The organism is Edaphobacter modestus, assembly GCF_004217555.1.
In the GTDB taxonomy this organism is placed as follows: Bacteria; Acidobacteriota; Terriglobia; order Terriglobales; family Acidobacteriaceae; genus Edaphobacter; species Edaphobacter modestus.
In genome coordinates, this window is record NZ_SHKW01000003.1 from 115,344 (window position 1) to 173,014 (window position 57,671).

The following is a 57,671-nucleotide window of genomic DNA, read 5'->3' on the forward strand; positions in this document are numbered from 1 at the left end:
TGGCAATGATCGGAGGTCTCGCATTTTGTTTTATTCCTCTACTGCCGCCATTTGTCGCCGCTCCGAAGCAAGCCGAACAACTTCTTCCGAGTCGGATCGAGAAGGAAACGCCGCGGACTTGAAGGGAAATGCACACCCAAGCGCTTCATTTGGGGAATTGATGCCGGCATTGGGCAGGCATTGGCATACATATCGTTCTAACACCTTTGTGATGCAAGGAGAATTGCGATGGCGACGTTCGAAGGGTTGGCTGGCATGCAGACGCTCTCTGTTCCGTCCGGCGCTTACGTGAAGATGTCCCCGGACCAACTGGCGAGGGCCGCGCGATATGGGATTCAGCGAAACCATTGCACCATTACGCGGTTATACCGCCAGGGGGAACGTGCGGTCGATTTTTACATCGTGCTGGAAGGGACAGTACAGGCATTCTGGTCGGATGCGATCGACGGTGAAGAGCATTTCTTCTCGCTCGAGCCTGGTGAGTTCGGTGGAGAGCTCAATCTGTTGAATCAAAGGGAGACGCTGGTCGCAGCTCGGGCGTTGGAGGGGAGCAGCGTGCTGCGAATCCCCAGAGAGCGTTTCCGGGAGTTCCTCATTGCAGAGCCTGATATCGGCGAACTTGTCGTCAGAACCATTGGACAACGACGGCAATGGCTCGTGCAGATCGGAGCCGGTGGTCTTGTGCTGATTGCTGATGGAAATAGCAGCGATGCGGAGAAGCTCGCGCGTTTTCTCGAGGCCAATTCATATCCGTTTCGGTCGCTCGATACGAAGCGCTCTTCCGAAGCTCAAGCAATTGCGCAGGAGAGAGGTTTGCAGGATGCTGATCTTCCTGCGGTAATCTCCGGAAAGTGGATGTTGAAGCGTCCCGAACTACGTGCTCTTGCAAGCAAGCTTGGCATATTGGAGGATGTGCGTGAGGGAATTACGTGGGATGTTCTCGTCGTAGGAGCGGGACCGGCAGGTCTCGCCACTGCTGTATACGCCGCGTCGGAAGGTCTTCGCACGCTCGTGCTGGATAACTATGCGGCCGGAGGCCAAGCCGGAACGAGTTCGAGAATCGAGAACTACCTCGGATTCTCCAATGGTATTTCGGGCGCTGAGCTCGCGAAACAAGCCCAGGTACAGGCTGAGAAGTTTGGAGCAACGGTCGCTATTTGTAGAACGGCGACAAGTATCGACTGTTCTGAGGAACCGTTTCTAGTAAGCCTGGATGATGATAGTACCGTTGCAGCAAGATCTGTGGTGATCGCGACGGGCGCGAGGTATCGCAAGCTGAATGTTGCAAGCCTGGAACGCTTCGAAGGAGCTGGCGTTCACTATTCGGTAACCCCAATCGATGTTCATCCCTGCTTAGGTCTTCCGGTGGTGATGGTCGGGGGAGGAAACTCCGCGGGACAGGCGGCGATGTTCCTCTCCGCAAAGGGGAGCCATGTCCATATGCTGATCCGCGGGCCGCACCTCTCCAGCACCATGTCAGACTATTTAGTGCAGCGTATTCATGCCTCGAAGTCGATCACATTGCATACCTGTTCCGAGGTGGTGAGCCTGGAAGGGGCTAATCATCTGAGTCACGTAACCTGGAAGTCAGTGGTTACTGGCGAAAAGACTCGCTTCGAAGCAGAACATCTGTTCGTGATGATCGGGGCAGACCCATGTACGACTTGGCTGAGGGATTGTGTGGATCTCGATGCGAATGGTTTCGTGCGAACATCTTTCGGATCTGAGGTGCGAGGGTTATTTGAGACGTCGGTGCGCGGCATCTTTGCGGTTGGGGACGTCCGGTCCGGTTCGGTCAAGCGCGTGGCGTCTGCTGTTGGCGAAGGGTCTGTTGTGGTCGCGGCTATTCATCGCCATTTGGGTACTCTTGGGGCGTAGCGTTATAGGTGTATTTAGATTTCCTGGGTGCTAATACCGTGCCGTCCGTGTCGTAGGCCGCATCAGCCTCTTCCTGGAGAACCTGCTTCCAAACTCAGGACCGCACATTGCCGGATCTGGTTATGAAAGCTTCGAGCAATGATGATGACTGAAGTGACTCGCAACACCTCAACAGTCTGCTTTACTCAAAGCGGACTGTTGAGGGTGGTTTACTCAGGAAAGCCTGCTTGACGAAGCTCACGCCGCAGGGTGCGAAGGCCTCATCGTATTCGGGCAATGCCTCCATCTGATGTCCAAGGCGACTGCCCCACAGCGTCTTTAGGCGAGCTTCTTTTGCGAGGATGCGGGCTTCGATGCCAGTAATATCTTTATTCCGAAAGCGGATTTTTCCGTAATGGCTCCGATGAGGTGACCGATTTCGACACCTGCGTGAGAGGTGAGGAGCCAGAGATCGTATAGATCGCGTGGCTCGTTGCGCGCTCGGTCCTGGAGAGCTACTACGTTTACGGAAGCAATTTAGTTCAGACTGTACACCGAGATTGGGCAATCTTCGGTATGTCCTCAAACTCTGGGTAGGTGCGTAGAACCGGAAGCTGCTCCAACGGAAAAAGTAGAATCTCCGCGTTCCGGCCTTACCAAACTAGGGCACATTGCCCAGCTTCCTAAATCTTATGAACATTGAACTCCGAGTTATCCGCTCAGAACTTGGTGTTAGTTGCTCTTTGTCTTGGCGCCAGAGGTTTGGCGCGCAACCAGGCAGTTCGACAGTCGCTATCTTACAAGCCACTTGTTTTATGCAATATAAGCAATCCTTGGGGTGCGTGCGTTGTGGTGCACGACGTGCTCTTGTAAAGAGCGAAGGCGAGGGAATGACATGCAGAGTGGTACGACTTGCCGAGCGTGATCATTGAGTTCTCCTTCAGATAAGCGGACATCTTCGGCAAGCGCACGTGAGCATGATCGAAGAGCTTATTGCCCAATTGCGAAAGGAGAAAGAAATGTCGGAAACCTCAGATTTTGGTCCGTTCGGTCGTTACACCGAGCTTCCCAGTCGATCAGATGACCCCACCACTGGGGGGAATTGAAGAAGAAAAAGGAGAACGTTATGGCTACGAAAGTAAGACGCATCGTGACCGGTCAGGCAAGCGGCCAGACCATGCAACCGATGCCGGGAGGAGGCGCAAGATGATCAAAGTCACTGTAATTCAAACCGGCACTGTCCAAATCAAGTCTGCTCAGGTCACTGGCAAGCCTGGTCGATCCGCCCTGGGTCGGAAAATCGATATCTTCAAAGATCCCGTGTGGCTTCCCCCGCTGCCGATCACCGCTTTTCTGATTGAACATCCCGAAGGCTTATTCCTGATTGATACCGGTGACACAGCACAAAACTCAACACCAGGCTACTTGCCACGATGGCATCCCTTCTTTCGCTATGAGGTCTCCGTCAATGTAGCTCCTGACGAGGAGATTGGAGTGCAACTCGACCGCCTCGGAATCGACAGTAAGAAGGACCTAAAAGCGGTGGTCTTGACACACATGCACCATGATCACGCTGGCGGCTTGCACCACTTCCCGCATAACCGGATTATGGTGCCACGCGAGAATTGGCGTTTTGCCGATGGGTTTAAAGGCAAACTAGCTGCATGCCTGCCTCAACGCTGGCCGGTGTGGCTAAAGCCTGAGCTTTTTGATGTGAAAGGCCCCGCAGTGGGTCCCTTCACGAGCAGCTTTCCCCTCACAAGCGATAAGCGGGTCTTTCTCGTACCAACACCGGGCCATATCCCTGGCCACGTATCAGTCATCGTTAGAGGTGACGATATGACTTATCTGATTGCCGCAGATGCCACCTACAAAGAAGACAACATAAGAAACGAACTCGTTGACGGGATTACCGCCGACCCTGCACTCTCTTTGAGAACTTTGCAGGCGTTGAAGAAATTTGCATCTTCGCAACCAACGATTGTTCTTCCGTCGCATGATCCAGACGGAGCCACGCGACTAATGAACCGGCGCACATTCTTGTAGATCGTCCTGAACTCGTCAGGGTCTGAACGGTACAACACCAATGATCAAACTCAAACGCGCAACATGCGCCACTCGCAGAACTATTAAAAGGAGAACACGACAATGAGCGAAACATCAGAACTGGTAGGCGGACGGCTGGCTGTCCTCGAGCCCAAGAACTTAGAAACGGAACAAAGGAGCTTGTATGATTTTATCGATCAAAAGTTCGTCCCGTGGTCCCAGAAGGCGAAGTTTGCTATCAAGATTGATGACGGGCGTTTGGTAGGGCCTTTCAATACTTTCCTCTACTCGCCACAAGTGAGTACGGCGTTCCTTGAGTTCATGGAGGCCGAGACGCAGTTCAGTACGCTGACTGCGCGAGTGCGCGAAGTCGTCACCCTCACTTGTGGTGCATTCTGGAATGCTAAGTACGAACTCTATGCCCACTCAGCGCTAGCTCGCAAAGCTGGCCTTTCGGAACAGACCATCCGAGCTTTAGCCACCGGGCAGCCACCAGAGGCACTAAGCGTTGACGAGACGCTCGCATACGACTTTACACGGCAGCTCATCACGGAACACCGCGTGAGCGAGGACCTTTACAGCCGAGCCGAGGCCGCCTTCGGAAAGACCGAACTGGTCAACATGACATTTTTGATTGGTCATTACCTTCTAACCTCGGCCCTGCTCAATACGTTTGAGACGCCGGCGCCTGATCAGCAGGCAGATATCACAAAGAAGGGATAAACCATCATGGGAGCAACCACACTGAACCGGAAAACTGCGTTTGGCAAGTTTTCCGGTTCAGTGTGGCAGTTAACTTTGGCCCACCTGTGGCAGCTTGTTGGACAGTGTCGTGGGATGGAGATGAGCTGGGCTTCGGGCTGAAGCGTAGCGTACCGGAGCCAAAACTATGCACATACGGACTTACGCTGCAAAAGAGTCGCCTATCGAAATCACAACTGGCATCAGCGACTTGTATTTGGTTGCCGCTGCCAAAGACGGAGATCATCAGGCATACGCAGAGTTGTGCCGCCGGCATTCAAAACAGATTCTTCGAACGGTTCTACGGATTACACGCGACGTTGCGGATGCTGAAGACACCTTACAGGAGGCGTTGCTGAAGGCATACATTCACATTGGAGGATTTGAAGGAAGGAGCGCCTTCTCTTCGTGGCTGACTCGAATCGCAATTAATTCCGCGTTGATGTTATCGCGGAAGAAGAAACGATCTCCACCTGTGTACAGCTTTGAAAGCGGTTCTGACGTGGATGATTTCAAGTTGCCTGAACCTATGGATACCTCCTATAACCCAGAAGAGTCCTACATTCAAAACGCTTTGGAAAATAAACTCGACCATGCCATTCGATATCTATCCCCTACTCTTCGGGCTGTAGTGCAGATTCGGTATCGAGAAGACGCCTCAGTATCGGAGATCGCGAAGATATTGGGCATCTCCGAATCAGCCGTGAAATCGCGTCTCTTGAGGGCCAGATCGAAGCTTCGGAGACATCTTGGCGAAAATTAGTGTTTGCGTTGTGAAATTGACTCGAGGACGCCGGTTGCCTTACGGCTACTGTTGGCGTCGCAATACCCAAAGCGGACTTACAAGAGAACTAGGGAACACAGATGAGTTCAAATCAGCTGCCTCAGCCGCTCCCAAAATACTGCATTCTCTGTGTCGACGATGAGCACATTGGCCTTGGAGTGCGCACCGCTCTGCTCGAAGACGAGGGATACTTTGTGACCGCCGTTAGCTGTCCGTTGATGGCTCTGGAGTATGACGTGTCACAGTTCCACTTGGCAATACTAGATTTTGACATGCCCGGTCTTAACGGATTTCAGCTCTTACTGCGTCTACGCGCTGCACACGCCTCTTTCCCGATCGTGTTGCTCAGCGGTATGAGTCGGGAGTTACCGAACGACATACGCGCTATGTTCTCAAGCTGCCTCGACAAAGGAGAACCGATACATATTTTGCTGAATACCATACGTTCCTATCTGACTCCGATCCCGGACCCAGCAGAGTGCCGGGTAATGGGCAGAGATGCACATCCTCTGTATGGACGGCATCAGCTCTAGCGGTTGTACTCTACCCGAATTCTGACCCTGCCCCGAGTAGTCAATTGATTGGCGCACGCGGCCTACGAGGAAAATTTCCATGTGGATTGTTCGCATTGCATTAGATCGTCCGTATACGTTCATTGTTTTAGCTCTGTTGATCCTGATCTTGAGTCCGGTAGTGATCTTGCGCACGCCGACGGACATCTTTCCCAGTATCAATATCCCTGTTGTCGCCGTCGCCTGGACGTATACCGGTCTCAACCCTGAGGAGATGGAGGGGCGGGTTACCACTGTCTATGAGCGTGTTCTTACGACGCTGGTCGATAACATTGAGCACATCGAGTCCACGACCGTGAACGGCACTGCGATCGTAAAGGTCTATCTTCAGCCGAATGCCAGTATTGACCGTGCGAATGCGGAGATTACGGCCGCCTCTCAGACGATTCTTAAACAATTGCCTGCCGGGTCGCTCCCTCCCTTGATCGTCAACTACAACGCTTCCACCGTCCCCATTCTTCAGCTCAGTCTCTCCGGGAATGGTCTAACGGAGCCTCAGTTGAACGACCTTGCGCAGAACTTTCTGCGTACGCAACTGGTCACTATTCCTGGCGCTGCGGTTCCGCTTCCTTACGGAGGCAAGACGCGTCAGGTGATGGTGAATCTCAATCCGCAACTGATGCAGGCCAAGGGGCTTTCGCCAAACGACGTGCTGACGGCGCTTGGCCATGAGCAGCTCATTTTGCCGGGCGGCACAGCCAAGATAGGTCAGTTCGAGTATGACGTCGACGTCAACGCAGACCTGAAGAATGTGTCGGAATTCAACGAACTTCCGATCAAGAGGGTGGGCAATACCATCATCTATCTTCGCGATGTAGCCACGGCAAGCGATGGCTTTGCGCCGCAGACGAATATCGTTCGGCAAGATAGCAAACGCGGCGCCCTGATCACCGTTCTCAAGGCAGGGGACGCATCCACCATCGACGTCGTCAAAGGTGTGCGGCAGCTCCTTCCAAGAGTCGCTCAGACCCTGCCTCCCGCACTCAGGATTCAGCCCCTTGCCGATCAATCCATCTTCGTGCGCGGATCAATCAATGGGGTGGTTCGTGAGGCTGTTATCGCCGCGGCGCTCACCGGTCTGATGATTCTCATCTTCCTCGGCAGCTGGCGCAGCACCGTGATCATCGCTATCTCCATCCCGTTATCGATTCTGACCTCGGTTATCGTATTGGGCTTTCTGCACCAAACCATCAACACTATGACGCTGGGCGGACTGGCTCTAGCTGTTGGCATTCTCGTCGACGATGCAACGGTAACCATCGAAAACATCGAACGGCACCTGGAAGAGGGCGCTGAACTGCACGAAGGCATCCTGGAAGGCGCATCGCAGATCGCCACTCCTGCTCTTGTTTCGACGATGTGCATCTGTATCGTCTTTTTGCCGATGTTCTTTCTGAGCGGTGTCGCGGGATACCTCTTTGCCCCACTCGCCGAAGCGGTCATCTTCGCCATGATCGCTTCCTATATTTTGTCCCGCACGCTGGTGCCCACGCTCGCGATGTACCTGCTGAAAGCCCACAAGGACGGAAAGCCCCTGTCGCAGAGCGTGTTTGCCCGTTTCCAGCGGGGTTTCGAGCGTCTATTCGAGAAGATCCGTTCCACCTACTCGTCTCTGCTGGCACAGCTTGTTTCGATTCGGCTCGCCTTCGTTCCATGCTTCCTGGTCGTCTGCGTCATTGCGTTCGCTCTCGTTCCGTTTCTTGGCCAGGATTTTTTCCCGGATACCGACAGCGGCCAGTTTATTTTGCATGTGCGCGCGAAGACAGGAACCCGTATTGAGGAAACCGCGCGCTTGGTGGATCTGGTTGAGGGCAGCATTCGCCAAACGATTCCATCCTCCGAAATGGACAATGTCCTCGATACGATTGGTCTCCCCTACAGCAATATCAACTACATCTATAGCCGCTCAGGGCTGACCGGAGCAGCGGATGCAGACGTCCTGGTTTCACTCAAAGAGAAGCACCACGCTACCGCCGATTATGTCCGCACTCTTCGTGACAAACTGCCACAGGAATATCCTGGGGCAACCTTCTACTTCCTCCCCGCCGACATTGTCACCCAGACTTTAAACTTCGGGTTGCCGGCGCCGATCGATATCCAAATTGACGGTGCGGACACCACTGCAAATGCCAAGGTTGCCGACAAGATGCTCAAAGAGCTCAGCCATGTCCGCGGCATCGCCGACCTGCGCATTCAACAACAGGGTGATTATCCAAAACTTCACATTGCTGTCGACCGCACGAAGGCACTGGAAGCCGGATATACAGAGCAGGACGTTGCCGATAGCGCGCTGGTCTCATTGAGTGGGAGTTTCCAGGTGACGCCTATGTTCTATCTCAACCCGAAGAACGGTGTGCAATACAACCTTGTGACCCAAACGCCTCAATACGACATTCAGTCTGGCCAGGATCTGCAGAATATTCCGTTGACCGGCGCCAATCAAAGGCAGCCTGGGATTCTTGCTAACGTCGCGTCGATCCAGCGGACCAGTGAGCCGGTCTCTATCAACCACTACAACATCCGGCGTGTCGTTGACATCTACGCGTCGGTTCAGGGCAGGGATTTGGGCGCCGTGGGACGTGAGGTGAGCAGCATCGTCGACGCTAACCGCAAGCTACTTCCGCGCGGCAGCTTCGTTACCCTTCGCGGTCAATACGGTACGATGCGGACCTCCTATGTAGGACTGATTGGCGGTCTGGGTTTTGCGATCGTCCTTGTGTATTTGCTGATCGTCGTAAATTTCCAATCGTGGCTCGACCCATTCGTCATCATCACCGCGTTGCCTGCCGCCCTTGCCGGAATCATCTTGTTTCTTTTCATTACGCATACGACTCTGAGCGTCCCCGCATTGATGGGAGCCATTATGTGTATGGGTGTAGCAACGGCTAACAGCATCCTGGTTGTTTCCTTTGCCAAAGAACGGCTGCTCCATCACGGCGATGCTGTGATCGCTGCGCTTGAAGCCGGTACTACCCGTTTTCGCCCAGTCATCATGACTGCGCTGGCGATGATCATCGGCATGATTCCGATGGCACTGGGTCTGGGCGACGGCGGCGAACAGAATGCACCTCTGGGAAGAGCTGTGATCGGAGGACTCCTTTGCGCAACTGTCGCCACTCTGGTTTTTGTACCTTCAGTTTTTGCTCTCCTGCACGGCCGGTCTCGACATGCAGATTCGCAACTAGCCGGGACAGCAGAAGATGCACCAATTCACGCGTAGTCGTGGTCACAGCCAAGGAGGCAAGTAATGAGCAACGCTGAAAGCGATTTGAATCAAGCTTCGCAAAACAATTCCGGCCAACGCCCCCCGAACGAGAGACAACCGCTATCCCGCTCTCTGTTTGTCGGATTGGGCGTTGCAGCCCTGTTGCTTGGCGTAGTTATCTACTCAGGCATTCACCAGCGTGCAATGGCAGCAAGCAATCTTGGAGCTGCAACGGAACACGCTGCCATTGCGGCTGTAAACGTGGTCGAGCCCAATTCTGGAACTGCGCTCCAGGAGCTTGTTCTACCGGGCACCACGCAAGCGTTCATCGATACCCCAATCTTTGCTCGTACCAGTGGCTATCTCAAACAGTGGTACTTCGACATCGGCACGCATGTGGAGAAGGGGAAGTTGCTCGCCGTGATCGAAACTCCTGAGCTGGATCAGCAATTGGGCCAGGCACAGGCAAATTTGAAAAGCGCGCAGGCAAACGAGAAACTCGCTGAGATCACGGCGACACGCTGGCAGAACTTGCTGAAGACAGATAGCGTCTCCAAACAGGAGACCGACAAGGCCGTCCAGGATCTAAGCGCGAGACAAGCGACTGTGGAGTCGATGATTGCCGACGTTCAACGTTTGGAACAATTGCAGTCCTATGAGAAGGTGTACGCTCCTTTTTCAGGCGTGATCACGGCGAGAAATACGGACATCGGCGCACTCATTAACGCGGGGTCTGGCGGTGCGCAGGGGATGGCGACGGTGCCTCAGGAACTGTTCCATATGGCGGCTGTGAATCGCCTGCGCATCTTTGTCTCTGTACCGGAAATTGACTCCGCGGCGGCGCAGAATGGCGCCAAAGCGCCGCTGACGCTGGATGAATTTCCGGGAGAGAAATTTGAGGGCACGATTGTGCGCAACTCCGACGCCATCGATCTCAACTCGAGAACGTTGAACGTCGAAATCGATATCGACAATCGCGGTGGTCGCATCAAGCCAGGCGCCTATGTTTTCGTGCATCTCAAGCTGCCCGACAATTCAAAGAAAGCAACGTCCTCACTGATCGTCCCTGCAAACACTCTGCTATTCCGGTCGGAAGGACTTCGCGTTGGAGTTGTTCGCGGTGATCATGCTGAACTCGTGCCGATAAAGATTGGACGTGACTACGGCTCGACTGTCGAGGTGGTCGATGGACTCAAGCCAGCGGATCAGGTCATCGTCAATCCCTCGGATTCGATCACCACCGGAACCCCGGTTCGAATCGATGCCCCACAAGCAGGAGGTTCGAAATGAAAACAAGGCTGATTCCGTCTCTGTTGTCGCTCGCTACTATCCTTTTCACTGGCTGTATGGTCGGGCCTAACTATGTGAAACCGTCAACGCCAATGGCGACATCCTTCAAAGAACAAGCACCCAATTTGTCTCAGGCGAATGACGGTTGGAAGCTTGCTCAGCCGGGCGATCAAACACCTCGAGGAAACTGGTGGGAGATTTACGGCGATCCTCAGTTAAATGCGTTGGAAGCGCAGATCGATTCGGCGAATCAGACACTGAAGATTGCGGAAGCGAACTACCGCGAGGCGCGCACTGCCATTCGCTTCAATCGTGCAGCCGAAGTACCGACCATCGGAGTCGCACCGAGCATTTCCACGGTGCGTGACTCTGCGAACCAGCCCTACTTTCCAGCGGGTCTAGCTAACAACGGAGAGGGCGATTTTGCTCTTCCGGTCGATTTGTCATGGGAGATTGATCTTTGGGGCCGTATCCGGCGCAGCGTCACCGCAGCGAGGGAACAGGCTCAGGCAAGCGCGGCAGATATGGCCGCAACGCACTTGAGCCTGCAGGCAGAGCTTGCATGCGACTATTTCGAGCTACGCAGTGCCGACGCAGAAAAAAAACTGCTCGATGATACGGTAGAGGCCTATAGCAAAGCGTTGGGGCTTACCGACAACAGGTTCGAAGGCGGGGCTGCACCCAAATCGGATGTGGCGCAGGCGCGCACGCAATTGAAGGATGCCCAGGTTCTTGATACAGATCTCACAGTCGAACGCGCTCAGTATGAGCATGCGATCGCGATCCTGATCGGCAAGCCACCTGCAGAATTCAGCCTGGCTCCCAGCCCTATTGATCTCCAAACGCCAGCGATTCCTGCGATTCCACAAGTAGTGCCGTCCCAGTTGCTGGAGCGCCGACCGGACATAGCAGCCAGCGAGCGGCGAATGGCTGCAGCCAATGAGCAAATCGGTATTGCTCAGGCTGCTTACTATCCCGCGTTGAACCTAAGTGCCCTGGCAGGATTCGAGGGAACCTCGGCACTCAACTGGTTCAACTGGCCCAGCCGCTTCTGGGCAGTCGGTCCGAGCTTTTCTGAAACTCTCTTTGATGCTGGCCGACGGCGCGCGACCAAAGAGTCAGCCGTCGCCGCCTATGATGGGAACGTTGCGAATTACCGTCAGACAACCCTTACAGCTTTTCAGCAAGTGGAGGATAATCTCGCCGTCCTGCGCATTCTCGCAGGAGAGTCGCAACAGCAGCGCGACGCGACCGCTGCGGCCGAAGAAACCCTTCATTTATTTATGAACCGCTACGCTGGGGGCGTAGATACCTATCTTCAGGTCGTGACGTCACAGACGACTGCCCTTAGCAACGAACGGAATGACATCGACATCCGGCGCAGACAACTCGACGCCAGTGTGCTGCTGATCAAGGCTCTCGGGGGGGACTGGAACGTCAACAAGCTGCCGAAGGTCTAAAAGAGCTCCGCTCATCGTGGGAGAAGGCACCGGTGTTAGTATCGCGATCTTTCAAAACTGAGGAACAATAGTATGTCAATTGAACTGGGGAGTGTAAACCCGCACATGCCCAATATCCAGCGGGGCTCGCTAACAGGTGTACACCTTGCAATCATCATGGTGGCTACGGCCATGATTGCCGCCGATCGCTACTATTGCTAGCCGCTATAGGCAGAGATGTGCAGAACCCCTCCATCTCACACCGTCTGTGACCGGACTGGTGTGCTGGGATATTTCCCGGAGAAATAGATCGGGAACATCGCGAAGATTCTCGGGTATACCGAGGTGCGCGACTTCAATCGTTTCTTCCGCGATCACATGCATGTGTCACCTGCCGAGTGGTGTCGACGCGATCAGGAACTCACGGAGCACACGGTCCAACGACTAGCTCGCAAGTACAAACTGCGCATCGACTAACACACTCTAACTCGGTTTCACGAGAGATCGAACAGGTGTGCTGCATTACGTCAACTTCTGCGAGTTGTCGTAATTGTTGTCGAGTGGCACACTCGTTTCACAGTTGGCCCACTTGACCGCCGGTGTGATCGTTTCAATGAGCGGGCTCGCCTCGGCAGTATTCGTGACCATCGCCAACGCCTGGATGAACACCCCTCGTGGATTTGAGCTAGTCAATGGGCATGCCTATTACGGAACCGGCGAAAACCATGAACTTCGGCCAGAGAAGACCCAATTCAAATGAGAGCACCGTTCCTGAGACCGCCCCCCCACAGCGAACAAAATGTCTGTACCTTTTGCCCAGCGTTTTGCCAGGACCAGATAGGCCGCATCACCGGTTTTGTGCCACAGGAATTCCGCAATCGTCATCATTAGCGGAAGGGCCACACCAACCACCGCAGAGATGATGTGAAATGCCAGTGACATTCCCATTTGAGATCGGGCCGCCAGTAAGTCGCTTATCGCTCTCCTTTGTTAGCGAGCGGGATCGTCATAGAACCGGCTGGTCAGAGACTTCCAAAAAGAAGCGTGAGGTGTGGCCGCAGGCCGCGATTCTCCTGTCTGCTTGCGCAGGGCACTCCCAAAAATGTTCAGCAGACCGACTGCTGCAGCCATCCCGCGGCGGGCATCTGAACTCATGGCGTCGCGTCCCAGTTTCAACATGGACGGCGGCTGGCTGTCGCTACCGGAGAGGAGAGCGTGCATCCGGTCAACATCAAGTGCACTCAACAGGTTGATGAGCATAAATGTCACTCGAATTCCGTTGACGCCCTCTCGCGAGAGCGCCATGTCCGCGCAACGCTCTACCACTGTGTCACTCGCACTCAGAAGTCCATTGGCGAGATCGATGAGGCCCTTATCATGCATCCTCTGGAGCAGTTCATAGGTGGATAGCAGAGCTTCCACATGCTCCTGGGGAGCCTGCTCAAGTCTTCTCAAGAGATCGTTGCGTGCGTCCTTGGGCGTAAACTCACGAAAATCTACCGGCATGGCCATAGTGTTACCTCTCCTTCTCTATTTACTGGTTTCAATCTGAACGAGCGCTGGAGTTCCTGGCATCCGATAGTCCTTGCGTTTCCACTTCCTCTCGACTTCAACTCCGGTCTGGGGCGTGGGTCGGCCCGAGTAGCGGAAGTTCAAAGGCTGGAGTGGGTTGGTACCCTTCTCCGGAAGAACTTCAATCTTGACTGCAGTTTCCTTATAGGCCGGCGTATTCGTATCCGGATCGACGACTGTGCCTGTCAGGATATTGACCGGGCCCTCCTGGGAGGTAAGCGGAAGATAAACCTGCTTTCCAAAGACACGATCAGTGACAAGCACTTTGATCTTGATCGCACCGTGTCGGCTGACAACCCTGACCCATTGGCCAGAATCAATGTGCCGCTCCTTTGCCAGGTCAGTTGAAATCTCGATGTATCGTTCTGGATTCTCGGCGTGAATACCCGCCACCCTGTGCGTCAGATTTCCCTCATGAAAGTGCTCCAGCACCCGTCCATTATTGAGATCCAGATCAAATTCGGCATCCGGTTGACCGGTTGGTTCGCGGAAGACGAGGGGATACAGGCGAGCTTTTTTGTCTGGAAACTCGAACCCGTTGAGATAGAGCGTTGGTTGATCTGTACCATCCTCGTGCACGGCCATTGAAGAGTGTTGTAGCCCTCGAGCCTGTCATAGCGCACACCCGCGTAGAGAGGCGTTAGCGCCGCCATCTCGGCCATAATCTCGGACGGATGCTGATAGTTCCATTTCGCTCCCATGCGCTGAGCGATCATCTGCGTGATCTTCCAATCAGCCTTGCTGTCCCCGAGTTCGGGGATTGCCTGATAGAGCCGCTGGATTCTCCGCTCGGTGTTCGTGAACGTTCCGTCCTTTTCAAGTGCAGGAGCTCCCGGCAGAACCACATCGGCATAACGGCAGGTTTCAGAAAAGAAGATGTCCTGAACTACAAAAAAGTCCAGCTTTTCGAATCCGCCAGCAACGTGGCTGGCGTTCGCATCGGCAGAGATCATGTCTTCCCCGGCAAGATACATGGCACGAAGCTTTCTGTCATAGATAGCGTCGATCATCTGGTGGTTATCCAAGCCGCGTACTCCGGAGAGGGGAGCGCCCCAGTGCTCCTCGAACTTCTTCCGGATGGCGTCGTCGGTAACGTGCTGGTAGCCAGGAAAGTTATTCGGCATGGCGCCGATGTCACTCGCACCCTGTACGTTGTTGTGTCCGCGCAGTGGATAGGCTCCACAATTGGGGCGCATATAATTTCCGGTGAGCAGCAGGAGATTGGAGATCGCAGTGGACGAGTCAGATCCCATCGAGTGCTGCGTAATTCCCATCGCCCACAAGACGCACATGCTTTCCGCCTTGCCAATCTCCTCGGCGACCCTGATGAGCGTCTCGATGGGCAGGTTGCAGACTTGGGCGGCATACTCCATCGTGAAGGGTTCAAGGCTCTTACGATAGTTGTCCAGCCCGTTCACCCATTGATCGAGGAACTCCTGACGGGCATATCCGTGGTCGAGCATATAGCGGCTCATAGCCGATAGCCAGACAAGGTCTGTGCCCGGCTTGGGGCGAAAGAAGATATCTGCACGTTCAGCCATCTCATGAGCGCGGATGTCGGCGACAATCAGTCTCTGGCCATGGAGTTTATGGGCGCGCTTGATACGCGTCGCAACGACAGGATGGCTTTCGGCCGTATTACTCCCGATGATTAGAACGAGGGCGGAGCCGCCGATGTCCGTGATCGAGCCGGCATCGCCGGCAAGCCCTACCGTGCGAAACAGTCCCTCGGTTGCAGGGGATTGACAGTAGCGGGAACAGTTGTCGACGTTGTTGGTTCCAATGACGGACCGCGCGAATTTCTGCATGAGGTAGCCATCCTCATTTGTCGTCTTTGAAGAGACGACGATACCGATTGAATCAGGGCCATGATCTTTCTTGATCGAACCCAGCTTATTGCAAACCAAGTCCAGCGCTTCGTTCCATGTCGCCTCCCGGAATGTCGTGCCCTCGCGGATGAGAGGTGTCTGGAGGCGATCCTTGTGATTGACAAACTCCCATCCAAACTTGCCCTTTACGCATGTTGAAATCTGGTTCGCATCGCCGTGTAGTGGCTCAATCTTCAGAATCTTTCTTTCTTTGGTCCACACGTCATAACTGCAGCCAACGCCGCAAAAAGTGCAGACTGTCTTCGTCTGTTTGACCCTTTCTTCGCGCATCTTCGCTTCGGTCTGGGAAACCTGCATGATCATCGTGTAGCCCATCTCGGGTTCGATGTCCTTGACCACATCGATCATCTTGTCCAATGCGGCCTTAGGGAGGCGCGTCATAAATCCGGCTTCGCCCAACATCGACCGTTCCATCAATGCATTGCATGGGCAGACGGTTACGCAATGGCCGCAGGACACACAGCTTGACCCCCCGATCTTCATTGCGCCGTCCCAGAGAACCCGCGGGTGATCCAGCTCCCAACCGATGGAGAGCGTTTCATTTACTTCCACGGTCTGACAAGCCTGCACGCAACGTCCGCAGAGGATGCACTGGTTCGGGTCGTAACGGTAGAAGGGATTTGAGTAGTCGACCTCATATGGCTTCTCCTTGTAGGGCCACCGCTGATGCGTGACATCCAGCGATAGTGCCGTGTTGTGAACCGTACAGTTTTCATTGTTGTTATCGCAGACCGTGCAATAGAGCATATGGTTCGTGAGGATGACGTCGAACGCTTCAGATCGCGCGCTTGTCGCACGATCTGAACTGGTCACGACCTGCAAGCCGGGAGATACTTCCGTTCCGCACGCGCGTTCCAATTTCCCGTTCACTTCAACGAGGCATGTATCGCAACTCCGGATTGGCCCCATCAGCGGAGAGTGATAGCAGACATGCGGGATTTGCTTTTCGCGCAAAATTGCTTCGAGGAGCAGTTCCCCCTCTGTGACGGCGACAGCCTTTCCATCGATGAACATTTCCGATCCTGTCTTAGCCGTGTCGGCCGGGGCCTTCACGCTTAGCGCGCTGCCGGGATTTGTCATAAGCTTCCTTTCGTTTCATATCGGTTGGAGGGACGGTGATTTAATTCCGTTTAGGGTTGCAGGTAGACGACGCGAGTTTGGGTGAAGTCGTAGACTCCATGTTTTCCATCGGCACCGCCGATCCCTGACCTTCGCCACCCAGCGTGGTAACCCTGGAGCGCCTCGAAGTTTTCGCGATTGATGTAGGTTTCTCCGAATTGCAATTCATTGACAGCGCGCATGGCGGTCCTGAAATCCTTCGTGTAAATGGAAGACGTGAGGCCGTACTCGCAGTCATTCGCTTTGATTATCGCCTCGTTAAGATCGGCAACCACGGAGATCGGCGCGACGGGGCCGAAGATCTCGGCGTGCATGATCTCCGAGCTCTGGTCGCAATTCGCGAGAACCGTGGGCCGGAAAAAGCAACCGCCGGTCTTCGTATCCGCGTGTCCACCTGCAGTCACCTCAGAGCCTTCCGTGATGGCGCGATCAACCATGCTCTGGATGCGCTTCACCGCTGCTTCATTGATCAAGGGCCCCATGCCAGGCTGCGTGTCTCCGAGCGGATCTCCATAACTCACAGCCGCGAAGGCGGCCGACAATCGCCTGGTAAACTCAGCGGCAATCGGCGCCTGCACATAGATACGTTCAGCACAGTTGTACACCTGGCCGTTATTCGTAAGGCGCGAGGCTGTAATAGCCCGAACGGCGAGATCCAGGTCACAATCGGCCATGACGATGGCTGTAGCCTTGCCCCCGAGTTCGAGGTTTACTTTCGTCACATTTTTTGCTGCCGCAGCCATGATGAGGGATCCGGCCCGCGTGCTTCCGGTAAAGGTAATGAGGTCGATCCCGGGATGATTGGACATCTGGCTGCCAACTCCACTGCCAGTCCCATACACCACGTTCACAACGCCGGCGGGAAGTTCACACTCAACTAAGATGTGCGAAAAAAGATAGGCATTCAGCGGGGTTTCTTCGCTCGGTTTAATGACGATGGTGTTTCCTGTGATAAGAGCCGGAGCCATCTTTCGGGCAAAGAGGAAAAAGGGAAAGTTCCAGGGAAGTATGCCCCCCACCACTCCGAATGGCTTCCGATGAAGATAGATGGTTTCATCCGGCCTGTCGCTGGGTATGATCTCTCCTTCGATCCGCCTTGCCCATTCCGCCATATAGTCCACATAATCTGCGGTGAAGTCGACTTCAATCTCCGCAAGGCTCAATAGCTTGCCTTGCTCCGCAGAGATGGTCCTGGCAATATGCTCACGCCTCTGGCCTATCCCATCCGCGATCCGATGCAAGATGCGAGCTCGTTCAATTGCGGGGCGCCGTGCCCAGGCTGGCTGCGCGCTTCTGGCTGAAATGATCGCTCTCTCTACCTCTGCGGCCGGCGTCTCAAAACAATCGGCGATCTTCTCGCCCGTTGACGGATTTAATACCGGAATACTGGCGGCATGAACTGCTTGAAACCGACCATCGATCAGATTTTCGATCATTGCAGAATCTCCTTACTTCTGAGTGAGCTGGGCTGGCTCGGCGCACCTCAGTTGGCGAGGCGCAGATCCTTTGTGGTTTGGTTATTCCAGATGAGAGTCCCTGTTGCGATGACCTCGTTAGCGTTCAGTCTGGGAAACCGAATCGCTTCGAGATCACCGTTGTATCTCTCGTATTCCCCAGTGCTCGAAATTGGTTTTGTACTCCTGGTGGGATAGAAGCCGGTCTGTTCTGAGTATTCATAGACCATGAGGAACTGGCCTTCGGAAATGATTCCGTCCGGTAAGACGACACCCGGGGGACACGCAGTCCAGGTGTGGGGAATGCCTGGCTCGATCTCCACCATCGTCCCGGGCGCCACGACATAAATTTCACCGGCCAGTTCAGTAAGGGCGACGCCGTTAAGTACCAGAATCCGTTCAGCGACCAGTTCCAAATCCTGCTCGTAACGCTCCTCGATGTGAATGTGGCGCGGGAGCCGAGAGTCGTCACGGAAAGGAATGAATCCAAACTGTCCGCGGTAACAGTGGCTGTCTCCCGTATCCAGCTCGTGCATAGAGAGAGACGTGAAGGCAAACGGCTCCTTGATATGTGCCGAGGTCCCGTGAACCGCCTTGCACCCATTGGGAAGCACAATGCCGATGTGCTTAGTGTTTCGCGTAGTCATGATTCAAATCGCTCCTGTTTGTGAGGTCAGAACCCGTTGGATGAGCCCTGTAACGCACCATGCACTTCCACCGTTTATTCGTTGCGTGTCATCCGGTGGGCCACGGTGCTTACGCCCGTATTGAACAGCTCGGGAGGTGGAAAGCGGCCCCAGACGGCAATGGCCGCCTTCGGGTCCCAGGCCTTCGGATATTGTGGACGGTCTTCATGGCATGGACGAGGGTCGAAATACCCCAGTCCCTCATTCGACATACGATCAAGTTCTGCGCAGTGCTCGATGATCAATGTCGAACTGCCTGATTGCACGCCAAACCTCTGGCTCCAAGACAAACGGATGGCTCAGGGACAGCCAAGAGCGTACGAACGGCTAAGCCACCAATCACTCAATCGCGTCACCCCGAAATCCGGCACCCCAACGGTTGATGCGGACGCCCATGAGCTCCGGAAAATGCGCCGTGCAGCAGATCGTGTCGGACCCGCAGTAGCGCTCGAGGAACGCACGGCGACTGGTGCAGGCCAATGCCTTATCGGTGTCCACCCGCGTGAACAAGTCGGGATCCAGGAGCTGGAGCGGTGAGTGCATGAGGTCGCCGGTGAAGACGACGTCGTCGTGGCCCTTACCGACCACCACCGCGAAATGGTCTGGGGTATGCCCGGGTGTTGGCAGCAGCCTCACCTGGTCGTCAAGCTCGAAGCTGCTGCTGACCAGCTGGTGACGCCCGGCCGCAATAACGGGCAGAACCGAGTCGACGAGGTGTCGGACCGGCTCGATCTCGTTCTGTGCGGTCCAATAGGCGAGTTCCTTCTCCGAGAAGAGATATCTCGCGTTGGGAAAGCTGGGCTCCCAGCGTCCGTTCTCGAGGCGTGTGTTCCAACCAACATGGTCGACGTGCAGATGCGTGCACATCACGATGTCGATGTCCTCGAAGGAAAGGCCGAGGGCTGCAAGGCCGCTGGTCCAGGCGGCGTCCGTTCGCCGGTCCATGAACCCCCGGCCGGGCCGAGACTTGTCATTGCCGACGCACGTATCGACCAGGATGGTGTGATGGGCGGTGCGCACGACATAAGACTGGATGCCGACGATAATCTGATCCTGTGGGTCGAGCGCCCATGGCTGCATCCAATGGCGGTTGCTGGCGAGCGTTTCGGCGGTGAGGCTAGGTAAAAAAATCTTGATCGGTTCGAGCGGGACCGTACATTCGATGATCCGGTCGATCCGCACGCCGTTGATGGTAAAGCCGGAGGTGGCGGCAGCCACCACGAGGTCCGAATTGTCGGGTTGCAACAGCGATGGAGCAATGTACTTTTTCGCTTCAGTCATATGATGTTCCTTTTCTTGTGCCGCAAGCGGCCGGAGTTTTCTGGGGTCCTTGAGCGAGATCGGTTCGTTCACTCCCTCACCGGCTCTTCACGAAACAAAAGCACGCCGCGTACCACGACGCATGCTCCCAAAGAGGCGACCTAAGCTGTGTAAAGGAAAGGGTTTGTAAAATGATGACTGTTAAACTGCCTGATTGTCTGTTGAATATCTGGCGCCAAGCCAAACTACGGGTCTGAAGATGAACGGGCTTATCGGCTCATCATTTTCCGGGCTCTGGTGCAAATAGCGAGAGCGGGTGAGATGGAAGCGATCGAGCGATTCGCCTGAGCTCTATGCAGCAAGTACCGCGTTCCAGATCGCCGGCGCAGCTTGGAACGACTCGATCAACAATCGGCATGATTGCACCCCTCTGTGACTAGGACGGCGACTTGTTCGACCCATTCGGGAGTACAGGGCGACAATTCCGGTAGAGGGACTCGACCACACTGAGTTGTTGACTGCGTAATACAAGACCTCAGCTTCGCTCGATTGCGCAACAGCCTACGTGCAATACAAGAATGAGCTGCTTTTGCTCGCACCTCAGACTCTTCACTGCGATCTCATTCTTCAATCTCTTGACAAAGCTGCGGCTACAAAGCGTCAAACCCACATTCTGCCTTGGCGCCAAATATTCAACAGACAGCCAAAGCTCTCGCGCCCACACATTCTGCAAACCCTTTAGACTGACGCAACTCGTGTGAGCTTTCTCCGCGCTACGCCATGGCACCTGAATTGCTTTTGGGCTATTGGGTAAGTCAAGAAAAATGGCTTCTACTACGCAATTCCAAAGTTTGTGACGGTAGACATCAACAGCTCGGCGAAGGCGACGGCGTCAATTGCCGTAAAGTTCCGCGATGTCTTTGCTCGAGAAGTGAGGGTTGGAGACCTTCTGAGGGCACTGATCGCAACAGGCCCTTTGGTGGCGGTCTATTTTCTCTCTGATGAGCCTGCTTTACTTGATCTTGGCCTCATTGCCGTCTCCCTTCTCATATCTGCGCAGAAACTTCAATTGCCTCATAGACTGGTCGCGCTGCAATTAGTCGCCATCTTGTTTACGTTTATTGTGCTTGTTCTGGCAGCACCCACCAAACCGCTTTTTGTGCTGCTAGCAGGCACCGCAGCCTTTCTCGCGTTCGCGCTTACGCGCTACGGGGCAGAACTGCGCACTCTCGGAACCTGGACGTTCCTCCCAGCGCTCTATCTTGCTTGCAAGGTGCACGAAGAGTGGAACTCGGGGATGGACTTTCGGGACGCAAGCATCATCGTGGCATTTGCGCCGGTGGCACTGGCCCTGGTCTACGCTGTGCAGATCTTTGGTCGCCGGAACTTGCTTGCCCAGTCTCCTCACTCCTATGGACAGCCTTCAAACGGCTGGCTCCTATCGGCTTCTGCAACGGCAATTGCCGTATTAGCCGCAGCGACGGCAGTGGAAATATTCAATCTTGCTGAGGGCCAATGGATGATCTGGTCGGCGGCCAGCGTCGTGGTAGGGGATCTTGCAACTTCGACTCATAAACTTAAGCTTAGAGCTTTGGGTGCCTTTGTCGGTGTACCTCTCGGCCTTTTGACGGGGCACTGTCTGCCAGCAAGCCGTGCCGGCTACTCTTTCGCCGTGCTCGGCGCCACACTTACCCTGGTTGCCTTCAATCGTTACGTCGTAGGTTTCGGCGCGCGCTGCTTTTTTATCATTCTCGCTGCGGCATTTACCGGAGGTGCAAGCGGAATAGCTGAAGAGCGGTTAATAAACGTGCTTATCGGTGGTGTCTTGGGCATCATCGCAGTGATCCTAAGCGAGTTCGTCGGGAAGCGCTTCGCCTCATCCTACGGCCAGGTGTAGCACCACACAGGTTTGCGTAGTAACACCTGTAGCGGACGAACTGCTGCGCCCCAATCCGCCACCGAGCAGGTGCCAAAAAGACTCTGAGATTAAACCATTTTGAGACGGAGCACCCACACAATGACAAACTCATCGCCGACAACATTCATCGAGCACTTCGACTCCTTACAACTGGACGTAACACCGGCTCGTCGGAAATTGACTTCGAACATCCATTCATCGCATGACCTGAAGCTGGAGTCCTCGTTCGGCCATCATCTCCACCAAGATCACGGAAGCTGAGCTTGTGCGCAAATACCAAAGCACGCACAGAAGGATCACCTCGCGGTCAAAGTGCCGTCCTGCAAACAACTCTTCGATGTTTCTCAGCCTGCCCATTGTCAGTCCTCGATCACAAAGACCACCCTATCCGACGGGCATCTTGCTATTTGCACCAGAGCCGATATCTTCCGTCAACGCCGTCGTGCAAGATGGACTTCTGGTTCGTGCGTAGCGGGGCCGACGTTGTTATGAACGCTCCCCTCCTGCTGCAAGAGGCAGACAGTGATGAAGGTAGCGGGTTGAGGAAGACCAGCGAACCAATAACCCACATGACGACAGCTCCGAGGCGCTGGTCATTGAGCGGCGACAGGTGGAAGAGATCCGGTCGTTGCAGGTAGTAGCTGTAGACGGGACGGTCACAGAAGGCAAGAAACGCAGAGAGCGCTGTATTCACGATGTCCGCTCCGATCAGGTAGGGAATCATGTACCAGCCTGGGTAGCGTTCGCTCGCCGGCCAGGGGCGGATGAGCGGCCACCAGAACAGGATCGAGGAAGCAAGAAAGCAGACATGTTCGAACTCGTGCCAGTGTTCATGCTCAAGGGCGAAGTCATATGCGGCGGGTATGTGCCAGCCGAGAAATACTAAATTCATCGCCATCCACGCAACCAACGGCGTTGTGACGATGTGACCGACTGTTCGCAGCGCCTTCCATCGGAGCAGAGGCCCAAACACAGAAGCCGACAGGCCGCGAGGAATGCCGCGGAGTAGCGGGACCGCCGGATAGCCGAGGAGGAGGAGTGGAGGAACAAAGGACATGAGCATCAGATGTTCCACCATGTGGGCACTCAGAAGCGCATCGGCGAAGCCATCGAGTGGCGATGCGATCGCAACCCAGATTATCCCGAGTCCAAGAAGGAATGTGGCCAGACGCCATCCCGGAAAGAGTGACGTTCTTGTTTTGCGGATCGCAAACCAGCCGCGAGTATAGACGATACCTGCAGAGACGACCGCCGCGGTGAGGACAACGGGTGGAGACCACTCCGAAAAAATGGCTCGGCACTCAGGAGGCATTGAGAGATGATGAGCCTGTGGCTAATGTCCGCCAGGCCGTGCGGGTTGGGATTCGTCGTCCTGTGCCACGCGCCGCGATGCGTCGATAGCCGGAGCCAGATTGTTGCCACGCAAGGTGGTCAGGAAGCGGACGAGCGCGGTGGTCTCGGAGGGACTAAGCGCGTTGCCGTAAGCGGGCATGTTGCCTCCACCCTGCAGGACCTGACGAATGATCTGATCTTCGGTCATGTGCGATGCGACAGAGTCGAGTGCGGGGCCACGCAGCCCACCTGCTCCGCCGATCGAGTGGCAGTTGCGGCACTGCTTGTTCTGCAGGACAATCGCTCCCTCCCGTTCTAGAGGAGTTCTGTTTTTCAGATAGGCGGCGGGAGTGGGATCGCTGCTCCACGCGTTCATGATGGGGCTCCACGGCGTGTAGGTCCCTAACCGCGTGAAGGCTCCGAGGCTGACGGCGATAACGGCAACCATCAACACTGCTACGGGGCGGCGCGACCAGTGCTTTTCTCCTTCTCCAAAGAGCAGCGGCAGCAGAAGCATGGCTCCAATGCCGAGGACGGGGGCGATGAACAGCACCGGAGTTTCAAGCGCCGGAGGAAGGTAGGCAAGGACAGCGTAGATCCAGAGAAAGAAGAAGTCTGGTTTCGGTGCGGTCTCGATAATGGTGGGGTCGGGCTGGCCTGTCGGCCCGAATGGCCCGAACGAGAGTGCGCAGGCGATGACCGCGAGCATGATGGCAGCGGCGAAGATCGCATCTTTCCAGGCGGCGTCCGGGACGAACGGGATGCCAGTCTTCTCGGTAAGCTGATGGTACTCGCGGACGTAGGTCTTCTTGCTGACGATGCGGCCCGGCATCGGCCAGTCGTTGATGCCAAGGCGTAACACCATCCAGACGTGGAGGCCTACGCACCCAAGCAGTATGCCGGGAATGACGAAGACGTGCAGGGCGAAGAAGCGGGAGAGCGTAGGGCCCGCCTCGTAGGTATAGATACGGCGCGGCATCCCGAGCATGCCCGGAACATGCATGAAGTCGAAGGTGAGATGGAAACCGATCAGGAACAGCCAGAAGTGCAAGGTGCCAAGTCTCTCGCTCATCAAGCGACCTGTAACCTTCGGATACCAGTAGTAGAAGGCGCCAAAGAGCGAGAAGATGATCGCACCGACCAGGACGTAGTGGAAGTGCGCGACAACAAAGTAAGAGTTGCCCAGTTGCCAGTCAAATGGAGCCGCCGACAGCATGATGCCGGTGAGGCCGGCGATCAGAAACTGGAAGAGAAAGCCAATGCAGAACTTCATAGGGGTCGCAAAGATGATCTTGCCTCCCCAGATCGTAGCCAGCCAGTTGAAGATCTTGATCCCAGTCGGAACGGAGATCACCATTGTGGCAAAGACAAAGAAGGTATTGCCGGCGGGGCCGAGACCGACAGTAAACATATGGTGCGCCCACACGCTGAGACTGATAAAGCCGATCGCGACCGATGCCGCTACCATCGCTGGATAGCCGAACATGGCCTTGCGGGAGAAGACCGGGACGATCTCATTGACGAAGGCGAATGCCGGGAGCACCAGAATATAGACCTCGGGATGACCGAATATCCAGAAGAAGTGCATCCATAACACTGCCGATCCGCCAGCCTGCGTATCGAAGAAGTGGGCTCCCAGGTAGCGATCAAGCGTCAGCATGATCTGTGCCGCGGTCAGAGGGCTTACCGCAACGAAGACCAGGCCCGACATCACGAGATAGAGTCACGGCAACAGAGGCATGCGGCTCATCTTCATGCCCTGCATCGCATACAGAAGATTGTGGTCACGATATTGAGCGCGGTCCCGATCGACCCCACACCACTCAGGAAGACCGCCAATGTCCAGTAGTCCGTGCTGTGACCGGGAGAGAAGACCTTTGCTGTTAGAGGGGCGTAGGCGAACCAACCGACATCGGGTGCCTGACCGGCTGCGTAGAGCCCGCTTCCTCCGAAATAACTGAAGTACAAGAGGAGACCGGCGAAGGCGGAGACCCAGAAGCTGAACGCATTGAGCCGTGGAAACGCCATGTCCCGCGCGCCGATCATGAGCGGAACCAGGTAATTCCCAAAGCCAAAGAGAATCGGCATGCCAGCGAAAAACACCATCGTCGTCCCGTGCATGGTAAAGAGCTGGTTGAAGACCTGCGGGGAGACAAAGTGATTGTTGGGGACCGCGAGCTGAATTCGCATCAACATCGCTTCGATTCCGCCAATGACAAGAAAGATGAGGGCATACACGATGTACATCAGCCCGATTCTTTTGTGATCGACCGTTGTCAACCACTCGTACATTACGCCCAGCGGAGGGTGGCCTTGCTGCGAGGCCGTGGTCTCGTTGATTGCCTGCAATACAGGAGTTGTAGTCATCGCGCCTCTTTCCGGTAAAGCTCAGTGAAGCTGTGTGAGATAAGCAGTGATCGAGTCGAGATCGTGATCATTCAAGTGCATCGCCGGCATGAGCGCGCCGGGCTTCATCGAGTTGGGATCGTCGATCCACTTTCTCAGGTTCGCCGGTGTGTTCTGTATCGGTCCGGAAGCAATCGTGCCGCGGCTTGCCAGGTGGGTCAGGTCGGGTCCAAACCTTCCCGTCGCCGCAGTTCCCGAGATCGTATGACAGTTAATACAAGCGTTGTGCATGAAGACTGTTTGCCCTTCGGTGGCGGCAGCGTTGCCTGGAAACGTCTGCGGTGCCGGCTTCTTCTGCTGGTCAACCCAGGCCGCGAAGTCTGCGGGAGACTGTGCATACACTCGGAGGAGCATCTTCGCGTGCTGCGTGCCGCAATACTGCGCGCACTGGCCAAGGTAAAGACCAGCCTGAGAGGGATCGATCCACATAACGTTGATTCGGTTCGGAATGACATCGAGTTTTCCGGCAAGTCTCGGCACCCAAAAGCTATGCGATACGTCCGCAGATGACATCGTTTAAGTAGGTCGGAGTGGGAGCGGCGGGATCGCTGATGGGAACATGCAACTCGTTGGCCGTAATCACCCCCAGCTTCGGATAGCGATACTCCCACCAGAACTGATGGCCGATTACGGTTACATCCGTCGCGGTCACAGGCTTCGGAATAGCCTGTGTGTCGAGGATGACCCGAGTGGTCGTCAGAAAGAGAATCACAACGATAAGGATGGGGATAACCGTCCAGGAGAGCTCGATCTGATTGCTTCCGTAGATCTGTGCCGGCTCCTGCGCTGAGTCTGTTGCGCGGTGCCGGTATCGGATCAGCGCATACAACAGTAGTCCGGCAACAGTCACAAAGATACCCAGAGTGACCGATAGCACGAGCATGGAAAGTCCGAAGATCGAGTGCGCCGGAGTCGCCGCGGGGTCGAAGATATTAGTTGGGGACTGAGCCAGTGCTGCGCCCGGAGCGAACACACTGCTCGCCATCGCCAGGAAAATGAGAAGGGAAGCAAGTCGTGTCCTCTTGACAACCTCATCGAGCGCTGCCTCAACCCCTTTCGCTGCCATTTTGATAAGCCCCTCCATCAATTTCATATTTAGCAATCGTTGTGCCATTCTGAATCCCTGAAAAAGCGTTTAGGTAGAGTCATATCGAAACGCAATTGTTGGTTCTAGTCAGTTTTGGAACGCAGCCCGATGTTTGGGTTCCGCCTCACCGAAAAGCGTCGAACTTTCACGACTAAGTCAAAGGCAACCGTAAGTTAATTGCGTCTAGCTGGACCTCCTAACGATGCTGCAAACGATCTCTGACCCGCAAAATCGCCACGGACTTCTGGCCGAAAGTTCAGGCATGCAACGGGCATGACATTGAGTCCGAGCGTTGCCTCGTTGTAAGTCCCCCGAAGTTTCGTTCCGCACGCCATGAGGATCTGAGAACCATGCTCTTCACCAAACAATTGCACGCCGCGTGCCACGACACACGCTGCCAAAGGGGCAACCTAAGCTGTGTGAAAGAAAGGGTTTGCAAAATGATGACTGTTGAACTGCCTGATTGTCTGTTGAATATCTGGCGCCAAGCCAAACTACGGGTCTGAAGATGAACGGACTTTTGCTTTCTGCTCGCACTTCAGACTCTTCACTGCGATTTCATTCTTCAATCTCTTGAGAACGCTGCGACCAAAAAGTGTCAAACCCGCATTCTGCCTTGGCGCCAGATATTCAACAGACAACCAAAGCTCTCGCGCCCACACATTCTGCAAACCCTTTAGATTGACGCAACTCGTGTGAGCTTTCTCCGCGCTCCGCCATGGCACCTGAATTGCTTTTGGGCTATTGGGTGACTACAAGCCTGTTCGTTGCTGGCGCACCGATTGCATCGACCAATCATCTGCGAGGCAACTTGCCTCGTGAATAAGGAGAAAACTATGTCAACACACTCGAATGCACGAAGTCTCAAGCTCATCGATCCCGAAACCGCCTCAGAACCGATCGCGGATGCCTTTGCATTGCTTCCTGTGATTAATGTCTTCCGAGCGATGGCGAATGCGGAAACACTCTATCCCCATTTCAGTAACCTCCTCTTGAGGCTCTTTCAGCCGTTGGAGTTGGACAAGGCATTGGAGCGAATGATCGTTCTTCGTGTTGCAAGTCAGTCGGGCTGCTTCTATGCCTGGAGGCAAAACGTAGTAGTGGCGCACAGCGTCGGCGTGAAAGATGAACAGATTGCCGCCCTGGAAAAGGGAGACGTGAAAGCAGATTGTTTCACCGAGGCAGAACAGGTTGCATTCACTTTTACAGATGAGGTAATGCAACTGATCGAGGCCACGGACGAAACCTACGATGCAGCGAGGAAGCACTTTTCGGACAGAGCCTTGACGGAAATACTCTACGTGATCGGTACCTATATGCTCATCGTCCGTGTAATCAGGACGGGACGAGTTCCATTGGACGATGAGCCCGCGGCGTCCCCACAGTAAAGCACCTGAACGCCAGAACCAATCATGTTTTGAAGTGCAACTGAAAAGGAGAAATAAATGTCGGACAAACTGACGTTTGGCACCTTCGGTCGATACACCGAAATTCCAGTCGATCAAATGACCCCCGAACAGAAGAAGGGGTATGAATATGTGGTCAAAGAACGTGGCGAAGCGCCGGGACCATACAAGATCATTCTTCAGAATCCAAACTTGCTTCAGGTTTTGGTTCCTGTCGGCAAGTACTTTCAGCAAAGCCATTCTTCGCTGTCGGACGCGGAACGCGAAATTGCGGTGAATTTGATCAACGCGAAATGGCACGCGGCCTATTCGAATTATGAACACGAGATGATCGGGGAAAGAGCGGGCCTGCCGCCTGAGAAAGTGCAGGCACTGATCGCAGGGCTGCACACATCTTTTGACGATCCGCGGCAGCAGGTCGTCTATGACATGACCTGTACATTGATAGCCTCGCGCATCGTACCGCAAGGACTTTATGAGCGCGCCGTGAAGCTATTGGGAGATACGGGTCTTACGGATCTCACCGTACTCATTGGGTACTTTACCTCCATATCTATGACACTCGCTGCGTATGACGTTCCATCGAACGCCATTGGATTGAAGCGGTAACCTCGGCGCTGATGGTGGTGCTATAGCTGCACGGTCCTTACGAATTGCAGGGCTATCGCAGTTCGTAAGGACCGAATGTCCGCAGAGCCACCGAGTGTAGCCGCCGCAATTGGCAAAAGGAGGAATGCAATGGCAATGAATGTAAGGCGCATCGTAACCGGTCACAATGCCTCTGGAAAAGCAGTGATTAAGACCGATGAACAGATCGCAGCAGTTCCGCGGATCGCAGCGGGCATCTCGGGCGCGGAGATCTGGTCGACTGATCAAATGCCGATCGACAACTCGGCGGCGGCTGACGCAGCCCAACGAGCCGGTTTCGTTAAGCACACCAATTATGTGGGCGACGGTGGCGGCACGACGTTCCGAATCAACGAGTGGGCCCCCGGCCACGCGAGATTCACCCACCGCACCGAGACCCTGGATTACGCGATCGTGCTGTCAGGTGAGATTGACTGCGAACTGGAAAACGGTGAGGCCGTGCATCTGAAGTCCGGCGACGTCATGGTCCAACGCGGCACGATTCACACCTGGGTCAACAGGGGCTCGGTTCCGGCGGTCACCGCATTCATCTTGATCGATGCCAAGCCTGTCGAGGTTAACGGTACGGAAATGCGCACTGTTTTCCCGACCCTGCCAAGAGGAGACAGTCAGAAAAACGCGAAAGTATTTACATCCTGCATGTCTATAGCACTCACGGCTTATGACGCTCGTCTGACGCTGTTGGACTGACGCGGCAGCAACATCACAACCCTCTTTCAGGCGTCCCGCACGCGTGCTGGACACCTCATATACGGAGTACATCATGTCACCGAGTCCTGTGCCTCAAGTCAGTCTGACAACCGTCGCAACGTTTCCCAAAAACTACTTTCTGGAGAACCTCGTCGTACGTGCAGACAATTCCGTTCTCGTCACCGCATTGAACCACAAAGAGCTGTGGTACGTTCCATCTTCTCCCGATGGCACCGAGGTTACGCCACGGCTGCTCTTCACCTTCCCTCATCTGGCGATGGGGATCGTCGAGGCTGAGCGGGATATCTTCTATATCGCAACGTCCGAGATATACAGCTGGAGTGCATCGGACCTCTACCGTCTCGATTTGAACGGATGGACTCCCGGCACGCCGGTTAACCCCGAAGTGATTCTGCATTTTCCGCAGCCGGTCCGTGGCCTCAATGGTAGCTGTGTAGTTGCGCCGGGCGTCATTTTCATCGCAGACTGTTTTGCAAGCTTGATCTGGCGTGTGGATCTCAACTCGAAAGACGGCAAGCCGGAAGCCAGCGTTTGGCTCAGGCATGACAGCATGGGTTACTTCCCTGGCCAGATGAAGCCTGAGCAGCCGGGTGTCAATGGTGTGCAGTATTCACCGAAGCGCGGCTATCTCTACTTCACTAATACTGCGAAGCAACTCTTCTTGCGAGTCAAGGTTGAACCCACGACCTACGATCCAGTCGGGGAGCCGGAAGTTGTCGGCGGCGGTAGGATGTTCGATGACTTCTGGATCGATCAAGACGCCGCCTTTGCCTATCTGACGACGCATCGACAGAATACGATCGATCGTCTGTCGCTCGAACCCGCACAAAACAGCGAAAAAAAGGTTAGCATCGCCGGCGACCCCTTCACTCCCGAACTCATCGGCCCCTCAGCCGGTCACTGGGGAAGGCGGCCTGGCGAATATGGGAGACTTGCGTTCTTCACCACCGACGGAGGTACAGCATCACCGCCGGCGATTGGTCCTCAAACAGCAAAGCTCATGAAGATCGAGTTGCTGGCGTAGGCACCGCTTCATAATGCCGCGGAAACCTCTGATTATCGCCACAATCGGCGCTCGGCTCGCTACCGCGCCAACTGCCAATGTATTCATCATTTCTTGAAGAGGGCATCGTGTTCGATCAGAGCGTAAGCGGAAAATCGATGGTTAACAGCGAGTGGGAAGGACAAATATGCTGCCAACCCCAGAACATGAATCTTCACGAAAGTGTGAAGATCCTCTACCGAAGGTTCCGAACATCGGTCGAGCAAAATTGAGTAACTAAATTGAGTTAGTAAAAGGAGAAATGATGAATTCAGCAGCCACCAACGAACGGCAATCAAGCTTCAGAGTTGAATCCGACAGCCTCGGCGAGGTCAATGTCCCCGCCTCGCAGCTTTGGGGCGCACAAACCCAAAGGTCTCTTGAACACTTCAGCATCGGGAACGACCTGATCCCGCGCGAGATGATTGCGGCCTACGCTACGTTGAAGAAAGCCGCCGCCAATGCCAATCATGCAGGAAAGCGGCTAGACGACAAGCACCACAATCTCATCGTAGAGGTTTGCGACGAGATCCTCAGCGGTCAACACGAAGACATGTTTCCTCTGCACGTCTGGATGACAGGCAGCGGCACGCAATTCAACATGAACGTGAACGAAGTGATTTCCAACCGCTGTTGCCAACTTGCCGGCACTCCACTTGGCAGCAAGACTCCCGTGCATCCTAACGACCACGTCAACATGTCGCAGTCATCAAACGATTCTTTTCCCACTGCTATGAACATTGCGGCGGCGGTGAACGTAAAGGAGCGGCTTATACCCGCGGTAACTGCGCTGCGCGATGCGATCGCGGCGAACGCCGAGGAGTGGAAAGATATCGTTAAGATCGGGCGCACGCATATGCAGGACGCCACACCGCTTACCCTTGGGCAGGAGTGGTCGGGATACGCCGGTGTCCTCACTGACGATCTTGAGCGCATCGAGGATACGTTGAAAGGCGTGTATCGGCTCGCCCTCGGTGGCACAGCAGTGGGAACAGGCATCAACGCAGCTCCAGACTTCGGCGACGCGGCCGCTGCGGAAATTGCAAAGCTCACAAACCTTTCCTTCATCAGCGCACCCAACAAGTTTACAGTGCAAGGATCTCATGACGCCCTGGTTCAGCTCTCCGGCTCGTTGCGAACTCTCGCCGTCTCGCTCTACAAGATTGCGAACGACATTCGCCTGATGTCGTGCGGCCCGCGGGCAGGCTTTGCGGAACTGACAATTCCAGAGAACGAGCCAGGTTCGTCAATTATGCCCGGCAAGGTAAATCCCACACAGGCAGAGGCACTTACCATGATTTCCGTCCAGGTGATGGCCAACGATGTAGCCGTGGGCTTTGGGGGAGCAGGTGGCTACCTGGAGATGAATGTCTACAAGCCTCTCATCATCTTCAACATCACTCATTCCATCACGATCCTCACGGATGGCTGCACCAACTTCCGCAAGTTTCTGGTCGAAGGGACGAAGCCGAATCTGAAGAAGATCAAGGAATACGTGGACCGCTCACTGATGCTGGTGACCGCGCTTTCGCCGGTCATTGGCTATGACAAATCGTCGAAGATCGCGCACTACGCACTGGATAACGACCTCACGCTGAAGGATGCAGCAATGAAGCTGGGTTTTGTAACGGAGGACGAATTCGACAGCGTCGTTGATCCGGCGAAGATGGTCCACCCATACGTTGCGAAAGTCACACCAGCCTGAGGCAGAGAGCAGAGAGAGCAATGCAAGGACGTGCTGCAAAATTCGTGTGTCTGGTGGGGGTTGCGTTGGTCGGGATGAGCATCTTCGCGCCCCCCGCCTATTCCCAGATACAACAAGGTGAAACGCTGAGCGGCCCTGACAGCCACGAAACAGGGCTAGGGCCCCACGGCCATCTCTTGGGGGACTGGGGAGGTGAACGGTCACGGCTCCTGGAACGAGGCGTCAATTTCGACTTGCAGTACATCAGCGATTCTCTCTGGAACATCAAGAGCGTGCAAAAGGAGCGTCTCGCGAGTTGGAATCGCATACGAGGAACCGTAGACATCGATTTTGGGGCCTTAGTGCATCAGCAAGGATTGTATTTCCATGCAACCGCGCTTTGGCAAGGCGGGGGCATACTCGGCAACTATTTGGGAACGCTCACGAGCCCAAGTGGCATGTCCAGCGGGAACACCTTTCGTCTCGATTCCTGGTGGATGGAAAAACGCTGGCTGAACGAACGGCTCACTGCACGAGTGGGGCAGTTTGCCGGCCAGGATTTCTACGGGACGCAACACGACGGCGCATCTTTCATTTTCGAGCCGATGGGGTATGCCCTAGGCAATCTCTTTACCAATTATGAGTCCTACGATCCACCATCTACGCCCGCAATGGAGGTGCGACTTGTACCGATCAATCACCTCTACGTGAAATCGATGGTCGAGGCCGAGGATCGCGATCCCTATGCTCATAACCCGACCGGACTCGTCCCACAGTTTCGCGGGGTACCGGTGAGCATATCCGAGATCGGATTCACTCCAGGGAAGAAAGCGTCGTCCGTACGAGCTTTCGATAACGTTGAGAGCCGTAAAGGCTATTCGGGACTTTATCAGTTCGGTGCTTCTTACAATCCCGGCAAATTCACAACACCAACCAGCACAACTCCACGTTCGGGCAACTACCTCTTGTACTGGATGGCGAGCCAGGCTCTTTGGCGTGTCGACCCTCAGAGCGGAAAAGGATTGGACGCTACGTTCGCCTACGATTGGAGTCCAGCAGCGGTCAATCGCAACAATAGGGAACTCACCGCCGGGTTGCGCTTCAATGAACCAATTCCTCTGCACATTCACAACACCGTGTCGCTCGGTTTCGTGCAGAACAACCTGAGTTCACAGTTTCTCCAGCCGGGGGCTCCCTCCTGGAAGGCCGAGCGCGCTGTGGAGTGCAACGTTCTCCTAGATGTTGCACCAATGCTCCTACTACAGCCCGTCGTCCAGTACTACGCGAATGTGGGCGGAGGGCCGCAGCGCGCTGTGGTTTTCGGATTCAGAACAAAGATCGAGTTTTAGAAATTCTTTCCAAAGATTTGGAGGACTGTTATGAATATCAGCGGACTAGCGGGGGCCTTGCTTCCGGTCTTCTTTGTACTCGCGCTCGGCTACCTCGCGGGCAAACGCAATGCATTCGACGCGGATCAGTCCGCGGGATTGAGCAAACTGGCACTGAGCTTCGCGTTGCCCGCATCTCTCTTTGTCAGCATGACGCAAATACGCAAGGATCTGCTTCTACAGCAGGGGCGACTTGTTCTCGCGTTATTTCTCGCCCACGTTGGGCTGTTCGTGGCCGCATGGCTGATCTTGCGGCTCGTGCCATTGTTCCGCGGGACGCCCTCCATTATCTATGCGCTCATGCTCGCGACCTCGGCGACACCGGTGTTCGGCATAGCCGTGCTTGGGCCTGTCTTGGGTCCTACGAGCGCTGCAGCGGTGGGCCTGGTAGCGTTGACTATCAACTTCACCGTGCCCCTTGCCATGGTCCTGCTCGAGGTTGATGCGGCGGGAAAAAGCAAACAGACGGCCACAAATGCTCACAAGCCAAGTCCAGTCATGACCGGACTGAATGCTGGTCTAAAGTCGCCGCTTCTATGGGGACCCATTCTTGGCATCATCGTTACGCTTGTCGGCCTCCACCTGCCCCCGACGGTCGCAAGCTGCTTAGAATTAATCGGGTCCACCACCGGCGGTGTCGCGGTCTTTGCAGTAGGCCTTGTCTTGGCGTCCCATCCTGTTCGTATCTCCTCCGGCGTGCTTATTGGTTCTATCGCTCGCGTTTCCGTACAATCCGCGCTCCTCTTCGCTTTACTTCATTTATTGCACGTCGTTAGTCCCTTTGCTCGGGAAGCTCTGGTATGTTGCAGTTTCCCCCTAGCTACGGTGTCTGTACTCTTTGCAGCGCGCTACAAAGCCGTCGAATCGGAGGCGGCTTCGATGCTTCTTGTCTCGACCTTGGCTTTGGCAATCACAGTGCCCACGATGCTCTGGTTGAGCCATTGAAATGGACAATCAATTTCCACGAGAAGTGGGCATGCAGTTCCAGTCGACTGAGTCCTGGTGGCGGTTTGGGGTACCGCGGCCGGCGCGGTCGACGTTATCGGATTTCTTGCTCTCGGCGGCCTTTTCACCGCACATATTCTGACAGTTGGTTTGCGACCTGACCGAATCAGATGCATTGCTCACGATCATCACAACTTTGAAGAAGGTATGTACGGACACACTACAGCCATCAACCAGTCCCGGGCTCGGCAGGCTATTCGTCTGGTTGAGATCTCGTCATTTGTCGAAAATGCACCACTGAAAATCGAGGTCATCCATTTTGTTTCAGTTACTTACGTATGGCACTCGCCATGCATATCCAGATACCGCAGGAATGTGGATTCTCAAATTCAGCAACGATGATGAGTTACCAAAGCAGCACAACGAATGTCCCTGTATCTTCCAGTCCGTACTACAGGCGCATTCACCGGGATTGGCGCTGTCTATGCCGAGCGCTTTCCTTCGCGGGTCCATGATCTTGTGTTGGTATCTTGCGACCGCGCTGAAAGGAATGGCCCACCAATGTTGAGGATTGAAAAAGAGTCGGACGCCATCACAATCGCTAAGACTCGTAACTGGTAACGACGTGCACGGTAACACAGAGCTATGACATTTATGGGAACACAAGACGGAATAGGGACAAGGCCTCAGCGGGAAACCGTTGGCCGCGCAGTTGGCCAAGGAGTCGAGCTGACAGTCGCCTGTCTCATCAGCTATGCGTTGATTACGAAAATTCTTATTCGCGTGTATTCGGTATCCCGAGAAGACGACCTACTTGGGGGGATGTGGGCTGTTATTGCTACGGTCTTTGTCTATCGCGAAAGCTACCAGAAGAGTGTGAGTGCCGCCATATCACGGATGTCGGCAACCGTTCTAAGTTTCGCCCTGTGCCTGATATATCTTCTGTTTCTTCCTTTCCATGCCTTGGGCATGGCAGCTTTGATTGGGATTGGTGCTGTGGTTCTAATTCTGGCTGACCGGTCCGAAGATGTCATCACGGCCTCCATCACAACCACGGTCGTGATGGTCGTCGCCGGCATAACCCCACAGCACGCCTGGACACAGCCTATATTGCGGTTGCTGGACACAAATATAGGGATGGCAGTCGGGATTGCGGCCGCGTGGGCAAGCCTGAAACTCGGATCTCAAACCCACAGGCGCAGCCCGGCGACCGTCCGGGAATCCTAAAACCGGAAACAGGATTCCGTTTTCACAAACAATACTTCCGATAACAGCACACCCCTTAAGGAGAAATCGCAATGGAAAACAACAAAGGAAACTCTGTAATGGATCGTCCCTCAAACTCGGCGACGATGGGCTCATCTAATCCCGATGTCGTTCTCATCGGTGCCGGCATCATGAGCGCTACCCTTGCGGTAATCCTCAAAGAGCTCGATCCGAACCTGAAAATCGAAATCTACGAAGTACTGGGCAGCGCTGCGGAAGAAAGCACAAACGCGTGGAACAATGCCGGCACCGGCCACGCAGCGCTTTGCGAATTGAACTATACCCCACAGCACGCCGATGGCAGCATCGACATTTCAAAGGCTCTGGAGGTCAACACCGAGTTCGATCTCTCCCGTCAACTCTGGGCCTACCTGGTGAAAAAGGGAGCGATCCGAGACCCTCAGTCCTTTATTCATCCCGTGCCCCACTTCAGCTTCGTACGGGGGGAGGAGAATCGCGCCTTTCTCAAGAAGCGCTTTGCGGCGCTTTCGAGCCATCCTCTTTACTACGGAATGGAATATTCGGAGGACAAGAAACAGATTGAGCAATGGCTCCCACTGGTCATGGAAGGGCGTGATCCTGACGATGTGGTCACAGCCACCCGGATGGTGACCGGTACGGACGTGGATTATGGTGCGCTTACTAAAGACCTTCTTGATTCACTCCGTGGGCGAGATGGATTTGCCATTCATTTTTTCAATCGAGTGCAGGATCTGCAACGTGATGGGAATCTGTGGAGTTTGCAAATCAGGGACGAAACGAGCGGCGAGCAGCGGACCGTTCAAGCCAAGTTCGTTTTTATCGGTGCCGGCGGCGGATCCCTGCGTCTGTTGCAGAAATCCGGCATTCCCGAGGGGCGGGGCTACGGCGGATTTCCAGTAAGCGGGATTTGGCTCCGTTGCGATCGTCCTGATGTTTCTTCTCGTCACCACGCTAAGGTTTACGGCAAGGCTTCGGTGGGATCCCCTCCGATGTCGGTACCCCATCTCGACACTCGCCATATCGACGGAAAGGTTTCCTTGCTTTTCGGTCCTTACGCTGGCTTTTCAACAAAGTTCCTCAAGCATGGGTCCTATCTCGATCTCTTCGGCTCCATTGATCCTGAAAACATTCTGCCGTTGATGGCTGTCGGCATGAGTAACCTGGCTCTCGAAGAGTATCTGGTAGGTCAGCTTCTGGAGTCTTCGGGAGAGCGCTTCGCTGCACTCCGCGAATACTTTCCGAATGCAAGGGAAGAAGACTGGAGCGTCGAGGTAGCTGGACAACGTGTGCAGGTTATCAAGAAAGATCCGACACACGGTGGCGTCCTGCAATTCGGAACAGAACTCATTGCCGCATCGGACCGCTCCATTGTTGCGTTGCTAGGTGCCTCGCCTGGCGCCTCAACTGCAGTCTGGATCATGCTTCAAATCATTGAGCATAACTTTCCGCAAGAATTGAGGACTGAAGGATGGGAGGCCAAATTGAAAGAGATGATTCCTTCAGTCGGTCAATCGCTTATCGAGAATGCGGCTCTTTGCCAGCAGTTACGGGCCGAAACAGCGGTTATTTTGAACATCAACAGCATAACCACTAAAGGAGAAGGAAAATGATTCGAGCATACCGGCTGTACACAGGTCCTGAGGGAGATTCCCATGTGGTACGAGGGACCGTAAATGAAGGTGCATTAGTGGATGTGAAAACAATCCACTTCAAGGAAACGGCAGCACATTCCTCCTATGACTGGCATAACGATCCAACTCCGCAGTATGTAATTACATTGAGCGGCATACTCGAATTTGCGACCGTTGGCGGCGAGACTTTTACGATTCATCCGGGCGATGTCCTCGTGGCAGAAGACCACACAGGTTCGGGTCATAAATGGCGTTTGATCAATGACGAGCCTTGGAAGCGAGCGTACGTGATCTTCAAAGAAGGCGCGGATCATCAGTTCACGCCCGATAAGGCGTGAGACTCGTGGATGGAACACAACTGGCAGTGTAGGTAAGCTGCTGTATTCTCTTGCATCAACTGTGCTAGGGAGCGTCGCGAATGAATTACAGGTACGCCCGGCCAGGGCGATTATTGGAGCAGCGATATGGATAACTTGCTTGCGGCACGTTCCCAGATGGGCATGTCTTTAGCTTTCCACATCATCTTTGCGACGATTGGCGTTTCGTTGCCCTTAATGATGACCATCGCCGAATGGCGGTGGAGGTCTACAGGTGATCCGGCCTACCTTTTACTTGCAAAGCGCTGGGCGAAGGGGACAACCATCCTCTTCGCCGTCGGCGCTGTCTCCGGTACTGTCTTGTCCTTCGAACTCGGTCTCTTGTGGCCGCGGTTCATGCAGTACGCAGGCGCCGTGATCGGAATGCCTTTTTCACTGGAAGGGTTCGCCTTTTTTACCGAGGCAATCTTTCTCGGGATTTACCTGTATGGCTGGAACCGGGTGCCGGGATGGTTTCACCTTCTCTCGGGCGTCATCGTGGCAATCAGCGGTGTCCTTTCCGCAATATTCGTCACCCTTGTGAACGGCTGGATGAATACGCCAACAGGCTTCGATATGGTGGCTGGAAAGTTCGAGAACATTCATCCGTTTGTTGCAATGCTCAATCCGGCAGGGATTCCGGAAGCCGTACACATGGTCTTAGCGGCGTATACCGCAGCAGGCTTTGCGACAGCCGGCATTCATGGATGGCTCCTCCTTCGGCGCGGTCGAAATCGATTCGATGAGGTAGCAATCGGAATCGCCTTGCTGGTTGGTGGTGTAGCAGTTCTTGTTCAAGGTGTAAGTGGGGACGCACTAGCCCGCATGGTCGCGGCGAGGCAACCGATGAAGCTTGCCTCGCTCGAAGGTCAATTCCAAACCGAGACCGGCGCACCGCTGCGCATCGGCGGAATTCCTTTTCCTGATGAACGCGAAACCAAGTATGCCATTGAGATACCGCACGGACTGAGCCTTTTTGGGTTTCATAAATACAATGCGCTGATCAAAGGACTTGACCAGGAGCCACAGTCAGACTGGCCGAACGTGCGGATTGTCCACATCTGCTTTCAGATCATGGTCGGCTGTGGGAGCCTATTGTCCCTCTTTGCTCTTGCAGGAGGATGGCTAGTCTGGACGAGACGTCCGTTGACCGAGCACACGAGGTTCATCAAGGCACTCGTTCTCGTCAGCCCGCTTGGTTTTGTAGCTCTGGAGGCGGGATGGATGGTGACGGAGTTAGGCCGTCAGCCCTGGATCGTCTATCACCTCATGCGCACCAAAGATGCAGTGACTTCGATGCCGAACGTAACGATCACCTTCTCGGTGATGACAGCGCTATATGTGATTCTTGGAGTCCTCGTTGTCTGGCTATTGAGCAGGCATGTCATCGCAGCGCCGGAGACAAAGCAGATCGAACATCCGGAGGTTCTCGTATGAACGTATCTGTAATCCTTGCGGCGATTATGCTGATCTCGCTGGTGATCTACTCCCTGCTCGGCGGAGCTGACTACGGCGCGGGCTTTTGGGATCTAGTCTGCTCTGGACCGCGAAAGCAGGGTCAGCGCGACCTGATTGCGAAGGCGATCCAGCCTGTATGGGAGACCAACCACATCTGGTTGATCCTGCTTGTCGTCCTGATGTTTTCCGGCTTCGCGCCGGCTTTCAGCGCGATCAGCGTAGCACTTGCTGTACCGGTCTTCCTGATTCTCCTCGGAATCGTTCTGCGCGGCTCGTCCTACGTGTTCCGGGCCTACTTCACCGGAAGCGTTCGGACGCAGCTCTATTGGGGCAAGATTTTTTCAATATCAAGCAGTCTTACGCCACTCTTCCTTGGGATCGTGATTGGGGCAACCTCCATTGATAACGTTCGCGTGAATGACGGAATCAGCGAGAACGGTTTCCTCAGAGCGTGGTTCCATCCGTTTCCGCTGGTCGTTGGTGTGCTTTCGCTTTCACTGTTCGCTTATCTATCGGCCTGTTATCTTACCGTCGAGACCGATGACCCGGCACTTCAGAATGACTTCAGGAGCCGGGCCTTGTTCTCTGGGTTTGTCTCGATGCTTGTGGCATTCGCCACCTACGCCCTCGCTGGGAATTTCGCCTTGGAAATACGGAACGGCCTGTCTCGCGCTCCCTATGTCTGGCTGGTCGAGGCTGGCGCCGCCATCGCGGCATTGGTTGCCTTCCAGGCGCTCTGGTCGCGCAGCTATCCCCGTGCACGCATAGCCGCGGCAGCCCAGGTCGGGCTCATCGTAATCGGCTGGGGCCTTGCCCAGTATCCCTATCTCGTCCGGCCCGAACTCACGATCTTCAATAGCGCCTCTCCACCGAACATTCTCGTGGATATCGAGATCGCCGTCGCATTGGGCGCCGTGATTCTGATTCCTTCGCTTGTCCTGCTACTTCTCATCTTCAAAAGGGATGGGAAATTGAACTCAGCCAGCGTCGATAAAACTGTCTCGGAAGCTTTCACCCGCGGAGAACTCTTATGATGCTTGTCCCAATTTCTAAACCCTTGCAGCGCGCACTTGAAGCATTATCCAACGAGACGGGAGAGCCTATCCCACAACTCGTGGCGGACGCGCTCTCTCATGGCCTCGGCATACCGGTGCACACGCTCTTCCAGGTCTCAACGTCGGGGGCTCTTGTACAAGGGATCTACGAACGGGCCGTCTCCAGCACCTTCCTGCTGAACTATGGTGATTTCGGGCTTGGCACCTTCGACAATCTCGATGGTGAGATGGTTGTGCTGGATGGGGTCATCTATCAGGTGCGTAGCGATGGCACCGTTAACAAGATCGTCGACGAGACAGGAACGCCCTTCGCCATTGTTGTAAAGTTTGCAGCGGATCAAGACCAGACAATCGCAAGTGCATCGAGCTTCGAGGAACTCAGGGCCATCTGCGACAGGTATCGGGATTCTGACAATCTCTTCTATGCATTTCGCATTGATGGTCACTTTGACCACATCCACACTCGCGCCATGAAAGCCACCCCGAAAGGTCTGCCTTTGGCCAAAGCCGCAGCGATCCAGCCAGAGTTCGATTTCAGGGACATCCGCGGGACACTCGTCGGGATATGGGCTCCGCAATTCGCGAGCGCCTTCAATGTAGTGGGATACCACTTCCACTTCCTCTCCGAGGACCGGACGAAGGGAGGCCATCTGCTTGAGTGCAGCGGCACGAACCTTCGAGTCCGAGTGGAGAAGCTGAACGACTTCCATCTGTCCCTTCCTGAGTCTGAGGAGTTCCTGAGAGCCGACCTCACAAAAGATCCTTCAAAGGATCTCGCCTACGCTGAACAACCCCACAAAAAGGAAAACGTCTAATGTCCAACGAACCGAAACACAGTGAGCCCACCGGTGCAGATATCGTCGTCAAAACACTTGAACAACAGGGTGTGAAATGGGTCTTCGGGATTCCAGGCGCGAAGATCGACAAGGTCTTCGATACCCTTGCTGACTCCTCTATCCAAACTGTTGTCTGCCGGCACGAGCAGAACGCCGCGTTTATTGCTGGCGGTATCGGGCGTATGACGGGCAAAGCCGGCGTGGCGATCGGCACTTCTGGGCCAGGTGTCTCGAATCTCGTCACTGGACTGGCGACCGCGAACACAGAAGGTGATCCGATGATCGCTCTCGGTGGCGCCGTACCTGTGGCTGACAGATTGAAGAAGACTCATCAGTCGCTGGACAATGCCAATCTTTGCAGGCCTGTGACGAAGTTCAGCGCGGAAGTGGACTCCCCCGAGTCTGTCTCGGAAGTTCTGATCAGTGCGTTCCGCAGCGCTGAGTCCGGCCGGCCAGGCGCCGCCTTCGTGAGCCTTCCCACAGACATCATGGCGGCGCCCGCCAAATGCGGCGTTATTACTCCTCCCACGCACTCTGCGGCAGGTCCCGCAGACTCTGCCGCTGTCAAGGAAGCTGCTCGCCTTATCAATCAAGCGAAGAGACCAGTGGTACTCCTTGGCCTCCTGGCAAGCAAACCTGAGAATGCAGCTGCAATTCATGAATTGATCGCCAGCAGAAAACTTCCGGTTGTTGGGACATTCCAGGCCGCGGGCGCGATCTCGGCAAATCTGTTCAGTAGCTTTAGTGGACGTGTCGGTCAGCTTAATAATCAACCAGCGGACAAGATCCTCGCCGCGGGAGACCTGGTGATCACGATTGGGTACGACTCCGTCGAATACTGGCCATCCATTTGGAATAAAGGAAATAAGCGCGCCATCGTACATCTGGATTTGCTTCCAGCCGATATCGACAACTCCTATAGCCCGGCGGTTGAGCTGATTGGAGATATCGCGGCGACGATTCGGCTATTAACGCCTCTGATCTCGCACTCTGCCCCCGATGCAGTCATCAAGGAATTGCTCGACAAGATCGCGGAAGCTCGTCAGGAGTTGGCACGATCCTCTGCGGCGATGAACGGAACTCCAATCCATCCACTAAGGCTCGTCTCTGAACTACAAAACCTTCTCACGCCTGATACCACGCTTTGCCTGGACATGGGTTCCTTCCATCTTTGGATGGCAAGACACCTCTATAGCTTCCGATCGCGACAGATGCTCATCAGCAACGGTCAACAGACACTCGGAGTCGCACTTCCGTGGGCTATCGCAGCCACGCTCGTTCGCCCAGCCGAAAAGGTGTTGTCGATCTCCGGCGACGGTGGTTTCCTGTTTTCGGGTATGGAGCTTGAGACTGCCGTGCGGCTCCAGTCCCACCTTGTTCACATGATCTGGATCGATGGCACCTACAACATGGTCGCCGTCCAGGAAGAACAGAAGTACGGCCACCCCTCGGGCACAACGTTCGGCCCGATTGATCCCGTAAAGTATGCGGAGTCGTTCGGAGCCCATGGTTTCATGATTCAGTCTCCGGACCAGATCCAGGGAGTGCTTAAGCAAGCCTTCGACACTCCTGGTCCCGTACTCATCGGGGTACACGTAGACTATCGCGACAATCACAAGCTCTTCGAGCTGGTGAATGAACGGAGTATTCACTAATGCCTGAGGGGACTACTCAGACGAGCAGTTCCGGTCGGGGCATTCACAACTAACGGAGCTACTCCGCCGATGAGTACACAATCTCAAAAACGGACGAAACGAGATATTAAGAAGTTTCAGCGCACTGGATCGACCCGCCACAACAACGGAGTTGGTTCCTATTCGAGGCCCAAACGTGAGGCTTTATAGAGTTTCTCGTTGAGGACCCAGTAAACCACCGGGAAAGCAGAGTACAAAAGAGCAAGAGAATACATAATGACCATTCTCACGGGAGAAGCATCGCAGTACAACGACGAAAAAAGAATTCAGACCGGAAGGATAGTTATAATTCCAGCTGGCTCTTTGTGTATGCTAGTCAGCAAGGAAAAGGGCCAACGGCACGTATGGTGTATGACCAAAGTATGACCAAACAAGCTGCGGAGGCCCTCACGGAACCATATGGAACCAAACCAATCGCAGTGACTAAGTATTTGTAAACACAGAAACGGCACGCCTTACTTGACTCTTGAAAAGGTCTCAAAATCCGTCGGAAGCAATTCCATGGGGGTTCGATTCCCCCTCCCGGCACCATCTAACCTATTTGTTTGCAATATGTTACAGGGGAGGGAACTGTCGGAAGCCGATCCTCCGGTACAAATACGGTACACTGCGCATCCAATGTATTTTCAAGACCTTACGGTTTTCGAAAGTATGGCTTGGGGGCAGCCATCTATATATAGATATAGATTGCCCTTACATACGCTCGATTACGGAGTGCGCAGCGGATAAAGTGTCCGCCCCAGCGGCAAAAAACCGAGGGCATCTACGTGATGGAGCGAACGTTCAAGGTGAGTTCGATTTCAAGAGACGGACTTGATCACTGCGACTTTGCTCAGCCCGGTCTGAAGTCAACAGTTGAATGGGAAGGTGCGGCGTCGAGAAACGGCCTGCCTTACCTTCGCCTCTCTTTTGTAGACCGCTCGTCCTCGGACAAAACGCTTCCCAGGTACAGCGTCAGGGCCTTCTTATATTCTGCGATGATCAGAAGCTTCTCCTTCGGAGCTGCTTCCGCGTAGAGCGTTGTCATGCCTTTGACCATCTGGAGGGTGATATTTGCGGCCAACATGGCCTTTTCGCTGGTGAGCGATGGGTCCTTCGCTCTAAAGGCGTTCGCGATAGCAACGCGTAAAGCCCTGCGCGCAGCCGGATCCCGAGAAAAACGGATCGGCGCGGCCAGTAACTGCAGATAGGCGGGACGTTCCCTTAGGAATTCGATGACGCGTTCCAGGAACGTCTCCGCAAATGCGGTGTGGGACAGTGTCTCCGCCTGTTCAATCAAAGGCTTCCAATAAGCCTCGACCTTCTGTGCGTATTGGTTCAAAAGAGCGAAGGCCATGGATTGCTTGTCTGGGAAATAGTGATAAAGCGTGCCAATCCCGGAACCGCTACGCTCGGCGATAGCAGTCATCGTTGTGGCCTCATAGCCGATCTCTGCGAAGAGCACCGCTGCAACGTCCAGAAAATTCGCAAGCCGCCGTGTTGCACGCTCCTGCTGCGGCTCCACTCGGGCAGAATTTGAAACAGTCGAGGGCATACTCGCATTTTATGCTAATAAAGTCGAGGGTGCTGTCGCTTGCTGGAGCCGCAAATCTTCGCTTCAGCTCAACATCATGCTTGACATAAACATGTAATGGATCAAGGGTGCCAAGTGACATATCTTTTACTTCATAAAGTCGAGGATGTCCTCGGTTATTAACTCGTGATTGGCACCAACCACTCCTTACCGATAGGGCCTGCTGGACCATCAGGGCAATCTCACCGGCATCGCCTACGCAGAAATCTGACATCCGATCGAACGAGAACCAACAATGCAGCATCAAGAGGAGCAAGTTACATGTGCGTAGAAACTCAACCAGAGAAAGCCGCTCCTTCCGCCCGTCATCTCTCCAGCCTGCGAGAATACCTCGACGTTCTGCGTGATCTCGGCGAACTCCAGGAGATCGCACACGAGGTCGACTGGAATCTTGAAATTGGCGCGGTGACCCGCCGTTGCTACGAGACCGGCGCCCCCGCCCCTCTGTTCGGCCGCGTCAAGGGTGCCGAACCCGGGTTTCGCGTGTTAGGCGCTCCCGCAGGTCTTAGCGCTCGTCCAGGCCAACGCTTCGCCCGCATCGCCGTTTCGGTCGGGCTGCCGCCGGGAGCAACAGCGCTTGAGATCGTGGAAGCGCTGTCCCGCGCTGAAGACAATCCGCCTATCCCGCCTCGCGTCGTCGAGGACGCACCCTGCAAGCGAAATGTATTCACAGGCGACGCGGTGGACCTGATGCGTCTGCCGACGCCGCTCATCCATGACGGCGATGGCGGACGCTACATCAACACTTGGGGAACGATCGTCGCACGTTCGCCGGACGGCGCTTGGACCAACTGGTCGATCGCTCGGATTATGTTACGAGACCGCAACACGATGGTTGGCATCGTCTCGCCGCAGAAACATGTCGGCCGCGTGCACGCCATGTGGAAGGCGATTGGCAAGCCCATGCCCTTCGCGCTCTCACTCGGCCAGGATCCAGTGGTGCCGTTCTTCGCTGGGATGCCGCTGCATGACGGCATCTCTGAGGGGCCAGTGATCGGTGGTTACCTGGGTGAGCCGATCGAGGTTGTTCGCTGCGAAACCGTCGACCTGGACGTTCCGGCATCGTCTGAAATTGTCATTGAGGGCCATCTCACGCTCGACGAGATGGATGCGGAAGGTCCGATGGCCGAGTACCCAGGCTACATCGTACCAAGCTCGCGTAAATTGAGGCCGTTGTATCGTGTTTCGGCGATGACCTACCGGGATGATCCCATTCTGCCAATTGTCGCGGCCGGATACCCGCCGGAGGAGAATCACACCTGCTGGGGCATCGGCATCGCGGCAACCGTGCTGGCCGAGTTGCGCAAGACTGGCTGGCCGGTGACTGCCTGCTTTGTCCCGTTCGAGGCAGCATGCCACCTACTTGTCGTAACTGTGTCGCGGGACTGGAGTCGGCGCACGAACGCCGCCGAGTTTGCGCGGGCATTGGGCGATTACGTGTTTTCGCTCCGAGGCGGCATAGTGGTGCCGCGCATTTTCGTCGTACTGGACGACGTGGATCCGAGTAATCCGGCCGAAGTGCTATGGGCTATGGCGACACGCGTCCATCCTGGCGACGGTGAGATCATGTTCCCCACCTTGTCCGCCAATCCTCTGAATGCCTTTATGAAGGGCAACGAAAAAGCGGCCATGTTCACCACAAAGGCCGTGCTCAACGGGCTTCCTCGTGACGATTGGGCTGCTGACCAGGTGCCTGTTCGCGCCGATTTCGCGACGCTTTATCCAGAGGAGCTCAAACGCAAGGTGCTCGCCGGCTGGACAACCCTCTATGGATTTCCGGGTGATATGTGTATCTGACACGGTCAGAAATTAATTCCATGAGACCGAGAATCGCAGTTATGAGAGGCGCGGGTAGGAACGGAGGCAAGCGAAGGGCCGGAGCATGCGCGACCGCTCGTCGGTGTTGAGATCAGGCCCTAGTAGATGTAGAGGCCGTCCGTACACAAGAACTGTCCGGGATACCGAGTTCTGAAGAACAGGTGAGGCAAATATGAGAGTCGTAGTAGGCATTACCGGTGCGACAGGCGCGATCTTTGGGATCCGCATACTTCAAGCGCTTCGCGAGCGGGGCGTCAATACTGAAGTCATCTTGAGCAAGTGGGCGAGGGTAACCATACAGCACGAGACGGAGTTTACTGCTCCCGAGGTAGAGGCGTTGGCCACTGAGGTTCACTCCAATAGCAATCTTGCTGCGTCCATTTCGAGCGGATCGTTCAAGACAGATGGCATGATCATTGCTCCGTGCAGCATGAAGTCGCTTGCAGCGATTCGTAGTGGATATGCTGCCGACCTGATCGGACGTGCGGCAGACGTAGTACTGAAAGAACGACGCAAGCTGGTTCTTCTTCCTCGCGAAAGTCCACTCAACGATATTCATCTTGAGAACATGTTGGCGCTGAGTCGAATGGGCGCAGTGATGATCCCGCCGGTTCCTTCTTTCTATAACCACCCAAGGAATCTGGAGGAGATGGTAGACCACATTGTCGCGCGCGTTCTCGATCAGTTCGGACTCGAAACGCCACACGCTGTTCGGTGGCATGGCCTTCGCGAATCAGAGGCCATGGCAACGCATTGATTTAGCGAAAACTGCAATGGAAAGGGTCTGGACATGCGTATCGCTTCAATCGAGACGATCATTGTTGATCTTCCCACTCGCCGCCCGCATCACCTGGCAATGGCGACCATCAACAGCCAAGGAAGAGTCCTGGCCAGGATTCGCGACGAGAATGGAAATGAAGGGATCGGCGAAGCCCCTGTTATCCCACATTACGGGGCAGAGACCGTCGAAGGCATCAAATTGTTGATCGACGATTATCTGAGTCCGCCCGTCATCGGCCAGAATCCGGCAGCGTTGGAGGCCATCCTGCTAACAATGGACAAAATAGTGAAGGATAACGCCTATGCGAAGGGCGTCGTCGAGATGGCCTGCGTCGATCTGACAGCCCGCAGCTTCGGCGTTTCCGCTGCTGCACTCTTCGGGGGCGCCGTGCGCGAACAAATCCCTACGCTATGGGTATTAGGAACCGGAGATGCAGCGAAAGACATCGCGGAGGCTGAGGAGAAAATGGCTGCAGGGCTCTACAAACTGTTCCTGGTTAAGATCGGCAAGGGCGACCCGCGCGATGACGTTGCCCGGGCTTCCGCAGTGAAGCAGGCGCTGGGCGACCGGGCGCGCGTACACGTCGACATCAATCAGAGTTGGAATGAGACCACGGCAGTTTGGGCGATTGAACGGTTGCAGGACGCTGGTATCGCCGTTATCGAACAGCCACTGCCTCGCGCGGATATCGAAGGGATGCGGCGGCTAAGCGAGCGCTTCGCCGTGCCGATCATGGCCGACGAGGCGGTCGACACCATAGACAGTGCAATGGCTATTGCGCGCAATCGCGCCGCCAGCGCATTTTCCCTCAAAGTCGTCAAGCATGGTGGTCTGCTGCGCACCCGCAAGGTGGCCACGATTGCGGAGGCCGCCGGGCTGTCGCTGTTCGGTGGCACCATGCTCGAGAGCAGTATTGGAACCGCCGCGTCAGCGCAGCTCTTCTCCACGGTCTCGCGGCTCGATTGGGGTTGCCAGCTCTTCGCACCGGAATTGTTCAGCGATAGCCTCACAGTTGAGCAGCTTGTCTACCAGGATTTCCACCTTGTCGTCCCGTCCGGTCCTGGCTTCGGCATGACCATTGATCCCGACAAACTTGCTTTTTATCGGCGAGATGAGGGCCGGTACCGCCGCGCCATGTGAACAGTGACGATGTCCTGGGCAATCCTCTCTCCTGCCGCAGTGATCTGCTCCCCGCAAACTGGATCGTTTTGGGGTAGAGTTTTCCGTGGCAGAACCCCTGGGCTGGGAGGAGCGGAGAGCGATGAAGGCATCGAAGTACCCAGATCGATTGATTTATCCCGATCAAGAACGAGGCGCAGCTAGATCTACAGGCGCTGCATCGCGTGCGTGATCGTTGGATTGGCCGCAGAACCGCCGTGATCAACCAACTGCGTGAGTTCCTCCTGGAGCACGGTATTACCATCACTGCGGGCCCCGCTCATCGCAAACCGCAAAAGAGAAGGCACGGAAGCCCTCAAACCGACTCCGTCTGAAGCGGCAAAAGAAAAGAGAGTAGAGTCCATTTCAAATTCGGTTGGGAGGCGAGCGCAATGAACCTCCTGGCTCTTTATGCCGTCCGGCATTTCGTACAGGCTTGACGCTCGCAAATTGCGATTGGTACGCAATAATATCCGTTTCCAGCGATGTCAGCAGGGATGTTATTCGTGAAGAAAGAAGAAGAAAGCTGCGAGAGTGTGGAGCGAGGCTTGTGTCGGATTTTGAATCGTACATGCTACCTGAGGCAACGGACAATTGTGTGTCATACGTTGCAAGTGAGGAAGGCACTTTGTCGGAAATTCTATCGGCTAGTCTCTCGAGCCGATCCGCAAGTTGGCCGTCGGCGATCTCCTGGGTTCGAAGGAGTGGTTCCGGAATCTCGAAGCCGGGCAAGCGAAGGAGGTACCTTAACAATGCGATTCGTGTTACGAAAATAATCCTAAGCTGAAGTTGCCATCGAAGGAGATACGACCGTGCCGCAAGATTGTGTTCACGGCTGCCGCCGAATTCGAGCATCAGTCCGTCAGCTTGTTGCCGAAGTTCTTCGAAATTTGTACTGATCGTTTCGCGAAGCCGGTATGCCTCTTCGATTGTTACGCCGGAGGCTTTGGAGACAGGCGTCATTAGTTTCGCGAGTAACCGCAGCGTAAATACGAACGAGCGCTGCATCGCGACCAGGGCCGACGCTCCCCAGAGTTGATCGAAGATCAACCACATAGCAACGAGGCCCAAAAGGATACCGGCTACACGATCCCTCGCGACGGCAAGAGAGGTCTGAAATTTGTACTCCTGAAGATTATTCAAATAAAAAGCAACTGCAATCTGCATACCAAAGTAAGAGAGCCGTGGTCCTGAGGTTATGATCCATGCTGACAAGACGGACACCGCCACGAACAACATAAGAAATCCGGCGATAGAATCGAGGGCCGGCAACACGAAGACCTGTGCACCGAAGCCGATAAAAATCCCGCCTACGATCGCTCCGCCGAAGCGGAGTACCTGTTTCTGCCGTGATGCACCGATCGTCGTCAAAGCAGTTAAGAGACACGTTGTGACTGCTGTGCTGATGCCTTGCCACGCAACCAGGTTGTAGATCAGATAGCAAAAACCTGCCGCGAGACCGCCCCGAATGCCAAACCGCACGTAAGAAGGGTTGGAGAATGCATCTGGAACAAAGAATGGGCTCGGCGTCTGCTCACAGGTCATTGGAGATTGGTTCTCAGGTAGAGAATCGGAACCGCTCGTCACCTCGGCGATGAGTGACACCGTCTCCTCCATTTCCTGGAGCAGCGGAACTGTTGTAGCACGGGATTCCTCCAGGGTCTCGAACCGGTGCGGAGTTTGCCGACTCAACAAGTCATGGGATAGCCCTTCGATTCGATCTGCAAGACGCCCAAGTCTGTGCAGATCTGTCTTCGAGAATTCTGTAGATAGGCCAGATAGATTCGCTCCAAGATCAACAAGCCTCCCCACCAATGCCACAACAGCCCCCATCTGCTGAGTTGATTCGGGGGAATAGCTGGAGGAGCGCAGGAGATCACGCCGCATTCGCGAGGTTCCGAGTATTGCGAGCCGAATCAACTGGTGTTCGGCTGAAGGGGCCGCAACTCCTCTTGATGGGGAGCGGAGCCAAGATGCGGTGCTTTGCAGACGTTCGACCATGGCGCTGGTGAGACTATCCACGGGCCGTGATCGGGCATAAACAAATTCCATCACTGTGGTGATGATGGTAGCGAAGGCAACTGCTCCAACCGCCCACAAGGTTTGAACGACCTTTTGTTCCGCAGAAATCCGACTATCCCAGAGGGGAATGGTGACGATAACCAAGTAGCCGAAATTAAACGCTGCCGAGTAGTTCGATACAGCTTTGAGAGCGAAGAAGATCAGAAACAGGGTTGCCAGGACCCAAAGAAGACGAAGCATGGGTTCTCCGGAGAAGAACACTGCTCCTACGAGTGCATAAACAGCCGCAAATGAAAATGAGACAATCAAGTTCTTTGTGGCCTGGAGTGTCGCATGGGGGTGTTCACGCGAGAGAATCAGTGCGTAGACTGCGCCATACACTCCGAACGGGATCTGAAAGGTCATATTAATGACCATGACGATGCTCGCGGCAGAAACCATACGAACAACTAACGCCCCTCGGCCTGGATAGGGGGACAACTCTTCGCGCAACAAATCGCGCAACCAGGCTAGTGAATTGGGAAGAGGCGATATCGTGGAGGCAGCGGCGGCCATTTCAGCGTCCATCCAGCGTAACGACCGCAGTTTCACCCACGCGAAAGATGTCTACTGGGGGATTCTCCACGCGCACCCGAACCGGATAACGGGCAGCGAGATGAACCCAATTCAGTGTCCGTTGCACATCCGGTAAGCCTGGACCGAAACGACCGACCACGTCGGGATCGGCGGTTACGCCGTAGCCAATGCTATCGACTACGCCGTTGAACCTCTCATTGGGCCGCGACATCAGATATACGGACGCATGCATACCGGGCCGGATATGACGTAATTGTCCCTCGCGGAAGTTTGCAAGCGCCCACCAGGTACGTGCATCGATGAGTGTAAAAACCTGCGTGCCAACGTGTGCATACTGCCCTTCGGCAATCGTCAGATTGGCGACGATCGCATCGAATGGCGCGTAAATCCGGCAATTGTCAAGGTTGTAGCGTGCATCCTTCACCGCTGCGGCCCGCTCGCCGCGCTGGTTCACCAAAGGATCGAGCGTGAGAACCGAGTGCAGCGTCTGTTGATGATGTGCGCGGCTTTCCTCAAGGGATGCCACGGAGCGCAGATACTGCGCATGGGCCGATTTCAAAGCAGCCTTTGCAACAAGTAACTGCGACTCTGCCTGTTTCAGCGATTGGGCCTCCGCCTCCTCGGAACTCCGCGCTCGGTCAACCTGATCTACCGTTACAAATTGCTTTTCGAGCAATGGCTCCAGACGGTGCCGATTGTTGCTTGCGTATTGCCACTCAGCCTTTGCCTTGTCTACACCCCGCTCGGCATTGGAGACGTCGGCCTGTGCCTGGTCAATTCCCGCCGCCCAATGACCCACATCGGCTTGAGCCGTGTCGATACCGGCGTGAGCGACAGAGACTTCGCTCACCTGGGCAGCAATTCTGCGCTGCTCATCCGAAATCTGACCTTCCAGTGACGATTGGGCGGATTCTGCCTTTTCCAAAGCGTACTGGTATGGACGCGGATCGACGACGTACAGGAGACCACCTTTCCTGACAAACTCGTTGTCGTGGACTTTGAGTTCGACGATGGGGCCCTCGACCTGAGGTGCAATGCCGATCAGGTTCGCGAAAACTTCTGCGTCATCGGTACGCGGATGGTGCTCTGCTCGCCAGAACACGGCGGTGCCTAGTAATAGGGCGGCCAGAATGATCCCGACGCTCGCCCAACGTTCTGGCGAACGATGCGTAGGACCGGCAATATCGAATAGTGTCATCCCAACTCCTTAGATCAAAAGAAAACGAGCCATATTGTGAAGGCATAGACGGCCCCAAGACAGGGATACGTAAGAAACGGAAAAGGAAGGTTGATCACGCGCCGCGTCAGAATCCAGTGTGTAAGAGTCGAGAAGATTGCCCCCAATGCAATGCACAAGAGCCATGCCGGAAATAGCGACCCCATCACGTCAACGGCCGGCGCCTGAGAGCAACCAAGGATCGTCATCAGAACTAGGGATATCGCTGCGGAAGTTCCAGTCTTGCGTATCATGGTTGGTGCCTCCCACTGGCTGGTTGAACGGAGTCAGCGGTTTGGAAGGAAAGGTCTGCGAGTGCGCCCAGCACCTGCGTGCGTGCAAGGACATCTGTCGATCTTGCCTGAGCCAAAGTTTTTTGTGCCTCGGTTACATCGAGCAGACTCCGGACTCCATAGTGATAGGACTGGATCGCTGCATCGTAAGACTGCGTAGCTGCGTCCAAGAGGGCCGCTGCAGCCTCCCGCTGGCGGAAGGCAGTTTTCAGATCGGAGTACGCAGTCCAGACGCCGTTTTCGATCTGATCTCGCGTGACCATCGCCTGCGCCCGCGCTGCTTGCACCTCGTGCTGGGCCTGCGCCAGAGTATGCTTTCGGGCACCTCCGTCGAAGACGGTCCAGCCCAAACTGAAGTTGATTTGTCCATCCAGACTTGCGGTGTGACCCCAGGGCATAGTCTGCTGCCTTGCATAGAGCGATTGAAGGTCGGGAGAAGTATGCATGCGAAGAGTAGGAAAGTATGCCGATTTTGCTTCTTTCACCCGTGCGTCCGCAGAGCGAATTTCAGCCACTTCTTTCAATAGGTCAGGACGCTGTTGTAACGCACGATCGATGGCCTGGTCGACAGACGACTCGATCCCCTCCGGAGTTGAGATTTGATCAATCGGCTGCACCGGTATTGTCTGCAACGGGGATGTCCCCAACGCAGTTGCAAGATTTCCGCGAGCCACATCTTCGGCACCGATGGCCGCCTGCACGTTGTAAGCTGCCTCTGCAACCGCACTCCTGGCCTCCAGGACATCGGGCAGCGTTGCAAGCCCATTCTTCAAGGCGGATTCAGCTGCTTGTTGGACTGCGTTCGCATTTGCCAGGTTTGCACGAGCTGCCTCCTCCTGTCCGATAGCATTGAGCAACAGGTAGTAGGCCGTTTCGATCTTATAAATCACTCTCCGATGTGTGTCGTTGAAACTAAAATCAGACGCAAGTAGCCGCGCCTTGGCCTGATCGATGCGACCAGAGCGTCCCCCGAAATCGAGGATTGTGTAATTCAAATCGAACGCCAGATCGGAGGATTGCACGACCTGCCGGTAAAAACTCGAAGTGAGGAATGCTTGCTGGCGGCTTGTTTGCGAGAGCGCCACGGCGACCAACGTTGGGTAGAGTTCACTGCGAGCGACGCCCAAGGCATCCGCCAGGGAACGGGCTCTTTCCCATGCGACGCGTGTCTCCGGATTGTGCGATTCGGCCAAATCGATCAACTCGGCAAGCGAACATGTGGACGCGGGGTTTACTGTAAAGTTCTCAGACGCAACCTGCTTTGCCTCGTCGCGTATGGAACTCTCCTGCGACGGGTGCCAGGAGAGGTTCGGAGACATCGGGGCTGATTGGCACCACGTCAGACTGTGACAGGAGACGACCAGTGTCCCAACGACGAGGCACAGCCGCCTACGGTGCGGCCTCCAGAAGCGCAGCTGTGACCGGCAAGAGATATGAGTGTTCTCCTTATCTGAGCTTGGATCTACCGCTCTGGGCCGTTTTCTTGGACAAAGTCGACGCCTCTCAGAGATTCCTTCAGATTCGTAGAAAACTTCAGGTTGTTCCTATCGGCGCCTGAGCAACTGACAAGCGCCGTCATACATGGGCTCGAAGTTAATTAGGCGTGTCGGCGTAGAAGATACTTGTGTTCCCCAGAGAGCACTAGTTCACCGCGCTGGTTATGGATTGTTGCCCTCGTCGTCACCTGGCCGTTATCTCCCTGCGGGGTGAGGGCAACAATTTCGAGAGCAGAATAGAGCGTGTCTCCGGCATGTACTTCCTTGAGAAACTTGCAGGATGCCTCGGTAAACGCGATGAACACGTCTCCGATGTATTGAGGAAAGAGCGTTGCCCCGGGAGCCGTGAACGCGAGGACCTGCAGGCCATGCACTACCGGGGCTATGTGTCCATGACGGCGCGCATACTCCACGTCGTAGTGAATCGGATGATTGTCAGCCGAAACGGACTGGAAAGCCGTGGCATGCGCATCGGTGAGTGTGCGGCTTGGTGCGCGAAAGATTTCGCCGACGCGCAGGTCGTCAAACGTTCGCGCAGGAACGACGGCGAAGTTGCTGGGATCGAAAGTCTGCGCGGTTTCCGGTATGTCTGTTGCCGAATGCATGTTGTCATCCTTTCCATTCTTGTTCTTAGAACGCTGGTCTTTCGTTGAGAGTGGCGTTGATGCCTGGCTATTCTTTGGCAGGCTTATGGCTGCTACAACTGCGGCAGCGCCAAAAATGACGTTGCGGCGGGATAAACAGCTCGATCCATCTTCGGAGTCAGGGGATATCCTTGATTCCACATCATTCGTTTGCGTCGGTATGTTCATAAGCGATTGCCTCCGTTGCGCCTTAGCCGGTGAAGCTGAGCGTTTGCACATAGTGCCGATACGATCACATGTTCTTGTATGCAGCGGTTTCTCATTGCAATCACCCTTTCCAGCCTGCGAGGAAGTCGATCAGGAGACGATTGATCCCCTCAGGCTTCTCCTCGTGAGGAAGATGCCCACATTCTGGAATGGCGTGAGTGACGAGATTGCTGGCTAGCTCCGCCCATACACGAGGCATATCGAACATCTCGCCGACTAACTTAAAGTCACGCCCCCAAAGCGACATTACCGGGCAAGCGATCTTGACTGAAGCATCGGCGTTGTCCTGTGCGACATCGGAAGCGTTGGCACGATAATCTTCCATGGCACCTCGTATAGCGCCAGGTGCCCGATACGCTTTGACGTACGTCTCAAACGCTTCGCCCCGAATTTTCAATGGGTCAAAGCACCAGTCGGAGAAGAAGTGACGCAGCCAGATGTCCTCACGGCCAGTGATGAGTGCCTCAGGAAGGTCCGGAACCAGGTGAAAAAGGAAAAACCAATATCCTTTCGCTTTTGCCGCGTCAAGTTCTCGACCGACGATTCGGGTTGGCACATTGTCCATCACGACCAGACGGTCGAGAACTTCCGGATGATCCTTGGCGAAGCGCGTCGCGACACGCGCCCCGCGATCATGCCCCACTAGCGCGATCTTCGGTAGGTTCAGTGCGCGCATCAACTCGCGTACATCCATTGCCATCGTGCGCTTCTCATAGCCCGATGAAGGTTTGTCAGTCTCTCCGTATCCGCGAAGATCGGGCGCGATCACGTCGTACTCCTTCGCAAGTTCGGGAATCTGATAACGCCATGCGTAATTTGTTTCGGGAAAACCATGCAATAAGACAACCGGAGGGCCATCTCCCGCCGTAAGGTAATGCTGGCGTATCCCATTCGCGCGTGTTGTTCGACTAGAGATTTTCATGACAATGCGACTCAGCAATCGAGGACATCCTCGACTTTATGAAGAAGACAATATGTCACTCAGCAACCCTTGATCCATTACATGTTTATGTTGAGCTGATGGCGCAGATTTGTGGTTAAGAGCGGTTCGAATGAACCGCGCTTTGCACTGAGGGACGTGCGGCCCCCTCCGAGTTTCCCCGAACCGGGAGCAACTCAACGCTCACAGTGTTGTCGAGAAACGGGCTGCCTTACCGTTGCCTCTCTTTTGAAGACCGCTCGTCCTCGGACAAACGCTTCCCAGGTACAGCGTCAGGGCCTTCTTATATTCTGCGATGATCAGAAGCTTCTCCTTCGGACCTGCTTCCGCGTAGAGCGTTGTCATGCCTTTCACCATCTGGAGAGAGATGTTTGCGGCTAACATAGCCTTTTCGCTGGTGAGCGATGGGTCCTTCGCTCTAAAGGCGTTCGCGATAGCAACGCGCAAAGCCCTGCGCGCAGCCGGATCACGGGAAAACTGGATCGCGCGGCGTGTAACTGCAGATAAGCGGGACGTTCCCTTAGGAATTCGATAACGCGTTCCGGGAACGTCTCCGCAAATGCGGCATGGGACAGTGTCTCCGCCTGTTCAATTAAAGGCTTCCAATAAGCCTCGACCTTCTGTGCGTATTGGTTCAAAAGAGCGAAGGCCATGGATTGCTGGTCTGGGAAATAGTGATAAAGCGTGCCAATCCCGGAACCGCTACGCTCGGCGATAGCAGTCATCGTTGTGGCCTCATAGCCGATCTCTGCGAAGAGCACCGCTGCAACATCCAGAAAATTAGCAAGCCGCCGTGTTGCCCGCTCCTGCTGCGGCTCCACTCGGACAGAATTTGACACAGTCGAGAGCATCCTCGCATTTTATGCTAATCAAGTTCGAGGGTGCCGTCGCTTTCTGGAGCCGCAAATCTCCGCTTCAGCTCAACATCATGCTTGACATAAACATGTAATGGATCGACGGTGCCCAAATGACATATTGTCTTATTCACAAAGTCGAGGAAGTCCTCGATTGCGGGAGCTACATTGAACTCGTTGGTTCTCGAACGGAAGAAAACCACAACGCATCCAACGGGCGACCCAAAATAGCCGCGAGCACATCAACGATCAAACAAGGCGACGACTTAGGGCGTCTCGGAGTGTGGTCGATTCGTAAAGGTTGTCGAGAAGGGAATAAATATGGCTAAGAGAGTGGCTGAGCTGCTTGTAGATGTTTTGGTGGAAGCGGGAGTGCAGCGAGTTTACGGCGTCAGCGGAGATTCGCTCAACGGAATTACGGATTCGATTCGCACCCGCAAAGAGATTGAATGGGTCCATGTCCGCCATGAAGAGGTGGCAGCCTTCGCTGCAGGCGCCGAAGCCCATCTCACCGGAAAATTGGCCGTGTGCGCCGGAAGCTGCGGTCCAGGAAACCTGCACCTCATTAATGGCCTCTACGACTGTCATCGGAGCCGCGTTCCTGTCCTTGCCATTGCGGCTCAGATCCCTAGTAACGAGATCGGTAGCGGATATTTTCAGGAGACTAATCCGGAGCATCTCTTCGCGGAATGCAGTCACTACTGCGAATTGGTCTCGCAGCCTGAGCAGATGCCACGCGTGCTCGAAATCGCAATCCAGAATGCAATTGCACGGCGCGGCGTCGCTGTAGTTGCCATTCCGGGCGATGTGGCAATGCGAGAGGCTGTTGAGCAGGTATCTCGGCTTCATTTTCCTCCGCCAAAGCCTTCCGTGTGCCCTTCGGATGATGAGATCAATACCCTTGCGACCCTGCTGAATCGGGCAAACAAAATAACCATCCTTGGTGGCGCGGGTTGCGCCGGTGCCCATGAAGAGCTGATTGAGCTTGCCGGCAAGCTACAGGCTCCCATCGTGCACGCGATGCGTGGTAAAGAGTTCATCGAGTATGACAACCCGTTCGATGTGGGCATGACGGGCCTGCTCGGATTCTCTTCCGGCTATCACGCAATGATGATCTGCGAAGTGTTGCTGATGCTGGGCACGGACTTTCCGTACCAGCAGTTCTTTCCCAAAGACGCCACGATTGTCCAGATTGATCTTCGCGGCGAACAGCTGGGACGCCGCAGCAATGTTGATTTCGGCTACGTGGGGGATATCAAGACAACGCTTCGATCTCTACTGCCCAAACTGAATCAAAACCAATACGAAACGCATTTGAAGGATTCAATCCAACA

50 protein-coding genes and 2 pseudogenes (2 of these 52 cut by a window edge) are annotated in these 57,671 nt (G+C 55.0%); 29 read left to right on the forward strand and 23 right to left on the reverse strand.

The window, feature by feature from the left end; genetic code table 11:
- From BDD14_RS28390 to BDD14_RS28430, 9 genes are all read left to right on the forward strand, one after another.
- On the forward strand, positions 1-122 hold the 3' portion of the coding sequence (locus BDD14_RS28390) for a DHA2 family efflux MFS transporter permease subunit (RefSeq protein WP_130424509.1). The gene continues 1,531 nt to the left of window position 1, outside the view; 122 of the gene's 1,653 nt are visible here — the last part of the coding sequence; its start codon lies beyond the left edge, outside the window; it ends in the stop codon at positions 120-122.
- A gap of 106 nt (positions 123-228) precedes the next feature.
- On the forward strand, positions 229-1,878 hold the full coding sequence (locus BDD14_RS28395; protein WP_130424511.1) for an FAD-dependent oxidoreductase: 1,650 nt from the start codon (positions 229-231) through the stop codon (positions 1,876-1,878).
- Positions 1,879-3,063: 1,185 nt separating this feature from the next.
- A complete protein-coding gene (locus BDD14_RS28400; RefSeq protein ID WP_130424513.1) occupies positions 3,064-3,903 on the forward strand; it encodes an N-acyl homoserine lactonase family protein in 840 nt (279 codons plus the stop codon).
- A 102-nt stretch (positions 3,904-4,005) separates the two neighbouring features.
- Complete coding sequence (locus BDD14_RS28405; protein ID WP_130424515.1) at positions 4,006-4,626, forward strand: carboxymuconolactone decarboxylase family protein; 621 nt, start codon at positions 4,006-4,008, stop codon at positions 4,624-4,626.
- Positions 4,627-4,792: 166 nt separating this feature from the next.
- The gene (locus BDD14_RS34845) at positions 4,793-5,407 is read left to right on the forward strand and encodes an RNA polymerase sigma factor (RefSeq protein ID WP_130424517.1); all 615 of its coding nucleotides are present in this window, start codon (positions 4,793-4,795) and stop codon (positions 5,405-5,407) included.
- 101 nt (positions 5,408-5,508) lie between these two features.
- Positions 5,509-5,961 carry a response regulator gene (locus tag BDD14_RS34850; RefSeq protein ID WP_130424519.1) on the forward strand — a complete coding sequence of 151 codons (453 nt, stop codon included), beginning with the start codon at positions 5,509-5,511 and terminating at the stop codon, positions 5,959-5,961.
- 79 nt (positions 5,962-6,040) lie between these two features.
- Entirely contained in the window at positions 6,041-9,220 is a 3,180-nt protein-coding gene (locus tag BDD14_RS28420) for an efflux RND transporter permease subunit (protein ID WP_130424521.1), read from the forward strand.
- Positions 9,221-9,247: 27 nt separating this feature from the next.
- Positions 9,248-10,495, forward strand: coding sequence for an efflux RND transporter periplasmic adaptor subunit (locus BDD14_RS28425; protein ID WP_130424523.1), 1,248 nt, complete (start codon positions 9,248-9,250; stop codon positions 10,493-10,495).
- Positions 10,492-11,955: an efflux transporter outer membrane subunit gene (locus tag BDD14_RS28430; protein WP_130424525.1), complete on the forward strand. Its 1,464-nt coding sequence runs from the start codon at positions 10,492-10,494 to the stop codon at positions 11,953-11,955. Before BDD14_RS28425 ends, BDD14_RS28430 begins: the two co-directional genes overlap by 4 nt.
- 664 nt (positions 11,956-12,619) lie before the next feature.
- On the opposite strand, the gene BDD14_RS34855 is transcribed toward BDD14_RS28430, so the two are convergent.
- The 9 genes and pseudogenes from BDD14_RS34855 to BDD14_RS28470 all read right to left on the reverse strand — a co-directional run bounded on the left by BDD14_RS34855 (position 12,620) and on the right by BDD14_RS28470 (position 20,007).
- Entirely contained in the window at positions 12,620-12,700 is an 81-nt protein-coding gene (locus BDD14_RS34855; RefSeq protein ID WP_423201822.1) for a hypothetical protein, read from the reverse strand.
- Between the two features lie 77 nt (positions 12,701-12,777).
- Positions 12,778-12,882: pseudogene (locus BDD14_RS34860) on the reverse strand (hypothetical protein); the annotation flags it as partial.
- A gap of 42 nt (positions 12,883-12,924) precedes the next feature.
- Positions 12,925-13,446 carry a helical membrane plugin domain-containing protein gene (locus tag BDD14_RS28445; protein ID WP_130424529.1) on the reverse strand — a complete coding sequence of 174 codons (522 nt, stop codon included), beginning with the start codon at positions 13,444-13,446 and terminating at the stop codon, positions 12,925-12,927.
- 18 nt (positions 13,447-13,464) lie between these two features.
- Entirely contained in the window at positions 13,465-13,899 is a 435-nt protein-coding gene (locus BDD14_RS34045; protein ID WP_341273337.1) for a molybdopterin dinucleotide binding domain-containing protein, read from the reverse strand.
- A gap of 8 nt (positions 13,900-13,907) precedes the next feature.
- Entirely contained in the window at positions 13,908-16,475 is a 2,568-nt protein-coding gene (locus BDD14_RS28450; protein ID WP_341273338.1) for a molybdopterin-dependent oxidoreductase, read from the reverse strand.
- Positions 16,476-16,525: 50 nt separating this feature from the next.
- Positions 16,526-17,950, reverse strand: a complete 1,425-nt coding sequence (gene aldA / locus BDD14_RS28455; RefSeq protein WP_130424531.1) for an aldehyde dehydrogenase — start codon at positions 17,948-17,950, stop codon at positions 16,526-16,528.
- A 47-nt stretch (positions 17,951-17,997) separates the two neighbouring features.
- Entirely contained in the window at positions 17,998-18,615 is a 618-nt protein-coding gene (locus BDD14_RS28460) for a cupin domain-containing protein (protein WP_130424533.1), read from the reverse strand.
- 74 nt (positions 18,616-18,689) lie between these two features.
- Complete coding sequence (locus BDD14_RS28465; protein WP_130424535.1) at positions 18,690-18,920, reverse strand: hypothetical protein; 231 nt, start codon at positions 18,918-18,920, stop codon at positions 18,690-18,692.
- 73 nt (positions 18,921-18,993) lie between these two features.
- Positions 18,994-20,007: an MBL fold metallo-hydrolase gene (locus tag BDD14_RS28470; protein ID WP_130424537.1), complete on the reverse strand. Its 1,014-nt coding sequence runs from the start codon at positions 20,005-20,007 to the stop codon at positions 18,994-18,996.
- 886 nt (positions 20,008-20,893) lie between these two features.
- Here BDD14_RS28470 and BDD14_RS28475 point away from each other — a divergent pair.
- On the forward strand, positions 20,894-21,811 hold the full coding sequence (locus BDD14_RS28475) for an FUSC family protein (RefSeq protein WP_207231923.1): 918 nt from the start codon (positions 20,894-20,896) through the stop codon (positions 21,809-21,811).
- A gap of 424 nt (positions 21,812-22,235) precedes the next feature.
- Here BDD14_RS28475 and BDD14_RS28480 read toward each other — a convergent pair whose 3' ends face one another.
- The 5 genes from BDD14_RS28480 to BDD14_RS34055 are packed head-to-tail and all read right to left on the reverse strand — an operon-like array spanning position 22,236 to position 26,636.
- Positions 22,236-23,144 carry a cytochrome c oxidase assembly protein gene (locus BDD14_RS28480; RefSeq protein ID WP_130424539.1) on the reverse strand — a complete coding sequence of 303 codons (909 nt, stop codon included), beginning with the start codon at positions 23,142-23,144 and terminating at the stop codon, positions 22,236-22,238.
- Positions 23,145-23,165: 21 nt separating this feature from the next.
- Entirely contained in the window at positions 23,166-24,875 is a 1,710-nt protein-coding gene (locus tag BDD14_RS33915; RefSeq protein WP_278045554.1) for a cbb3-type cytochrome c oxidase subunit I, read from the reverse strand.
- A 41-nt stretch (positions 24,876-24,916) separates the two neighbouring features.
- Positions 24,917-25,531, reverse strand: a complete 615-nt coding sequence (locus tag BDD14_RS33920) for a cbb3-type cytochrome c oxidase subunit I (protein ID WP_165420357.1) — start codon at positions 25,529-25,531, stop codon at positions 24,917-24,919.
- A 21-nt stretch (positions 25,532-25,552) separates the two neighbouring features.
- Positions 25,553-26,050: a c-type cytochrome gene (locus tag BDD14_RS34050; protein ID WP_341273339.1), complete on the reverse strand. Its 498-nt coding sequence runs from the start codon at positions 26,048-26,050 to the stop codon at positions 25,553-25,555.
- Positions 26,051-26,057: 7 nt separating this feature from the next.
- On the reverse strand, positions 26,058-26,636 hold the full coding sequence (locus BDD14_RS34055) for a cytochrome c oxidase subunit II transmembrane domain-containing protein (protein WP_341273340.1): 579 nt from the start codon (positions 26,634-26,636) through the stop codon (positions 26,058-26,060).
- Between the two features lie 857 nt (positions 26,637-27,493).
- Here BDD14_RS34055 and BDD14_RS28495 point away from each other — a divergent pair.
- The 14 genes from BDD14_RS28495 (at position 27,494) to alsS (ending at position 42,720) form a co-directional block, all read left to right on the forward strand.
- Complete coding sequence (locus BDD14_RS28495) at positions 27,494-28,045, forward strand: carboxymuconolactone decarboxylase family protein (RefSeq protein ID WP_130424541.1); 552 nt, start codon at positions 27,494-27,496, stop codon at positions 28,043-28,045.
- 57 nt (positions 28,046-28,102) lie between these two features.
- Positions 28,103-28,672 carry a carboxymuconolactone decarboxylase gene (locus tag BDD14_RS28500; RefSeq protein WP_130424542.1) on the forward strand — a complete coding sequence of 190 codons (570 nt, stop codon included), beginning with the start codon at positions 28,103-28,105 and terminating at the stop codon, positions 28,670-28,672.
- Positions 28,673-28,801: 129 nt separating this feature from the next.
- On the forward strand, positions 28,802-29,401 hold the full coding sequence (locus BDD14_RS28505; RefSeq protein WP_165420369.1) for a cupin domain-containing protein: 600 nt from the start codon (positions 28,802-28,804) through the stop codon (positions 29,399-29,401).
- A gap of 73 nt (positions 29,402-29,474) precedes the next feature.
- Positions 29,475-30,446: a hypothetical protein gene (locus BDD14_RS28510; protein WP_130424546.1), complete on the forward strand. Its 972-nt coding sequence runs from the start codon at positions 29,475-29,477 to the stop codon at positions 30,444-30,446.
- Between the two features lie 280 nt (positions 30,447-30,726).
- A complete protein-coding gene (gene fumC / locus BDD14_RS28515) occupies positions 30,727-32,169 on the forward strand; it encodes a class II fumarate hydratase (RefSeq protein WP_242618352.1) in 1,443 nt (480 codons plus the stop codon).
- A 74-nt stretch (positions 32,170-32,243) separates the two neighbouring features.
- Entirely contained in the window at positions 32,244-33,497 is a 1,254-nt protein-coding gene (locus tag BDD14_RS28520; protein ID WP_242618363.1) for a carbohydrate porin, read from the forward strand.
- A 30-nt stretch (positions 33,498-33,527) separates the two neighbouring features.
- Positions 33,528-34,481 (forward strand): AEC family transporter, encoded by a 954-nt coding sequence (locus tag BDD14_RS28525; protein ID WP_130424550.1) that lies wholly within the window; start codon positions 33,528-33,530, stop codon positions 34,479-34,481.
- A 654-nt stretch (positions 34,482-35,135) separates the two neighbouring features.
- Positions 35,136-35,708, forward strand: a complete 573-nt coding sequence (locus BDD14_RS28535; RefSeq protein ID WP_165420370.1) for an FUSC family protein — start codon at positions 35,136-35,138, stop codon at positions 35,706-35,708.
- A 71-nt stretch (positions 35,709-35,779) separates the two neighbouring features.
- Positions 35,780-37,339: a malate dehydrogenase (quinone) gene (mqo, locus tag BDD14_RS28540; RefSeq protein WP_242618353.1), complete on the forward strand. Its 1,560-nt coding sequence runs from the start codon at positions 35,780-35,782 to the stop codon at positions 37,337-37,339.
- Positions 37,336-37,698 (forward strand): cupin domain-containing protein, encoded by a 363-nt coding sequence (locus BDD14_RS28545; RefSeq protein WP_130424554.1) that lies wholly within the window; start codon positions 37,336-37,338, stop codon positions 37,696-37,698. The genes mqo and BDD14_RS28545 overlap by 4 nt, the downstream gene beginning before the upstream one ends.
- Before the next feature lie 126 nt (positions 37,699-37,824).
- Entirely contained in the window at positions 37,825-39,153 is a 1,329-nt protein-coding gene (locus BDD14_RS28550) for a cytochrome ubiquinol oxidase subunit I (RefSeq protein ID WP_130424556.1), read from the forward strand.
- A complete protein-coding gene (locus BDD14_RS28555) occupies positions 39,150-40,208 on the forward strand; it encodes a cytochrome d ubiquinol oxidase subunit II (protein ID WP_130424558.1) in 1,059 nt (352 codons plus the stop codon). The genes BDD14_RS28550 and BDD14_RS28555 overlap by 4 nt, the downstream gene beginning before the upstream one ends.
- Entirely contained in the window at positions 40,205-41,044 is an 840-nt protein-coding gene (gene budA, locus BDD14_RS28560; protein WP_130424560.1) for an acetolactate decarboxylase, read from the forward strand. The genes BDD14_RS28555 and budA overlap by 4 nt, the downstream gene beginning before the upstream one ends.
- Entirely contained in the window at positions 41,044-42,720 is a 1,677-nt protein-coding gene (gene alsS / locus BDD14_RS28565) for an acetolactate synthase AlsS (protein WP_130424562.1), read from the forward strand. Before budA ends, alsS begins: the two co-directional genes overlap by 1 nt.
- A 931-nt stretch (positions 42,721-43,651) precedes the next feature.
- On the opposite strand, the gene BDD14_RS28570 is transcribed toward alsS, so the two are convergent.
- Complete coding sequence (locus tag BDD14_RS28570) at positions 43,652-44,293, reverse strand: TetR/AcrR family transcriptional regulator (protein ID WP_130424564.1); 642 nt, start codon at positions 44,291-44,293, stop codon at positions 43,652-43,654.
- 300 nt (positions 44,294-44,593) lie between these two features.
- On the opposite strand from BDD14_RS28570, the gene BDD14_RS28575 reads away from it, so the two are divergent.
- From BDD14_RS28575 to BDD14_RS33465, 4 genes and pseudogenes are all read left to right on the forward strand, one after another.
- A complete protein-coding gene (locus BDD14_RS28575; protein ID WP_130424566.1) occupies positions 44,594-46,129 on the forward strand; it encodes a UbiD family decarboxylase in 1,536 nt (511 codons plus the stop codon).
- 193 nt (positions 46,130-46,322) lie between these two features.
- Entirely contained in the window at positions 46,323-46,907 is a 585-nt protein-coding gene (locus tag BDD14_RS28580) for a UbiX family flavin prenyltransferase (RefSeq protein ID WP_130424568.1), read from the forward strand.
- A 33-nt stretch (positions 46,908-46,940) separates the two neighbouring features.
- A complete protein-coding gene (locus BDD14_RS28585) occupies positions 46,941-48,071 on the forward strand; it encodes a muconate/chloromuconate family cycloisomerase (protein ID WP_130424570.1) in 1,131 nt (376 codons plus the stop codon).
- 164 nt (positions 48,072-48,235) lie between these two features.
- Positions 48,236-48,364, forward strand: a pseudogene (locus BDD14_RS33465) (IS110 family transposase); the annotation flags it as partial.
- Positions 48,365-48,455: 91 nt separating this feature from the next.
- Here BDD14_RS33465 and BDD14_RS28595 read toward each other — a convergent pair.
- The 8 genes from BDD14_RS28595 to BDD14_RS33475 all read right to left on the reverse strand — a co-directional run bounded on the left by BDD14_RS28595 (position 48,456) and on the right by BDD14_RS33475 (position 56,322).
- Complete coding sequence (locus tag BDD14_RS28595) at positions 48,456-50,351, reverse strand: FUSC family protein (RefSeq protein ID WP_242618354.1); 1,896 nt, start codon at positions 50,349-50,351, stop codon at positions 48,456-48,458.
- A gap of 316 nt (positions 50,352-50,667) precedes the next feature.
- Positions 50,668-51,885 (reverse strand): efflux RND transporter periplasmic adaptor subunit, encoded by a 1,218-nt coding sequence (locus BDD14_RS28600; protein WP_130424574.1) that lies wholly within the window; start codon positions 51,883-51,885, stop codon positions 50,668-50,670.
- A 14-nt stretch (positions 51,886-51,899) separates the two neighbouring features.
- Positions 51,900-52,157 (reverse strand): YtcA family lipoprotein, encoded by a 258-nt coding sequence (locus tag BDD14_RS34865; protein ID WP_130424576.1) that lies wholly within the window; start codon positions 52,155-52,157, stop codon positions 51,900-51,902.
- Complete coding sequence (locus BDD14_RS28610; protein ID WP_130424578.1) at positions 52,154-53,515, reverse strand: TolC family protein; 1,362 nt, start codon at positions 53,513-53,515, stop codon at positions 52,154-52,156. Before BDD14_RS28610 ends, BDD14_RS34865 begins: the two co-directional genes overlap by 4 nt.
- Before the next feature lie 278 nt (positions 53,516-53,793).
- Positions 53,794-54,297, reverse strand: coding sequence for a MaoC family dehydratase (locus BDD14_RS28615; RefSeq protein WP_130424580.1), 504 nt, complete (start codon positions 54,295-54,297; stop codon positions 53,794-53,796).
- Between the two features lie 307 nt (positions 54,298-54,604).
- Positions 54,605-55,465: an alpha/beta fold hydrolase gene (locus BDD14_RS28620; RefSeq protein ID WP_130424582.1), complete on the reverse strand. Its 861-nt coding sequence runs from the start codon at positions 55,463-55,465 to the stop codon at positions 54,605-54,607.
- A gap of 201 nt (positions 55,466-55,666) precedes the next feature.
- The gene (locus tag BDD14_RS33470) at positions 55,667-55,930 is read right to left on the reverse strand and encodes a hypothetical protein (protein ID WP_242618355.1); all 264 of its coding nucleotides are present in this window, start codon (positions 55,928-55,930) and stop codon (positions 55,667-55,669) included.
- A complete protein-coding gene (locus tag BDD14_RS33475) occupies positions 55,861-56,322 on the reverse strand; it encodes a TetR/AcrR family transcriptional regulator (protein WP_242618356.1) in 462 nt (153 codons plus the stop codon). Before BDD14_RS33475 ends, BDD14_RS33470 begins: the two co-directional genes overlap by 70 nt.
- Positions 56,323-56,658: 336 nt before the next feature.
- On the opposite strand from BDD14_RS33475, the gene poxB reads away from it, so the two are divergent.
- Positions 56,659-57,671: the 5' portion of a ubiquinone-dependent pyruvate dehydrogenase gene (gene poxB, locus BDD14_RS28630; protein WP_130424584.1), read on the forward strand. 712 nt of this gene lie beyond the right edge of the window; the window shows 1,013 of its 1,725 coding nt (coding positions 1-1,013); its start codon is at positions 56,659-56,661; its stop codon lies off the right edge, out of view.

What these genes read in the sequence shown, in the direction of transcription:
- BDD14_RS28595 (WP_242618354.1), bottom strand. Translation starts at nt 50,351, where the DNA reads ATGCTTCGTCTTCTTTGGGTCCTGGCAACCCTGTTTCTGATCTTCTTC.
- BDD14_RS28510 (WP_130424546.1), top strand. Translation starts at nt 29,475, where the DNA reads ATGTCACCGAGTCCTGTGCCTCAAGTCAGTCTGACAACCGTCGCAACG.
- BDD14_RS34865 (WP_130424576.1), bottom strand. Translation starts at nt 52,157, where the DNA reads ATGATACGCAAGACTGGAACTTCCGCAGCGATATCCCTAGTTCTGATG.
- BDD14_RS28600 (WP_130424574.1), bottom strand. Translation starts at nt 51,885, where the DNA reads ATGACACTATTCGATATTGCCGGTCCTACGCATCGTTCGCCAGAACGT.
- BDD14_RS28555 (WP_130424558.1), top strand. Translation starts at nt 39,150, where the DNA reads ATGAACGTATCTGTAATCCTTGCGGCGATTATGCTGATCTCGCTGGTG.
- BDD14_RS28400 (WP_130424513.1), top strand. Translation starts at nt 3,064, where the DNA reads ATGATCAAAGTCACTGTAATTCAAACCGGCACTGTCCAAATCAAGTCT.
- BDD14_RS28445 (WP_130424529.1), bottom strand. Translation starts at nt 13,446, where the DNA reads ATGGCCATGCCGGTAGATTTTCGTGAGTTTACGCCCAAGGACGCACGC.
- BDD14_RS28505 (WP_165420369.1), top strand. Translation starts at nt 28,802, where the DNA reads ATGGCAATGAATGTAAGGCGCATCGTAACCGGTCACAATGCCTCTGGA.
- BDD14_RS28575 (WP_130424566.1), top strand. Translation starts at nt 44,594, where the DNA reads ATGTGCGTAGAAACTCAACCAGAGAAAGCCGCTCCTTCCGCCCGTCAT.
- BDD14_RS34845 (WP_130424517.1), top strand. Translation starts at nt 4,793, where the DNA reads ATGCACATACGGACTTACGCTGCAAAAGAGTCGCCTATCGAAATCACA.
- BDD14_RS28520 (WP_242618363.1), top strand. Translation starts at nt 32,244, where the DNA reads ATGAGCATCTTCGCGCCCCCCGCCTATTCCCAGATACAACAAGGTGAA.
- fumC (WP_242618352.1), top strand. Translation starts at nt 30,727, where the DNA reads ATGATGAATTCAGCAGCCACCAACGAACGGCAATCAAGCTTCAGAGTT.
- BDD14_RS28405 (WP_130424515.1), top strand. Translation starts at nt 4,006, where the DNA reads ATGAGCGAAACATCAGAACTGGTAGGCGGACGGCTGGCTGTCCTCGAG.
- BDD14_RS28610 (WP_130424578.1), bottom strand. Translation starts at nt 53,515, where the DNA reads ATGTCTCCGAACCTCTCCTGGCACCCGTCGCAGGAGAGTTCCATACGC.
- BDD14_RS28580 (WP_130424568.1), top strand. Translation starts at nt 46,323, where the DNA reads ATGAGAGTCGTAGTAGGCATTACCGGTGCGACAGGCGCGATCTTTGGG.
- BDD14_RS28500 (WP_130424542.1), top strand. Translation starts at nt 28,103, where the DNA reads ATGTCGGACAAACTGACGTTTGGCACCTTCGGTCGATACACCGAAATT.
- BDD14_RS28430 (WP_130424525.1), top strand. Translation starts at nt 10,492, where the DNA reads ATGAAAACAAGGCTGATTCCGTCTCTGTTGTCGCTCGCTACTATCCTT.
- aldA (WP_130424531.1), bottom strand. Translation starts at nt 17,950, where the DNA reads ATGATCGAAAATCTGATCGATGGTCGGTTTCAAGCAGTTCATGCCGCC.
- BDD14_RS28615 (WP_130424580.1), bottom strand. Translation starts at nt 54,297, where the DNA reads ATGCATTCGGCAACAGACATACCGGAAACCGCGCAGACTTTCGATCCC.
- BDD14_RS33920 (WP_165420357.1), bottom strand. Translation starts at nt 25,531, where the DNA reads ATGACTACAACTCCTGTATTGCAGGCAATCAACGAGACCACGGCCTCG.
- BDD14_RS33915 (WP_278045554.1), bottom strand. Translation starts at nt 24,875, where the DNA reads ATGTCGGGCCTGGTCTTCGTTGCGGTAAGCCCTCTGACCGCGGCACAG.
- BDD14_RS28570 (WP_130424564.1), bottom strand. Translation starts at nt 44,293, where the DNA reads ATGCCCTCGACTGTTTCAAATTCTGCCCGAGTGGAGCCGCAGCAGGAG.
- BDD14_RS28460 (WP_130424533.1), bottom strand. Translation starts at nt 18,615, where the DNA reads ATGACTACGCGAAACACTAAGCACATCGGCATTGTGCTTCCCAATGGG.
- BDD14_RS28450 (WP_341273338.1), bottom strand. Translation starts at nt 16,475, where the DNA reads ATGACAAATCCCGGCAGCGCGCTAAGCGTGAAGGCCCCGGCCGACACG.
- BDD14_RS28585 (WP_130424570.1), top strand. Translation starts at nt 46,941, where the DNA reads ATGCGTATCGCTTCAATCGAGACGATCATTGTTGATCTTCCCACTCGC.
- BDD14_RS28480 (WP_130424539.1), bottom strand. Translation starts at nt 23,144, where the DNA reads ATGCCTCCTGAGTGCCGAGCCATTTTTTCGGAGTGGTCTCCACCCGTT.
- BDD14_RS28535 (WP_165420370.1), top strand. Translation starts at nt 35,136, where the DNA reads ATGGGAACACAAGACGGAATAGGGACAAGGCCTCAGCGGGAAACCGTT.
- budA (WP_130424560.1), top strand. Translation starts at nt 40,205, where the DNA reads ATGATGCTTGTCCCAATTTCTAAACCCTTGCAGCGCGCACTTGAAGCA.
- alsS (WP_130424562.1), top strand. Translation starts at nt 41,044, where the DNA reads ATGTCCAACGAACCGAAACACAGTGAGCCCACCGGTGCAGATATCGTC.
- BDD14_RS28495 (WP_130424541.1), top strand. Translation starts at nt 27,494, where the DNA reads ATGTCAACACACTCGAATGCACGAAGTCTCAAGCTCATCGATCCCGAA.
- BDD14_RS28420 (WP_130424521.1), top strand. Translation starts at nt 6,041, where the DNA reads ATGTGGATTGTTCGCATTGCATTAGATCGTCCGTATACGTTCATTGTT.
- BDD14_RS28525 (WP_130424550.1), top strand. Translation starts at nt 33,528, where the DNA reads ATGAATATCAGCGGACTAGCGGGGGCCTTGCTTCCGGTCTTCTTTGTA.
- BDD14_RS34850 (WP_130424519.1), top strand. Translation starts at nt 5,509, where the DNA reads ATGAGTTCAAATCAGCTGCCTCAGCCGCTCCCAAAATACTGCATTCTC.
- mqo (WP_242618353.1), top strand. Translation starts at nt 35,780, where the DNA reads ATGGAAAACAACAAAGGAAACTCTGTAATGGATCGTCCCTCAAACTCG.
- BDD14_RS28550 (WP_130424556.1), top strand. Translation starts at nt 37,825, where the DNA reads ATGGATAACTTGCTTGCGGCACGTTCCCAGATGGGCATGTCTTTAGCT.
- BDD14_RS28395 (WP_130424511.1), top strand. Translation starts at nt 229, where the DNA reads ATGGCGACGTTCGAAGGGTTGGCTGGCATGCAGACGCTCTCTGTTCCG.
- BDD14_RS34055 (WP_341273340.1), bottom strand. Translation starts at nt 26,636, where the DNA reads ATGGCAGCGAAAGGGGTTGAGGCAGCGCTCGATGAGGTTGTCAAGAGG.
- BDD14_RS28620 (WP_130424582.1), bottom strand. Translation starts at nt 55,465, where the DNA reads ATGAAAATCTCTAGTCGAACAACACGCGCGAATGGGATACGCCAGCAT.
- BDD14_RS28545 (WP_130424554.1), top strand. Translation starts at nt 37,336, where the DNA reads ATGATTCGAGCATACCGGCTGTACACAGGTCCTGAGGGAGATTCCCAT.
- BDD14_RS28425 (WP_130424523.1), top strand. Translation starts at nt 9,248, where the DNA reads ATGAGCAACGCTGAAAGCGATTTGAATCAAGCTTCGCAAAACAATTCC.